The sequence below is a fragment of the Nocardia sp. NPDC060255 genome (assembly GCF_042727395.1).
Lineage (GTDB): Bacteria > Actinomycetota > Actinomycetes > Mycobacteriales > Mycobacteriaceae > Nocardia.
Window position 1 is genome coordinate 25,247 of the sequence record NZ_JBHXAU010000013.1, and the last position, 55,937, is coordinate 81,183.

At 67.8% G+C, this 55,937-nt stretch carries 54 protein-coding genes and 1 riboswitch (1 of these 55 cut by a window edge); of the genes, 31 read left to right on the top strand and 23 right to left on the bottom strand.

The annotated features are described in order from the left end of the window. The first annotated feature begins 151 nt into the window (after nucleotides 1–151). A complete protein-coding gene (locus tag ACFWF1_RS23385) occupies nucleotides 152–1,306 on the top strand; it encodes a GuaB3 family IMP dehydrogenase-related protein (RefSeq protein ID WP_379292055.1) in 1,155 nt (384 codons plus the stop codon). A gap of 3 nt (nucleotides 1,307–1,309) precedes the next feature. On the opposite strand, the gene ACFWF1_RS23390 is transcribed toward ACFWF1_RS23385, so the two are convergent. Continuing rightward, nucleotides 1,310–2,110, bottom strand: coding sequence for an alpha/beta fold hydrolase (locus ACFWF1_RS23390; RefSeq protein WP_379292056.1), 801 nt, complete (start codon nucleotides 2,108–2,110; stop codon nucleotides 1,310–1,312). Nucleotides 2,111–2,245: 135 nt separating this feature from the next. Between ACFWF1_RS23390 and guaA the strand changes: the two genes are divergently transcribed. Further along, a complete protein-coding gene (gene guaA / locus ACFWF1_RS23395; protein WP_379292057.1) occupies nucleotides 2,246–3,847 on the top strand; it encodes a glutamine-hydrolyzing GMP synthase in 1,602 nt (533 codons plus the stop codon). Nucleotides 3,848–3,911: 64 nt separating this feature from the next. On the opposite strand, the gene ACFWF1_RS23400 is transcribed toward guaA, so the two are convergent. Further along, nucleotides 3,912–4,124 (bottom strand): hypothetical protein, encoded by a 213-nt coding sequence (locus ACFWF1_RS23400; protein WP_379292058.1) that lies wholly within the window; start codon nucleotides 4,122–4,124, stop codon nucleotides 3,912–3,914. Beyond that, complete coding sequence (locus ACFWF1_RS23405) at nucleotides 4,117–5,730, bottom strand: PspC domain-containing protein (protein ID WP_379292059.1); 1,614 nt, start codon at nucleotides 5,728–5,730, stop codon at nucleotides 4,117–4,119. Before ACFWF1_RS23405 ends, ACFWF1_RS23400 begins: the two co-directional genes overlap by 8 nt. A gap of 157 nt (nucleotides 5,731–5,887) precedes the next feature. On the opposite strand from ACFWF1_RS23405, the gene ACFWF1_RS23410 reads away from it, so the two are divergent. Both ACFWF1_RS23410 and ACFWF1_RS23415 read left to right on the top strand, forming a co-directional pair. Then, nucleotides 5,888–7,267 carry a PspC domain-containing protein gene (locus ACFWF1_RS23410; RefSeq protein ID WP_379292060.1) on the top strand — a complete coding sequence of 460 codons (1,380 nt, stop codon included), beginning with the start codon at nucleotides 5,888–5,890 and terminating at the stop codon, nucleotides 7,265–7,267. 142 nt (nucleotides 7,268–7,409) lie between these two features. Next, a complete protein-coding gene (locus ACFWF1_RS23415; RefSeq protein ID WP_357386842.1) occupies nucleotides 7,410–8,045 on the top strand; it encodes a response regulator transcription factor in 636 nt (211 codons plus the stop codon). Nucleotides 8,046–8,073: 28 nt separating this feature from the next. On the opposite strand, the gene ACFWF1_RS23420 is transcribed toward ACFWF1_RS23415, so the two are convergent. Continuing rightward, nucleotides 8,074–9,195 carry a serine/threonine-protein kinase gene (locus ACFWF1_RS23420; protein WP_379292061.1) on the bottom strand — a complete coding sequence of 374 codons (1,122 nt, stop codon included), beginning with the start codon at nucleotides 9,193–9,195 and terminating at the stop codon, nucleotides 8,074–8,076. A 391-nt stretch (nucleotides 9,196–9,586) separates the two neighbouring features. Between ACFWF1_RS23420 and ACFWF1_RS23425 the strand changes: the two genes are divergently transcribed. Beyond that, entirely contained in the window at nucleotides 9,587–10,375 is a 789-nt protein-coding gene (locus tag ACFWF1_RS23425) for a hypothetical protein (RefSeq protein WP_379292062.1), read from the top strand. 121 nt (nucleotides 10,376–10,496) lie between these two features. After that, nucleotides 10,497–12,101, top strand: coding sequence for a DNA polymerase Y family protein (locus ACFWF1_RS23430; RefSeq protein ID WP_379322214.1), 1,605 nt, complete (start codon nucleotides 10,497–10,499; stop codon nucleotides 12,099–12,101). Here the strand turns inward: ACFWF1_RS23430 and ACFWF1_RS23435 are convergent. After that, a complete protein-coding gene (locus ACFWF1_RS23435) occupies nucleotides 12,092–12,796 on the bottom strand; it encodes a class I SAM-dependent DNA methyltransferase (RefSeq protein WP_379286601.1) in 705 nt (234 codons plus the stop codon). The genes ACFWF1_RS23430 and ACFWF1_RS23435 overlap by 10 nt on opposite strands. Nucleotides 12,797–12,976: 180 nt before the next feature. Between ACFWF1_RS23435 and ACFWF1_RS23440 the strand changes: the two genes are divergently transcribed. After that, a complete protein-coding gene (locus tag ACFWF1_RS23440) occupies nucleotides 12,977–13,732 on the top strand; it encodes an alpha/beta fold hydrolase (RefSeq protein ID WP_379286599.1) in 756 nt (251 codons plus the stop codon). 20 nt (nucleotides 13,733–13,752) lie between these two features. Further along, the gene (locus ACFWF1_RS23445; RefSeq protein WP_379286626.1) at nucleotides 13,753–14,649 is read left to right on the top strand and encodes a sucrase ferredoxin; all 897 of its coding nucleotides are present in this window, start codon (nucleotides 13,753–13,755) and stop codon (nucleotides 14,647–14,649) included. 33 nt (nucleotides 14,650–14,682) lie between these two features. Here the strand turns inward: ACFWF1_RS23445 and ACFWF1_RS23450 are convergent, their stop codons facing one another. Then, nucleotides 14,683–15,666, bottom strand: a complete 984-nt coding sequence (locus ACFWF1_RS23450; RefSeq protein ID WP_379286597.1) for an SDR family NAD(P)-dependent oxidoreductase — start codon at nucleotides 15,664–15,666, stop codon at nucleotides 14,683–14,685. Nucleotides 15,667–15,821: 155 nt separating this feature from the next. On the opposite strand from ACFWF1_RS23450, the gene ACFWF1_RS23455 reads away from it, so the two are divergent. The 3 genes from ACFWF1_RS23455 (at nucleotide 15,822) to ACFWF1_RS23465 (ending at nucleotide 20,868) form a co-directional block, all read left to right on the top strand. Beyond that, on the top strand, nucleotides 15,822–16,277 hold the full coding sequence (locus ACFWF1_RS23455; protein WP_357386441.1) for a hypothetical protein: 456 nt from the start codon (nucleotides 15,822–15,824) through the stop codon (nucleotides 16,275–16,277). Nucleotides 16,278–16,298: 21 nt separating this feature from the next. After that, on the top strand, nucleotides 16,299–19,751 hold the full coding sequence (locus tag ACFWF1_RS23460; RefSeq protein WP_379286595.1) for an error-prone DNA polymerase: 3,453 nt from the start codon (nucleotides 16,299–16,301) through the stop codon (nucleotides 19,749–19,751). An 88-nt stretch (nucleotides 19,752–19,839) separates the two neighbouring features. Then, a complete protein-coding gene (locus tag ACFWF1_RS23465; protein WP_379286594.1) occupies nucleotides 19,840–20,868 on the top strand; it encodes a DUF4349 domain-containing protein in 1,029 nt (342 codons plus the stop codon). Nucleotides 20,869–20,978: 110 nt separating this feature from the next. On the opposite strand, the gene ACFWF1_RS23470 is transcribed toward ACFWF1_RS23465, so the two are convergent. Beyond that, nucleotides 20,979–21,443: a tRNA (cytidine(34)-2'-O)-methyltransferase gene (locus ACFWF1_RS23470; protein WP_379286592.1), complete on the bottom strand. Its 465-nt coding sequence runs from the start codon at nucleotides 21,441–21,443 to the stop codon at nucleotides 20,979–20,981. Between the two features lie 42 nt (nucleotides 21,444–21,485). Next, nucleotides 21,486–22,031, bottom strand: coding sequence for a carboxymuconolactone decarboxylase family protein (locus ACFWF1_RS23475; RefSeq protein WP_379286591.1), 546 nt, complete (start codon nucleotides 22,029–22,031; stop codon nucleotides 21,486–21,488). A gap of 234 nt (nucleotides 22,032–22,265) precedes the next feature. Here ACFWF1_RS23475 and ACFWF1_RS23480 point away from each other — a divergent pair, with 234 nt between their 5' ends. Then, nucleotides 22,266–22,511 (top strand): DUF3017 domain-containing protein, encoded by a 246-nt coding sequence (locus ACFWF1_RS23480; RefSeq protein ID WP_223885296.1) that lies wholly within the window; start codon nucleotides 22,266–22,268, stop codon nucleotides 22,509–22,511. Here ACFWF1_RS23480 and ACFWF1_RS23485 read toward each other — a convergent pair. Continuing rightward, nucleotides 22,508–23,182 (bottom strand): nitroreductase family protein, encoded by a 675-nt coding sequence (locus ACFWF1_RS23485; protein WP_379286589.1) that lies wholly within the window; start codon nucleotides 23,180–23,182, stop codon nucleotides 22,508–22,510. The two genes, ACFWF1_RS23480 and ACFWF1_RS23485, sit on opposite strands and share 4 nt — an antisense overlap. A gap of 69 nt (nucleotides 23,183–23,251) precedes the next feature. Between ACFWF1_RS23485 and ACFWF1_RS23490 the strand changes: the two genes are divergently transcribed. Further along, on the top strand, nucleotides 23,252–23,629 hold the full coding sequence (locus ACFWF1_RS23490; protein ID WP_379286587.1) for a winged helix-turn-helix transcriptional regulator: 378 nt from the start codon (nucleotides 23,252–23,254) through the stop codon (nucleotides 23,627–23,629). A 111-nt stretch (nucleotides 23,630–23,740) separates the two neighbouring features. Here ACFWF1_RS23490 and ACFWF1_RS23495 read toward each other — a convergent pair whose 3' ends face one another. Then, nucleotides 23,741–24,691: an oxygenase MpaB family protein gene (locus tag ACFWF1_RS23495; RefSeq protein ID WP_379286586.1), complete on the bottom strand. Its 951-nt coding sequence runs from the start codon at nucleotides 24,689–24,691 to the stop codon at nucleotides 23,741–23,743. Nucleotides 24,692–24,855: 164 nt separating this feature from the next. Between ACFWF1_RS23495 and ACFWF1_RS23500 the strand changes: the two genes are divergently transcribed. Beyond that, the gene (locus ACFWF1_RS23500; protein WP_379286585.1) at nucleotides 24,856–25,509 is read left to right on the top strand and encodes a TetR/AcrR family transcriptional regulator; all 654 of its coding nucleotides are present in this window, start codon (nucleotides 24,856–24,858) and stop codon (nucleotides 25,507–25,509) included. A 32-nt stretch (nucleotides 25,510–25,541) separates the two neighbouring features. Here ACFWF1_RS23500 and ACFWF1_RS23505 read toward each other — a convergent pair whose 3' ends face one another. The 3 genes from ACFWF1_RS23505 to ACFWF1_RS23515 form a co-directional block, all read right to left on the bottom strand. Further along, nucleotides 25,542–26,660 (bottom strand): homoserine O-acetyltransferase, encoded by a 1,119-nt coding sequence (locus ACFWF1_RS23505; RefSeq protein ID WP_379286624.1) that lies wholly within the window; start codon nucleotides 26,658–26,660, stop codon nucleotides 25,542–25,544. Nucleotides 26,661–26,698: 38 nt separating this feature from the next. After that, nucleotides 26,699–28,036 carry a bifunctional o-acetylhomoserine/o-acetylserine sulfhydrylase gene (locus ACFWF1_RS23510; RefSeq protein WP_379286584.1) on the bottom strand — a complete coding sequence of 446 codons (1,338 nt, stop codon included), beginning with the start codon at nucleotides 28,034–28,036 and terminating at the stop codon, nucleotides 26,699–26,701. A gap of 92 nt (nucleotides 28,037–28,128) precedes the next feature. Continuing rightward, nucleotides 28,129–28,239, bottom strand: a riboswitch (SAM riboswitch). 51 nt (nucleotides 28,240–28,290) lie between these two features. Beyond that, the gene (locus tag ACFWF1_RS23515) at nucleotides 28,291–29,001 is read right to left on the bottom strand and encodes a TetR/AcrR family transcriptional regulator (protein WP_379286582.1); all 711 of its coding nucleotides are present in this window, start codon (nucleotides 28,999–29,001) and stop codon (nucleotides 28,291–28,293) included. 133 nt (nucleotides 29,002–29,134) lie between these two features. On the opposite strand from ACFWF1_RS23515, the gene ACFWF1_RS23520 reads away from it, so the two are divergent. From ACFWF1_RS23520 to ACFWF1_RS23535, 4 genes are all read left to right on the top strand, one after another. Continuing rightward, nucleotides 29,135–30,631: an MFS transporter gene (locus tag ACFWF1_RS23520; protein ID WP_379286581.1), complete on the top strand. Its 1,497-nt coding sequence runs from the start codon at nucleotides 29,135–29,137 to the stop codon at nucleotides 30,629–30,631. A 307-nt stretch (nucleotides 30,632–30,938) separates the two neighbouring features. Beyond that, nucleotides 30,939–32,156 (top strand): NADP-dependent isocitrate dehydrogenase, encoded by a 1,218-nt coding sequence (locus ACFWF1_RS23525; protein WP_379286579.1) that lies wholly within the window; start codon nucleotides 30,939–30,941, stop codon nucleotides 32,154–32,156. A gap of 430 nt (nucleotides 32,157–32,586) precedes the next feature. After that, a complete protein-coding gene (locus ACFWF1_RS23530; RefSeq protein WP_379286622.1) occupies nucleotides 32,587–33,753 on the top strand; it encodes an MFS transporter in 1,167 nt (388 codons plus the stop codon). Nucleotides 33,754–33,805: 52 nt separating this feature from the next. Beyond that, complete coding sequence (locus tag ACFWF1_RS23535; RefSeq protein ID WP_379286577.1) at nucleotides 33,806–34,450, top strand: TetR/AcrR family transcriptional regulator; 645 nt, start codon at nucleotides 33,806–33,808, stop codon at nucleotides 34,448–34,450. Nucleotides 34,451–34,460: 10 nt separating this feature from the next. Here the strand turns inward: ACFWF1_RS23535 and ACFWF1_RS23540 are convergent, their stop codons facing one another. Continuing rightward, nucleotides 34,461–36,113 (bottom strand): purine-cytosine permease family protein, encoded by a 1,653-nt coding sequence (locus tag ACFWF1_RS23540; RefSeq protein ID WP_379286575.1) that lies wholly within the window; start codon nucleotides 36,111–36,113, stop codon nucleotides 34,461–34,463. Nucleotides 36,114–36,487: 374 nt separating this feature from the next. Here ACFWF1_RS23540 and ACFWF1_RS23545 point away from each other — a divergent pair, with 374 nt between their 5' ends. From ACFWF1_RS23545 to ACFWF1_RS23570, 6 genes are all read left to right on the top strand, one after another. Next, the gene (locus ACFWF1_RS23545) at nucleotides 36,488–37,693 is read left to right on the top strand and encodes a lipid-transfer protein (protein WP_379286573.1); all 1,206 of its coding nucleotides are present in this window, start codon (nucleotides 36,488–36,490) and stop codon (nucleotides 37,691–37,693) included. Nucleotides 37,694–37,765: 72 nt separating this feature from the next. Further along, a complete protein-coding gene (locus ACFWF1_RS23550; protein ID WP_379286572.1) occupies nucleotides 37,766–38,203 on the top strand; it encodes an SRPBCC family protein in 438 nt (145 codons plus the stop codon). Beyond that, nucleotides 38,200–39,078, top strand: a complete 879-nt coding sequence (locus tag ACFWF1_RS23555; protein ID WP_379286570.1) for a MaoC/PaaZ C-terminal domain-containing protein — start codon at nucleotides 38,200–38,202, stop codon at nucleotides 39,076–39,078. Before ACFWF1_RS23550 ends, ACFWF1_RS23555 begins: the two co-directional genes overlap by 4 nt. Before the next feature lie 89 nt (nucleotides 39,079–39,167). Continuing rightward, complete coding sequence (locus ACFWF1_RS23560) at nucleotides 39,168–40,046, top strand: SDR family oxidoreductase (protein ID WP_357386480.1); 879 nt, start codon at nucleotides 39,168–39,170, stop codon at nucleotides 40,044–40,046. 28 nt (nucleotides 40,047–40,074) lie between these two features. Further along, on the top strand, nucleotides 40,075–41,337 hold the full coding sequence (locus ACFWF1_RS23565; protein ID WP_379286567.1) for an acyl-CoA dehydrogenase family protein: 1,263 nt from the start codon (nucleotides 40,075–40,077) through the stop codon (nucleotides 41,335–41,337). Between the two features lie 211 nt (nucleotides 41,338–41,548). Further along, entirely contained in the window at nucleotides 41,549–42,109 is a 561-nt protein-coding gene (locus tag ACFWF1_RS23570) for an alpha/beta fold hydrolase (protein ID WP_379286566.1), read from the top strand. Here the strand turns inward: ACFWF1_RS23570 and ACFWF1_RS23575 are convergent. The 3 genes from ACFWF1_RS23575 to ACFWF1_RS23585 form a co-directional block, all read right to left on the bottom strand. Next, complete coding sequence (locus ACFWF1_RS23575; RefSeq protein WP_379322211.1) at nucleotides 42,089–42,991, bottom strand: SDR family NAD(P)-dependent oxidoreductase; 903 nt, start codon at nucleotides 42,989–42,991, stop codon at nucleotides 42,089–42,091. The genes ACFWF1_RS23570 and ACFWF1_RS23575 overlap by 21 nt on opposite strands. A gap of 88 nt (nucleotides 42,992–43,079) precedes the next feature. After that, nucleotides 43,080–43,973: a hypothetical protein gene (locus tag ACFWF1_RS23580; RefSeq protein WP_379286562.1), complete on the bottom strand. Its 894-nt coding sequence runs from the start codon at nucleotides 43,971–43,973 to the stop codon at nucleotides 43,080–43,082. 87 nt (nucleotides 43,974–44,060) lie between these two features. Next, complete coding sequence (locus ACFWF1_RS23585; protein WP_379286560.1) at nucleotides 44,061–44,975, bottom strand: alpha/beta fold hydrolase; 915 nt, start codon at nucleotides 44,973–44,975, stop codon at nucleotides 44,061–44,063. A 62-nt stretch (nucleotides 44,976–45,037) separates the two neighbouring features. Here ACFWF1_RS23585 and ACFWF1_RS23590 point away from each other — a divergent pair, with 62 nt between their 5' ends. Genes ACFWF1_RS23590 through ACFWF1_RS23600 form a run of 3 tightly spaced genes read left to right on the top strand, consistent with a single transcriptional unit; the run spans nucleotide 45,038 to nucleotide 46,778 of the window. Further along, complete coding sequence (locus ACFWF1_RS23590) at nucleotides 45,038–45,817, top strand: exodeoxyribonuclease III (protein WP_379286558.1); 780 nt, start codon at nucleotides 45,038–45,040, stop codon at nucleotides 45,815–45,817. Further along, a complete protein-coding gene (locus ACFWF1_RS23595; protein ID WP_379286556.1) occupies nucleotides 45,814–46,293 on the top strand; it encodes a ribonuclease domain-containing protein in 480 nt (159 codons plus the stop codon). The genes ACFWF1_RS23590 and ACFWF1_RS23595 overlap by 4 nt, the downstream gene beginning before the upstream one ends. Further along, entirely contained in the window at nucleotides 46,293–46,778 is a 486-nt protein-coding gene (locus tag ACFWF1_RS23600) for a barstar family protein (protein WP_379286554.1), read from the top strand. Before ACFWF1_RS23595 ends, ACFWF1_RS23600 begins: the two co-directional genes overlap by 1 nt. 11 nt (nucleotides 46,779–46,789) lie before the next feature. Here ACFWF1_RS23600 and ACFWF1_RS23605 read toward each other — a convergent pair whose 3' ends face one another. Continuing rightward, nucleotides 46,790–47,476: a TetR/AcrR family transcriptional regulator gene (locus tag ACFWF1_RS23605; protein ID WP_379286553.1), complete on the bottom strand. Its 687-nt coding sequence runs from the start codon at nucleotides 47,474–47,476 to the stop codon at nucleotides 46,790–46,792. Between the two features lie 98 nt (nucleotides 47,477–47,574). On the opposite strand from ACFWF1_RS23605, the gene ACFWF1_RS23610 reads away from it, so the two are divergent. The 3 genes from ACFWF1_RS23610 to yhjD are packed head-to-tail and all read left to right on the top strand — an operon-like array spanning nucleotide 47,575 to nucleotide 50,680. Beyond that, a complete protein-coding gene (locus tag ACFWF1_RS23610; protein ID WP_379286552.1) occupies nucleotides 47,575–48,531 on the top strand; it encodes an oxygenase MpaB family protein in 957 nt (318 codons plus the stop codon). 48 nt (nucleotides 48,532–48,579) lie between these two features. Further along, entirely contained in the window at nucleotides 48,580–49,611 is a 1,032-nt protein-coding gene (trpS, locus tag ACFWF1_RS23615; RefSeq protein ID WP_379286551.1) for a tryptophan--tRNA ligase, read from the top strand. A gap of 40 nt (nucleotides 49,612–49,651) precedes the next feature. Continuing rightward, nucleotides 49,652–50,680 carry an inner membrane protein YhjD gene (gene yhjD, locus ACFWF1_RS23620; protein ID WP_379286549.1) on the top strand — a complete coding sequence of 343 codons (1,029 nt, stop codon included), beginning with the start codon at nucleotides 49,652–49,654 and terminating at the stop codon, nucleotides 50,678–50,680. Nucleotides 50,681–50,793: 113 nt separating this feature from the next. Here yhjD and ACFWF1_RS23625 read toward each other — a convergent pair whose 3' ends face one another. The 5 genes from ACFWF1_RS23625 to ACFWF1_RS23645 form a co-directional block, all read right to left on the bottom strand. Next, nucleotides 50,794–51,807, bottom strand: a complete 1,014-nt coding sequence (locus ACFWF1_RS23625; RefSeq protein ID WP_379286547.1) for an RDD family protein — start codon at nucleotides 51,805–51,807, stop codon at nucleotides 50,794–50,796. A 124-nt stretch (nucleotides 51,808–51,931) separates the two neighbouring features. Further along, a complete protein-coding gene (locus ACFWF1_RS23630) occupies nucleotides 51,932–52,576 on the bottom strand; it encodes a hypothetical protein (RefSeq protein ID WP_379286545.1) in 645 nt (214 codons plus the stop codon). Then, a complete protein-coding gene (locus ACFWF1_RS23635) occupies nucleotides 52,569–53,798 on the bottom strand; it encodes a hypothetical protein (protein ID WP_379286543.1) in 1,230 nt (409 codons plus the stop codon). Before ACFWF1_RS23635 ends, ACFWF1_RS23630 begins: the two co-directional genes overlap by 8 nt. Then, entirely contained in the window at nucleotides 53,795–54,121 is a 327-nt protein-coding gene (locus tag ACFWF1_RS23640) for a hypothetical protein (protein ID WP_379286541.1), read from the bottom strand. Before ACFWF1_RS23640 ends, ACFWF1_RS23635 begins: the two co-directional genes overlap by 4 nt. Before the next feature lie 119 nt (nucleotides 54,122–54,240). Next, nucleotides 54,241–55,527, bottom strand: coding sequence for a D-alanyl-D-alanine carboxypeptidase family protein (locus tag ACFWF1_RS23645; protein WP_379286539.1), 1,287 nt, complete (start codon nucleotides 55,525–55,527; stop codon nucleotides 54,241–54,243). A gap of 121 nt (nucleotides 55,528–55,648) precedes the next feature. Here ACFWF1_RS23645 and ACFWF1_RS23650 point away from each other — a divergent pair, with 121 nt between their 5' ends. Beyond that, on the top strand, nucleotides 55,649–55,937 hold the beginning of the coding sequence (locus ACFWF1_RS23650; protein ID WP_379286537.1) for an MFS transporter. Its footprint extends 1,262 nt past the window's final position; only the first 289 of its 1,551 coding nucleotides appear in the window; it begins with the start codon at nucleotides 55,649–55,651; its stop codon lies off the right edge, out of view.

Sequence of the window (55,937 nt, forward strand, 5' to 3'; positions counted from 1 at the left end):
TCGGCTCCGGCTCTGGCCCCCCGGGCCGGGTCGCTGTCGGCCCAACCCCCGCGCCCGGGCGGCGCGTGGCGCCCGCCGGGCCCCCCGCGACACCCAGGGGCCGCGAACACGCAGTGCCGCAGGCGCTGCAAATTAGACAAGGAGTACAGACGTGCGCGACATGGTCGAGATCGGCATGGGCCGGACCGCCCGGCGTACCTATGAGCTGGACGATATCGACATCGTTCCCTCGCGCCGGACCCGCTCGTCGAAGCAGGTGTCGCTGTCCTGGCAGCTCGACGCCTACCGCTTCGAGATCCCGTTCCTCACGCACCCGACCGACGCGCTGGTCTCGCCGGAGTTCGCCATCGAGCTCGGGCGTCTCGGCGGGCTCGGCGTCATCAACGGCGAGGGTCTGTGGGCCAGGCACGCCGATGTCGCGGCGAAGATCGACCAGCTGCTAGAGCTCGTCGGTAAGGGCGGCTACGAGCGGGCCGTCTCGCTGCTACAGGAACTGCACGCCGCGCCGATGCAGCCCGAGCTGCTCGCCGCCGCCGTCGCTCAGGTCAAGGCGGCCGGGGTGACCGTCGCGGTGCGGGTGAGCCCGCAGAACGCTCGCGCGCTGACTCCCGCGCTGGTGCAGGCCGGCGTCGACCTGCTCGTCGTGCACGGCACCATCATCTCCGCCGAGCATGTCGGCGACGGTGAGCCGTTGAACCTCAAGACTTTCATCGCCGAACTCGACGTGCCCGTGGTGGCGGGTGGCGTCAGCGACCACCGCACCGCGCTGCACCTGATGCGCACCGGTGCGGCGGGCGTCATCGTCGGCTACGGCTCGTTCCAGGGTGCGACCACCACCCGCGAGGTGCTCGGCATCGGCGTGCCGATGGCCACCGCGATCGCCGACGCCGCCGCCGCGCGCCGCGACTACCTCGACGAGACCGGCGGGCGCTACGTGCACGTCATCGCCGACGGCGACGTGGAAACCTCCGGCCAGCTCGCCAAGACGATCGCCTGTGGCGCGGACGCCGCGATGCTCGGCGTGCCGCTCGCGGTGTCCGCCGAGGCGCCCGGCCGCGGCTGGTACTGGCCGTCCGCCGCCGCGCACCCTTCGGTGCCGCGCGGCTCGCTGCTCGGCGTCGAGTGGGACCTGGACGAGGGCACCGGCGACACCGCGCGCCCCAGCCTGGAGCAGGTCCTCTACGGCCCCTCCGACGACCCGTTCGGCTCGCTGAATCTGGTTGGCGGCCTCCGCCGTTCGATGGCGAAGGCCGGCTACTCCGACCTCAAGGAGTTCCAGAAGGTCGGGCTCAGCGTCCGCGGGTGAGTTCTACCGTGCGTGTGACGGGGTGATCCGTTCGCGCAGGAACTGCCGCATGGCGATGTTGACCGGTTCGGGGTGCGTCATGGTGACCGCGAGCCGGGCGCCCGCGATCTCGACGTAGCTGGCGGCGGTGAGTCCCTGCGTCAGCTGCCTGGCCCGGTCGGGCGGGATGCCGCTGTCGGTGGCGTGAATCACCAAGGCGGGACAGGTGATTTCGGACAACCGCTCCAGCACCGAGTCCCGGCTGAGCAGGCAGCCCGCCGCCACCTCGATGCCGCGGCACTCGCGCAGCAGCCAGCGGGTGGTCCAGATCGTGCGGTACCACTTGTCGTCGCCGATCAGCCAGGACGCCAGCTGATTGACCGCCTGCTCGCGCGAGCCGTCGTCGTACCACTGCTCCAAAAACTGCTGGGTGGCGTCGGACTGCTCGGCGGTCGGGCCGTTGGCCTCGGTGCTGATCAGGATCAAAGCCGACACCCGTTCCGGCGCGATGAGCGCGGTGCGCAGCGCGGTGAAGCCGCCCTGCGCGGTGCCGCCGACTACGGCGCGTTCGGCGCCGAGGTGGTCGAGCACGGTCAGCGCGTCGCGCGCGGCGGTCCAATAGGTGAACGGCAGACCCTCGTCCCTGGTGCGGCCGTGGCCGCGTGCGTCCCACGAGACGATCCGGAATTCCGGTGCCAGCGCGGCCATCTGAGCCGCGAACATGGTCCGATCCATGAAGAATTCATGTGCTAGCAGCACCACCGGGCCGCTCCCGCCGCTGTCCTCGTAGTGGATGTCGGCGTCGATCGCGCGGGCGAATGGCACGAGCACGAGAATAGCCAGCGGCACGGGGGCGGGTGGTGCGATTTGCTGGCTCGCCTTTTTGCTTGCTGGAGCTGGGCATGGCGAAGCTGCTGTGCCGATGGTTCGCCCGTGTTGCCGCGTCACTAAACTGTGCTGGTGGCAGATACACAGAGACCGGTCCTCGTCGTCGACTTCGGCGCGCAATACGCACAGCTGATCGCCCGGCGGGTCCGCGAGTCGAGTGTGTTCTCGGAGGTGATCCCGCACACCACCACGGTCGAGGAGATCGCCGAGAAGCAGCCGCTCGCGGTAATCCTGTCCGGCGGCCCGTCCAGCGTGTATGCCGACGGCGCACCGCAATTGGACGCGCGGCTGTTCGATCTCGACATCCCGGTGTTCGGCATCTGCTACGGCTTCCAGGCGATGGCGCAGGCCCTCGGCGGCACCGTCTCGCACACCGGCACCCGCGAATACGGCCGCACCGAGCTCAATGTCGACGGTGGCGTGCTGCACGGCGGCCTGCCCACCATTCAGCCGGTCTGGATGAGCCACGGCGACGCGGTCACCGACGCGCCCGCCGGCTTCGAGGTCACCGGCACCTCCGCGGGGGCTCCGGTCGCCGCGTTCGAGAACCCGGCCCGGCGCCTGGCCGGCGTGCAGTACCACCCGGAGGTCCTGCACTCCCCGCACGGGCAGCAGGTGCTCAGCCGGTTCCTGCACGAGATCGCCGGCATCCGCGCCACCTGGACCCCGGCCAACATCGCCGACTCGCTGATCACCTCGGTGCGCGAGCAGATCGGGGACGGGCACGCGATCTGCGGGCTGTCCGGCGGTGTCGACTCCGCGGTCGCCGCCGCGCTGGTGCAGCGCGCCATCGGTGACCGGCTGACCTGTGTGTTCGTCGACCACGGCCTGTTGCGGGCTGGGGAGCGCGAGCAGGTGCAGCAGGATTTCGTCGCCGCGACCGGCGCCAAGCTGGTGACCGTCGACGCGGTGGACAAGTTCCTCGGTGAGCTGAAGGGCGTCACCGATCCGGAAGAGAAGCGCAAGATCATCGGCCGGGAGTTCATCCGGTCGTTCGAGGACGCGGTCTCCGAGGTTGTCATCGAGCAGGAAAACGAAGCGACAACTGTTTCTGATGGTCGCTCCGCAGGCTCCGCTCCGAAGGTCGAGTTCCTGGTCCAGGGCACTCTCTACCCGGACGTCGTCGAATCCGGCGGCGGCAGCGGCACCGCGAACATCAAGAGCCACCACAACGTCGGCGGTCTGCCGGACGACCTGGAATTCGAGTTGGTCGAGCCGCTGCGCCTGCTGTTCAAGGACGAGGTGCGTGCGGTCGGCCGCGAGCTCGGCCTGCCCGAGGAGATCGTCGGCCGCCAGCCGTTCCCCGGGCCCGGTCTCGCCATCCGCATTGTCGGTGAGGTCACCGAGGATCGACTCGTCACGCTGCGGCAGGCCGACGCCATCGCGCGCGAGGAGCTCACCGCGGCCGGGCTGGACAAGCAGATCTGGCAGTGCCCCGTCGTGCTGCTCGCGGATGTGCGCAGCGTCGGCGTGCAGGGCGACGGCCGCACCTACGGTCACCCGATCGTGCTGCGCCCGGTGTCCAGCGAGGACGCGATGACCGCCGACTGGACCCGGCTGCCCTACGAGGTGCTCGAGCGGATCTCCACCCGGATCACCAACGAGGTGGCCGAGGTCAACCGGGTCGTGCTCGATGTGACCAGCAAGCCGCCGGGCACCATCGAATGGGAGTGAATCCCCACTAGCGCAACACAAATGGCCCGTCCTTTCCAGGACGGGCCATTTTTTGTCCGGTCGATCAGCGGTGTCGGCGCGGGGACACCACCAGCACGATGCCGATGACGATGGCGGCGAGCACCACGATCCAGCCGATCGGGACCGCGCTGGACGCGGGCCACGACTCGGGGCCGACGAAGGCCCATGCGCTCACGCCGAGCGCGAGCAGGCCGATGATGAGCAGCGAGGCGGACGGGCCGCGGCGCGATTCGGTTTCGGTGGACTTGTCAGCCACGGTGGACCTCCGCGTTTCCGGCTCGGACGTTGATATTCAGGTCGAGCACGGGGGCGCCCGGTGTGTTCGGCCCGCTGATGCCGTTGTCGCACTTGGCATCACCCATGGTCGCGGTGCACTTGGTGCGCACCGTCATGCCCGCGGGCACAAACATCTGGAAGTCGCCCATCTGCACGTCGACATCGACGGTGCGGTTCTCGGTCAGGTTCAGCTGCCGCAGGTCCAGCGTGCCGGATCCCATCGTCACCCGGTAGTGCGAGTCGAGCAGGCTTGCCGAGGTCGGTGTCCAGACGTGCTCGCCCATCGCGCCGCGGTTGAAGTCGATCGGGCCGATCGCCGAGGCGAGCAGCACGAACCCGGCCAGCGGAGCGGTCAGCACCAGCAGGCCGTACCCGCGCCGCAGGAACGCGCCGAGCACCAGGCCGAGGCCGATCACGGCCAGCGCCACCGCCGCGATCCGGCCCGGCGTCATCCACTCGACCCCCGAGGCGGCCAGCGCGCCCGCACCGGCGGCGGCGAGGATGGCCAGGCCGATGATCACCGGGGTCAGCCGGGAGCGCGGGCGCTTCGGCGGTGCGGCGACGACGGTGCGGACCGGGGTCGGCTCGGGCAGATCCCAGGCGAGCGGAGCGACGCCGAGCGGGTCCCAGGAGGGCGGGGTCGGGCGGCCGATGGTGGCCGGGGTCGGGTGCTTCAGCGCGGAGGTGCGGCCGGGTGCCGAGTCTTTGCTGAGCGAGGGGGTGTCGCCGGATGCGGCCGACGTATCGGAAGTGGTCGAGCCGCTTCGGGTGTCGAGCACCTCGGTGGTGTTGTCGTTCTTGTCGAGCAGCGCGGTGTCGGCCGCGGATTCGCCTGGTGCGTCGCCCTTTTCGGGTCGCGCTCCAGCACTGTCGGCATCCTTGCGCAGCAGGACGGTCTCCGAGTCGACGTGTTGTGCGTGGTCGCTCGGTCCGGAATCACGGTGCGGCGGTACGGTTTCGGTGTCGCTCGGCGCCTCCGGGGTGTAGGCGTCCGGCAACTTCGTGTACGGCGTGTACATGCTGGTCGGCGGCACATACATATCGCCTGCGGTGCGCTGGGCGCCCTGCGGGAAGACCGCGCCGGGGTAGCCGGTCGCCATGATGCCGCTGTCCGCGATGAGCCCGCTGAACTCGCTGGTGGTGCCCGGCGGCGGCTCCGGATTGCGCAGGTGCAGCATCCACCAGCCGGCCAGCATCAGGGCCATGCTGATCAGCCCGGAGCCGCCGAGGCCGACGCCGACCGGACCCATCGTGCTCACCGCGATGGCCAGCGCGACGATCAACACGATCGTTTTGGTCTGCGACTGCGAACTGTGCCCCTTGCCGACCAGCGACTCCGCCGCGGACGACTCGTCACCGGCGGCGCTGAACAGCAGCCAGGCCAGCAGATAGAGCACGACACCGGAGCCACCGAATATCGCGGACACCACGAACGCCACCCGCACCAGCACCGGATCGACGTTGTAGCGCTGCGCGAACCCGGCCGCCACGCCGGCGATCGGCCCCTGCCGAGGCAACCGCGCCGGGCGTGTCCGCCAGATCTGCTGGAGCTGGTCCCCGAAGCTCGTTTTCGTCATGGTTCCCATCCTGTGCCTGACCAGCACATCCACACATCGGGGAGAACCCTGAAGATTCTCCTGATCCTTTTGGAGCTGCCCGCTCAGACCATCATCCGCTGAACAGCAGAAGATCAGGGGGATTCCTGATGGCTAGCTGTCGTCCGGACGTGCCACTATCGAGAGCATGTACCCGTCTGCCCCCTCGTTCGACGCCCGAGGGTTCGATGCCGCGCGCGGGTTCGACGCCGGGCGCGGTTTCGGACCCGCGCCGGTGTTGCACCCGGCACAGCCGCCGCAGCCCCGAATGGCGCGGCGCTCGGGTGGGCGGATCGTCGGCGGGGTGGCGGGCGGGCTCGCCGATCACCTCGGTGTCGACGTGTTCAAGGTGCGGATGGCCTTCGTGCTGTTGTCCGCGTTCGGCGCGGGCATCGTCACCTATGGGCTGCTGTGGATCTTCACACCGGGCGGCTCGGATGTGGCGAAAGCGTCCGGCTCCGAACGCCGCCAGGCGCTCGGGCTCGCGCTGCTCGGCATCAGCCTCGCCGTCGGGGTGACCTGGCTGTTCAGCGGGACCGCGGCGAATGTGATCGCGCCTATCATCGTGGTCGCCATCGGCGCGGCGCTGGTGTGGCGGGAGTACGACGCGGACGGCCCGCGCTCGTTGCTCGGCCTGCCCGCGCGTCCCTCGGTGGTGACCTGGGCGCGCATTGTCGCGGGCGGCACGCTGATCGTGGCCGGGCTCGGTGTGGTGGTGCTGGCCAGGATCGATCTGAGCTCGCTCGGATCCGCGTTGATCGCGGTGGCCGTCACGCTGGTCGGGGCCGGGCTGCTGACGGTGCCGCTGTGGTTGCGGATGATGCGGGCGTTGAACGCGGAACGCTCCGCCCGCATCCGCAACGAGGAACGCGAGGAGATCGCCTCGCACCTGCACGATTCGGTGCTGCAGACGCTGGCCCTGATCCAGCGCCAGGCCGAGGACCCGCAGGAGGTGGTGCGGCTGGCCCGCAGCCAGGAGCGGGAACTGCGCAAGTGGTTGTTCGAGGATTCCGGTCCCGCGCAGTCCAGCCTGGCCGCCGCGCTGCGCACCATCGCGGGCGAGGTGGAAGATCAGCACGGCGTGAAGGTGACCCCGGTGACCGTCGGCGATGTGTCGATGGACATCGGCGAGACCGGTGCCGGCCTGCCGAAGGAGCACTTCACCGCGCTGCTCGGCGCGAGCCGGGAGGCGCTGGTCAACGCCGCCAAGCATGCGGGGGTGCCGGAGATCGACCTGTTCGCCGAGACCGAGTCGCACCAGGTGAGCATCTTCGTGCGCGACCGCGGCGCCGGTTTCGACACCGCCGCGGTACCGCAGGACCGGCAGGGTCTGGCGAAATCCATCCGCGGCCGGATCGAACGCCGCGGCGGCCAGGTGGAGATCCTGTCCAATCCCGGCCGCGGCACCGAGGTGCGAATCACCATGCCGCGCACCGATTCCGGTGGCGAGGACGACCAGGGCTCGGAAGAGACGGCGGCGACCATCGATGCCGAGCAGGTGCCGGAGCCGGTGCATCCCGGGCCGTGACAGGTTTCGCGACCGGTGTTTTCAGTGAGTTGGGTCGACTCGTACCTACATGTGGTACCGATGTGGGTGCAGGCGGTGCCATGGGCGGCCTGCGCGCCAGGGTGGGTCGGTCCACCGACAGTTTGAGGAGAAGCAGGTGACCGTGCGGGTCTTTCTCGTTGATGATCACGCAGTGTTCCGGTCGGGTGTGCGAGCGGAGTTGAGCAGGGAAACCGACATGGAGGTGGTCGGCGAGGCCGGTGGGGTAGCCGAGGCGATCGCCGGGATCAAAGCGACGAATCCTGATGTGGTGCTGCTCGATGTGCACATGCCCGACGGTGGCGGTGTCGCGGTGCTCGCGGGCATCGAAGCGGGACCGGTGTGCCTGGCGCTGAGCGTGTCCGATGCCGCCGAGGACGTCATCGCGGTGATCCGGGCGGGCGCCAGAGGCTATGTGACCAAGACGATTTCGGGGGCCGAGCTGGCCGACGGCATTCGCCGGGTGTCCGGCGGCGACGCGGTGTTCAGCCCGCGGCTCGCCGGTTTCGTGCTCGACTCGTTCACCGGGAAATCGCAGGTGCCCGAGCCTCCGCTCGATCCGGAACTGGATTCGCTGACCCCGCGTGAGCTCGAGGTGCTGCGGCTGCTCGCCCGCGGCTACACCTACCGCGAAATCGCCGAAAACCTGTTCATCTCGGTGAAAACCGTGGAAACCCACGCCTCCAACGTGCTCCGCAAGACCCAGCAGTCCAACCGCAACGCGCTCACCCGCTGGGCACACCACCGCCGCATCGACTGAACCGGCAACCGCGTTGGCGGGCCGGGGTTTACATCACCGCGATGATGATCGCGATGATGATGATCAGGCCGATCAGCAGGCCGACCGCGATCGCCAGCGGCGCGTTGCTCGCCTGCGGCAGCTTGGTCCGCTGCGGCGCGGGCACCGCCGCGGCGCCCGCCGGGGCGCGGTGCGGTCGGGGCAGCGGGGTCGAATGCGGACTGCGCAGGCCGGACGCCGAATTCCGCGCCGCCCAGGCTGGAATCGTGCCGTCCTCGGTGCGCACCGGCGCGCCGAGAATGTAGGGCCCGGTGCCGGGACCGAAGGCGGCGGTGAGGATTTCGTCCCTGGCCTCGGCCATCGTCGGCCGTCGCTGCGGTGCCGGTTCCAGCATGTGCAGCAGCGCCTCGGTGAGCATGCCGCTGCGGGTCGGCGGAATGATCTGCGCCATGGCCGCGCGATGCACCAGCACATCGCTGTCCTCGTCGAGACCGAACGGCGGCTGCCCCTCGATCGCGGTGTACAGCGTTGCGCCGAGGGAGAATACGTCGCTGGCCTTGGTGGGCTGCGCGCCGCGCGCCACCTCCGGCGGCAGGTAGGCGGGGGTACCGGTGATCACGCCGTCGGGTTCGTCGGAGTGCTCGCCCGCGCCGCGTGAGATGCCGAAGTCGCTGAGCTTGGCCATGCCGACGATCGGACCGCGGTCGGCGACAAGGATATTGCCCGGCTTGATGTCGCGGTGCGTGATGCCCGCCGCGTGCGCGGCCGCCAGCGCGTCGGCGACCTGTGCGCCGATCTGCGCGACCTCGATCGGCGGCAGCGTGTCGACCAGCGCGAGCGCCTTGGCCACGTTGCGTGAGGGCAGGTGCTCCATCACCAGCCAGGGCTCGCCCGCCTCCAGCACCACGTCGTACACGGCGATCGCGTGCTCGTGCGAGAGCTTGGCCGCGACCCGGCCCTCGTGCATGATCTGGGCGCGGATCTCGTTGGCCTCGGCCTCATCCAGCCCGGCCGTCGAGATGACCTGCTTGATGGCGACGTCCCGGTCGAGCAGCCGGTCGTGCGCGAGCCAGACCGCGCCCATGCCACCGCCACCCAGCTTCGACTGCAGCCGGTAGCGGCCGGCGACAAGATAGTCGGGGCCGACAATGGGACGAGCGCGTTCGGTCACGGTGCGAGGGTAGCGGAAAACAGGGTGGCCTACGGGGTTTGCTGACACGAACGGCCGCCGTTTCTATGCCTCGTCCGGTAGGCGATCTGTCCGCCGGCGCCTGCCGCGGTGGTCGGCACGGTCGGCGGCGTTCGTCACTGTGACAGCGGGTTGTCCGGTTCGCCGCCGCGATAACGGCTGCGCAACCGACCGACCAGCGATGACAACGGCATCGTTGCGAAATCGCGGTGGCGGGGGTGGGGCCTTGACGGAACCCGGGGGTCGGTTTCTACTGAGCAGGTATCGAACGTATATTCGATAAGAATCGATAGCTGAATCGGTGCTGATCCCTCGTCAGAGGGTCGTTCCGTGCGCGTCGCCTCGGGTCCATCGTGGGAAGTAGGTGGTAGGGATGGGTTCGGATGCGAAACCGCAGGAGGGGGCACAACCGCGGGCAAGGCCGCGCGAGGTAGAGCGGGAGAGCCCACCGACGCTGGCTGAGCTGCGCCGGAGAATGGCCGCGATACCCGGTCGCGGTGAGGCGACGGCCGAGCGCATCCCGCTCGACGCCGAACTGCGCCGGGAGTCGCTGGCCGTGCCGCCCGCGCTCGCTGGGCTGTTGCCCGGCGGTGGCCTGGCGAAGGGTTCCGTCGTGTCCTACACGGGCGCGCGTTCGCTGCTCGCCGGCCTGCTCGCCGCGGTGACCGAGGACGGCGGGCATGCGGCGGTGGTCGGGGTGCCCCGGCTCGGCCTGCTCGCCGCGGTGGAGATGGGCGCTCAGCTGGATCGGCTGGCCGTGATTCCCGACCCCGGCCCGGACCCGGTGGAGGTGGCCGCCGTGTTGCTCGACGGCCTCGACCTGGTTGTGCTCGGTCTCGGCGGCACCGCCGTCGCCCCCGCCCGCACCCGGGTGATCGCCGCCCGCGCCCGCAACAAGGGCGCCACCCTCGTGGTCACCGACGGCCGCTGGCCCGGCGCCGCCCTGCACCTCGACGCCCGCATCGCCGGTTACGCGGGCCTCGGTCACGGCCGCGGCCGCCTGCGCTCGCTCGGCCTCGAGGTCGAAGTACGCGGCAAGGCCGGCCCGCCCCGCCGCGGTCGGCTGGACTTGCGCTCGAACTCCGGCCGAGTCGAATGGGCGCTGCATGAAACACCCACGCGCACCGCGATACCGGTCGATGCCAATGAGGCGGTCTCGTGACGGCGGAGCTACGACCGCTCGCCCCCACGCCGGGCGGACTGTGTTCAGCTCCTCCGCAGCTGGTGCCGGCACTCGATTCGGCCGCTCGCGGCGGAGCCGGGATGTGTGGTGTGGCACCGTGATGCTGCCCAGCCGAGAGAAAGGGGCGGCGCGGGTATTGGCGCTGTGGTGTCCGGATTGGCCCGCGGTGGCCGCCGCCGCGGTGGCACGGTTGCCCGCGACACAGCCGGTGGCGGTGCTGTTCGCCAATCGGGTGATCGCGTGTTCGGCGATCGCACGGGCCGACGGGGTGCGGCGCGGGCAGAAGCGGCGGGAGGCGCAGGCGCGGTGCCCGGATCTGTTTCTCGCGCAGGCGGATCCGGATCGGGACGCGCGGTTGTTCGAGCCGGTGGTCGCCGCCGTCGACGCGACGGTGCCCGGGGTCGAGGTGCTGCGGCCGGGGCTGCTGGTGCTCGGGGCCCGCGGCGCCGCAAGGTTTTTCGGTTCCGAAGAGGCGGCGGCCGAGCGGCTCGTCGACGCGGCCGCCGCCGCGGGAGTCGAGGCGCAGATCGGCATCGCCGACGAGTTGTCCACGGCGGTGATCGCCGCCCGGCGCGGCGCGATCGTGCCCGCCGGGGCGGGGGCGCGGTTTCTCGCGCCGATGCCGGTGCGCGAGCTCGCGGCCGAGCCGAGCCTGGCCGCGCCGGAGCGCACCGACCTGGTGGATCTGTTGCACCGCTTGGGTTTACGCCGGATCGGCGATTTCGCCGCACTGACCTCCGGCGAGGTCGCCTCGCGGTTCGGCGCCGATGCGGTGCTCGCGCACCGCTGCGCGCAGGCGCAACCCGAGCGGCCGCCCTCCGCGCAGCCGCCACCCAAGGACCTGACGGTGGAGTACCGCTGCGACCCGCCGATCGAGCGGGTCGATGCGGCCGCCTTCGCGGGTCGCCTGCTCGCCACCGAGCTGCACGCCGAGCTGTCGAACGCCGGGCTGGCCTGCACCCGGCTCTCGATCTTCGCGGAAACCGATGCGGGGGAGGAACTTTCCCGCATCTGGCGGTGTGCCGAACCGCTGACCCCGGACGGCACCGCGGACCGGGTGCGCTGGCAGCTGGACGGCTGGCTCACCCGGCGTGACCGGCCCACCGCGCCGGTCACCCGGCTGCGCCTGGAGCCGGTCGAGGTGGTGGCGGCGGGCGCGCTGCAGCTCGGCCTGTGGGGCGGTGTCGGCGAGCAGGACGAACGGGCCCGGCGCGCGCTGATCCGGGTGCAGGGCCTGCTCGGCGGCGAGGCGGTGCGGATCGGCGTGCTCAGCGGCGGTCGAGGGCCCGCCGAGCGGATCACCCTGGTCGCGCTGGGCGACGAACCCGTCCCCGCCGCCGATCCGGCCTTGCCGTGGCCGGGCAGGCTGCCCGAACCGGCCCCCGCCTTGCTGCTGCTCAACCGGCCGCTGGTGCGGCTGGAAGCCGCCGACGGCGTCCCGATTCTGGTCACCGAGCGCGCCCTGTTCAGCGCCGACCCGTCCCGCCTGCACTGGGGCAGCAGGCAGTGGCGGCTGACCGGATGGGCCGGACCGTGGCCGGTGGACGAACGGTGGTGGGCGCCGGAATCGTCCGAGAACAACGGCACTCCAACAACTTTCACTGCTCGCGCGCAGGTCCAGCTCGACGGCGAACCGTCCGACGTCCGGGTGCTACTGCTCGTCTATCACGACGAAATCTGGCGTGCGGAAGGACTTTACGACTGAGGCCGCGACCACACCGTCGCCATCGTGAACGGTTGTCCGCGCAGCTCTTTCCATTTCGGCTTGGCGGTGAGCCAGGTGTCGTCGATCAGCGTCTCGACGAGTTCGGTGAGCACCCAGCCCGCGTCCAGCGCCGCCGTCACGTGCTCGCTGAGCAGGTGCAGGTTCGTGCTGATCGCCACCGGCTCGCCGCCCCGTGGCGTGTAGTGCGTCGGCATCCCGGTCGTCATCATGAACTGCGGATGGAAGCTGACCAGGACACACCGCGCGCCGGGCGCGGCCAGCCGCCACGCCTCGGCATAGAACGGTGCCAGTTCGGGCAGGTGCTCGTCGATCAACGAGGCGATCACCAGGTCGTAGGCCCCGACCGGCAGCCCGGTGTCGCGCACATCCGCCTGGGTGAGCGTGGTGTGGGCCCCGCGTTCCCGCGCCCGCGCCAGCATCCCCGCACTCACATCGATCCCGTCGATATGCGGAACGCCCTGCGCACGCAGCCACGCCCCGGTCCGCCCGGTCCCGCACCCCAGATCGGCGGCTTTCCGCAGCCGCGGCCACTCCGGGCGCCGCAGCCGGGCCAGCAGCGCCAGATCCATCTCGTCCATGACGGTCTGCTCGTACGTCGGCGCCCATCCGTCGTATCCGGTGGCGACATCGACGGTGGGATAGTTTCGGCGGTCGTAGTCCGCGAATGACGGCATGCGCGGAGTATTTCGCGGCACAACGGGATTCGCGAGATATTTTTCCCGGGCACCCGCGATACCGTGTGCGGCTTCCGCAGTCCGCGCAGGCAGCGGGCCCCGCGATGTGGCACCCGGCTCACGTGATCCGTACAACAAGTCCCGGGCCGGTAACTGACAAGCCAAGTACTCTCGAAGATCGTGGATCTCACGGTGACCAGACTCGACCTCGGTGACGTGCGGATCGCCTACCGGGATTCGGGGGCGACCGCGGGTTCCGACGTGCCCGTGCTCCTGGTGCACGGCATGGGCGGGGACGGGCACACCTGGGACCGATTCGCGCGCGAACTGGTGCAGGCGGGACGCCGGGTCATCATCCCCGATCTGCGCGGCCACGGCCGCAGCTCACACACCGATTCTTACCGCTTCGACGAATTCGGCGCCGATGTGCGGAAACTGTGCGACCGGCTGGAACTGTCCACGGTCGATATGGTCGGCCATTCGCTGGGCGGCTACGCGGTCTCCCGCGTCGCGCAGGAGCGGCCGCGGCTGGTGCGCCGCCTCGTCATCGAGGAGTGCCCGCTGCCGTTGCAGTCCGGCGCCGAGGAGCTGCGGCTGACCCGCCGCTTCCCGACCGTGCCGGAACTCTGGCACGCGACGAGCAGCCTGGCCAGGCATCCGCGCGCGGTGCTCGCCTTCGACCGGTCCATGACCAGGACCGCGCTGGAACAGTTCCGCAAGCCGAACCCGGAGTGGTGGGACCGGCTGTCCGACATCACCGCGCGGACACTCGTGCTGCGCGGTGGTCCAGGCGGCATGGTCGATCCGGCGAAACTGGCGCTCATGCGCGCCGCGATTCCCGACTGCACGGTCACCGCCTTTTCCAGCGGCCACAGCATCCACCGCGACCGCTATCGCGAGTTCGCGGCCGCCGTACATCCGTTCCTCGCGGCGTGAAGAACACCGGATTCGAGGGGATGCTCTGTTCCGCCGCCGCGACGGGGACGCCGTTGCCGGGCACCGCTACCGAGGTGACCGGCTGGTTGTGTGTCGAGCACCCCGGCGCGTGGGGCCGCGATGTGATCGGCGACGAGGTACTCGGCGCCGAGCTCACCCCCGAGCTGGCGGCCCGCACTGCCGCCGCGCACGTGCGCCCGACCCTGATCCGTCGCCCTGGCCGCAACGAATTCACCGGCACCCGAACGGTTTTGCTCGCCAGCTCGCGACCCGAGGGCTCCTGGTGTGAACGCCTCGAGATCACCGATCTGAAGCAGCTGCTCGATATCGACCTGCATCTGGTGCACGGCCCGGCGCCGGGAATCGGTGTGCCCGTGCATGATCCGCTGGTGCTGGTGTGCGCGCACGGAAAACGCGACCAGTGCTGCGCGCTGCTCGGCCGCCCGATCGCCGCCGAGCTCGCGACGAAATATCCTGGGCAGGTGTGGGAGTGCTCGCACACCGGCGGTCACCGCTTCGCGCCCGCCCTGGTGCTGCTGCCCGCCGGGCTCACCTACGGCCGGCTCGATGTCGCGGCCGCCGAGGAGATGGTCGAGGCCGCCCGCCGCGGCCAGGTCTCGCTGCGCGGCCTGCGTGGCCGCAGCTGCTATCCGCCGCTGGAGCAGCTCGCGGAAGTCGCTGTGCGCGAACAGATTTCCGCCGCCATCGACGATCTCACGGTCGCTCCCGACCCCGGCTCGGCCTCGGCCGACCCCACCTCGGCCGGCGCCGCCCTGGTCACCCACCGCGACGGCCGCCGCTGGCGAGTCACCGCCCGCGCCATCGGCTTTCCGCCGCGGCAAGCCAGCTGCAACGCCGCTGCCAAACCCGTAACCGCCCTCGCGGTCGACACGATCGAGCAGCTACCCGCCGACTGATCGTGCCGAGGCCGCCATGTCTCGCGTTCGTGCCTACCAGTGCGTCCCCGGTACCCAGCGGGCAGCGCGGCGCAGCGCGGTGCCGGTGACGCGCCGGGCCGCCGAGCGGGGGCGCGGCGCGCGCTGGGGGACAACGGTTTCCGGCGCATCGTCGGCTTCTTCCACCAGCTCGCCCTTGGCGGCGGGGGAGTCCGGCAGCGCCCGGTAGTAGCGGTGCAGGATCCGATCGCGGAACTTGGGGGTGAGCAGGGCGCCGTACTCGGCGAAGGTGCCGATCGGCACGTCGATGCGTTTCGGGCGTTCGGTCAGCGCGCGCACGATCGTCGCGGCCGCCCACTCGGGGGATTCGGCGGGCTGACCCTGATCGCCGCTCGGGGTGATCATCGGGGTGCGCACCAGCGGCATGTGGATGGTGGTGAAGGTGACGCCGTCGGCCATGGTCTCGACCGAGGCCACCTCGGCGAACTTGTCCAGCGCCGCCTTGCTGGCCAGGTAGGCGGCGAAGCGTGGCGTCGCCACCTGCACGCCCGCGCTGCTGATGTTGACGATGTGACCGAACTTGCGCTCGCGCATCTGCGGCAACAGGGCCAGCGTCATGCGCAGCGCGCCGAAGTAGTTGACCGCCATGGTGCGTTCGAAGTCGTGCAGCCGGTCGGTGGAGCGGTGGATGGCGCGGCGGATGGACCGGCCCGCGTTGTTCACCAGCATGTCGACGTGGCCGTGCTCGTCGAGAATGGTCTTCACGGCGTGGTCCACCGAGTCGGAATCGGTGACGTCACACTGGTATCCGTAGGCGATGCCGCCGGCCGCCCTGATCTCCTCGACCACGGACGCGAGCTCGTCGGCGCGGCGTGCGAGCAGGAAAACGGTGGCGCCCTTGCCCGCAACGGCGATCGCCGCCGCCTTGCCGATGCCGGAGGAGGCGCCGGTGATCAGGACATGCCGACCGGAGATGTCGCGGCTGCGACGGCCGCGCCGGGTCTCGGGCAGGCCTGCGTCAGCGGATGCTTCGCTCATCGCTGCTCCTTTGCAGATTGGTTGGCATGAACTTACTCTCAAGTAAGTTTACCCGCCAAGTGGAACTGGTCACTTTTCGGGGCTGGGGTCGAGGTGGTGAACACGGGCGGAACAACCTCTCGAAATCGATCGAACATATGTGCGATACTCACCGCATGGCGGACGATCGGATGGCGGAAATCTTTGCCGCGGTGCGGCTCGGTGGTGGGGACCAGGCGGCGGCGCGACAGGCGCTGGAGAAGTTGTGGGACGAGATCGGTGAGGGCGGTGATCCCTTGCACCGCTGCGTGATCGCGCATCACCTCGCCGATCTACAGGACACCGCTGCCGCCGCGCTGCTCTGGGATCGGCGGGCGCTGGCCGCGGTGTTCGGCCCCGGCATCCCGCTGGACGAAGGACTCCGCAGCTTCCTCCCATCGCTGTACCTCAATCTGGCCGACAGCCACCGGCGCGTCGGCGACTTCGAGGCCGCCCGGATGCAGCTGGCCATCGCCCGCGGCCACCTCGACGTCCTCGCCAACGACGCCTACGGCGCCCTGATCCGGGCCGGCCTCGATCACGTCGACGCGGCACTCGCCGAGGGCTCGACCGCACCGCTGCCGACCAACTGATCCGTCCGAGGAGGTGACCCGGTGGGCTGGAGCAACGGGCCGCCTACCTGGGCGGAACTGGAGCGGGTGCTGTCGGGGCGGCCCGGCCGGACCAACCCGGACGCGATGTACCCCGGCGACGGCGGCGACAGCCCGGCCTGGTCGCGCAAGCGCGGTGACTACCTGGCCGAGCCGGTCCGGCCCGCCGGCGGGCCGACGGTGCCGTACGCCGAACTGCACGCGCACTCGGCCTACAGCTTCCTGGACGGCGCGAGCCAGCCGGAGGAACTGGTGGAGGAGGCCGTGCGACTCGGCCTCGAAGCGATCGCGCTCACCGATCACGACGGGTTCTACGGGACCGTGCGTTTCGCGGAGGCGGCCAGGGAATGGGGGATGCCGACGGTCTTCGGGGCCGAGTTGTCGCTGGGCACCCAGCCTGCCGAAGGAACTCCGGTCAACGGGCGGGCACGCAGGGGAGCCGAGCGGCGCCCCCGTGGTTCGCGGGTCAGTAATTCGGAATCCATTGAGCAGCTTGGTGATTCGACTGTGGCACGCGGGCACGTCGACGCACCGGATTCCATGCCGCGTACCGGCGCACCTGATCCCGCCGGACCGCACCTGCTGGTGCTGGCCCGCGGTCAGGAGGGCTACCGCCGACTATCCAGGGAGATCGCGGCCGCCCACATGGCAGCGGGGGAGAAGGGCATCCTCCGCTACGACCTCGACGCGCTCACCGCGGCCGCCGCGGGACAGTGGCAGATCCTCACCGGCTGCCGGAAAGGCCACCTGCGGCAGGCCCTCGCGGATGATTTACGTTCGGGCAGTAGCCGTCTCGTGCGGTCCGAGGCCGCGCTGCGCGATCTGACGGAGCGGTTCGGCACCGACCGGGTGAGCGTGGAACTCACCCACCACGGTATCCCGGAGGACGACGAGCGCAACGCTCACCTCATCGCCCTGGCCGACCGCCTCGGCCTCCCCGTACTCGCCACTACCGGAGCACATTTCGCCGCGCCGGGCCAGCGCCGCCGCGCCATGGCGCTCGCGGCGATCAGGGCCAGGCAGAGTTTGGACGAGATCGCCGGCTGGCTGGCCCCGGCCGGCGGCGCGCACCTGCGTTCCGGCGCGGAGATGGCGTGGCTGTTCGCCGACTGCCCGCAGGCGGTGGCCAACGCGGCTGAGCTGGCCCGCGAATGCGCCTTCGACCTGAAGCTGATCGCGCCGAAGCTGCCGCCGTTCGACGTGCCCGCCGAACACGACGAGAAGTCTTGGCTGCGTGCACTCACCCTCAAGGGTGCCGCGGCCCGCTACGGACCGCCGGAGCGAAACCCGCAGGCGTACCGGCAGATCGAGCACGAGCTCGCGGTGATCGACAAGCTGGAATTCCCCGGCTACTTCCTGGTGGTGCACGACATCGTCACCTTCTGCCGGGACAACGACATCCTCTGCCAGGGCCGGGGTTCGGCGGCGAACTCGGCCGTCTGCTACGCGATCGGCATCACCAATGTCGACCCGGTCACCAACAACCTGCTGTTCGAACGCTTCCTCTCGCCGGAGCGCGACGGACCACCCGATATCGATGTCGACATCGAATCCGACCGCCGTGAGGAGGCCATCCAGCACGTCTACCGCAAGTACGGCCGCGCGTACGCCGCCCAGGTGGCCAATGTGATCACCTATCGCGGCAAGTCCGCGGTCCGCGATGCCGCACGCGCACTGGGCTTTTCGCCGGGACAGCAGGACGCTTGGAGCAAACAGGTGAGCCGATGGACCGGAGTCGGCTCCGAGGACGATACCGACATTCCCACTGAGGTGCTGCAGCTGGCATCCGAAATAGAAGGCCTGCCAAGGCATCTCGGCATCCACTCCGGCGGCATGGTGATCTGCGACCGCCCCATCGCCGACGTCTGCCCGGTGGAATGGGCGCGCATGCCCGGCCGCAGCGTGCTGCAGTGGGACAAGGACGATTGTGCCGCCATCGATTTGGTGAAGTTCGACCTGCTCGGGCTCGGCATGCTCTCCGCGTTGCACTACATGATCGACCTGGTGCGCGAGCACACCGGCGTGATCGTCGAGCTGCACAAGCTCGACCTGAAGGAAGCCGCCGTCTACGAAATGCTGTGCCGCGCCGACTCGGTGGGCGTCTTCCAGGTGGAGTCGCGCGCGCAGATGGCCACGCTGCCCCGGCTGAAGCCGCGCGAATTCTACGACCTGGTGGTGGAGGTGGCATTGATCCGGCCGGGCCCGATCCAGGGCGGTTCGGTGCATCCCTACATCCGGCGGCGCAACGGCGACGAGGAGGTGGCCTATGACCATCCGGCACTGGAGAATTCGCTGTCCCGCACGCTCGGCGTCCCGCTGTTCCAGGAGCAGCTCATGCAGATGGCCGTCGACGTCGCGGGCTTCACCGCCGCCGAGGCCGACCAGCTGCGCCGCGCGATGGGTTCCAAGCGCTCGCCGGAACGCATGGAGGGGCTCAAGGAACGCCTCTACCAAGGCATGCGCGACCTGCACGGCATCACCGGCGAGACCGCCGACCGCATCTACGAGAAGCTCTACGCCTTCGCGAATTTCGGCTTCCCGGAAAGCCATTCGCAGAGCTTCGCCTCGATCGTGTTCTATTCGTCGTGGTTCAAGCTGCACCATCCCGCCGCCTTCTGCGCCGGTCTGCTGCGCGCGCAACCGATGGGCTTCTACTCCCCGCAATCCCTGGTCGCCGACGCGCGCAGGCACGGAGTCCTGGTGCACGGCCCCGACATCAACGCCAGCCGTGCCGAACCCACCCTCGAACACGACGGCACCCAGGTGCGCCTCGGCCTGGCCTCGATCCGGCACATCGGTGCCGACCTCGCCGAAAAGATCGTCGCCGTACGGGATCAGGGGCCATACACCTCCTTCCTCGACTTGACCGGACGCGTGGAACTCACTGTCGTGCAAGCGGAATCGCTCGCCACCGCGGGCGCGCTCGGCGGTCTCGGCAGCACCCGCCGGGCCGCACTGTGGGCCGCGGGCGCCGCCGCGGGCGAACGCCCGGATCGGCTGCCCGGCACCGGCGCCGCCACCACCGCCCCCGTGCTGCCCGGCATGAGCGACCTCGAACTGGCCGCCGCCGACGTCTGGGCCACCGGCGTCTCACCGGGCAGCTACCCCACCGAATTCCTGCGCCCACAGCTCGACGCCCTCGGCGTTATTCCCGCCGCGGGCTTGCTTGCCGTCCGCGACGGATCGCGAGTTCTCGTCGGCGGCGCGGTAACCCACCGCCAACGCCCCGCCACCGCCGCGGGCGTCACCTTTCTCAATCTGGAAGACGAGACCGGCATGGTGAACGTCGTCTGCTCGGTCGGTCTGTGGGCCCGCTTCCGCCGCCTGGCGCAGAGCGCTCCCGCCTTGCTCATCCGCGGTCGCGTGCAGAACGCCGAGGGCGCGGTCAGCGTCGTCGCCGAACACCTGCAGCGGATGGACCTGCGCGTCGACTCGAAGTCGCGCGACTTCCGCTGATCCGCCACTTTTAGAAAAGGGTTAGAAGGGCTCTAGAGAACGGTTACGTCCGGCTATTTGCGCAGCCAGAGCGGCTACTGTGCGAATTATGCGGAAGCTTGCTGTGCTGTGCATCGGTCTGCTCGGTCTGACGTTGCTCGTCGGCTGCGGCAGTGACACCGACAACGCGAAGAGAGTCCCGCCGCCATCCGGCCGGCCGGAGAGTTACGCCACCGTGGAACCCGCCCCCGCGTCGGCGCCACCGGCGCTGCGCGACCAGGGGCCCGCGCGTAAAGACAACAACGCCGGTGGCGAAACGGTCACCACGCGTAAGGAAGTCGTCACCGGCAGCGTCGAGATGACCGCGGGCAAACCGATCGACACGGCGAGCAAGATCGCCGACCGGGTGCGCGAGGTCGGCGGCCGGATCGACAGCCGGACCGAACAGCCCGGCACCGACGACGCCGATCCCAGCGCCACACTCACCATCCGGATCCCCGCGGACAAGACCGACACGTTCATCGACGGACTCGGCGGCCTCGGCAAGGTCACCCGGGTGCACACCAACCGCGACGACGTGACCATGCAGTGGGAAGATCTGGACGCCAAGATCAAGGCGCTGCAGGCCTCCGTCGACCGGCTGCGCGGGCTCATCGCCGGCGCGACCAACACCGCCGACCTGATCAACGCCGAGCAGGCGCTGTCCAGCCGTCAGGGCGAACTCGACAGCCTGACCGCGCAGAAGCGGCACCTCGACGACGAGGTCGCGCTGTCCACGCTCAACATCGACATCACCACCGCGACCACCAAGGCCCAGGAGGATCGCGCGGACAACTTCTGGGAGGGCATCGTCACGGGCTGGCACTCGCTGGTGGATTGGCTGAAGGACGCGGTCGTGTTCACCGGTAAGGCGCTGCCGTGGCTCGGCTTCCTGGTGGTGCTGGCCGCCGTGATCTGGGGCGTGGTGCGGACGGTGTTGCGGCGCAAGAAGAGTGGCGCAGCCGGTCCGACACCGAGTCCGGTGGCCGCGAGTGGCTCGACGGCCGCGGCGGGCGCCGAGAGCTCGGCCGGCGCTGGAAACTCGGCGAGCACCGGAAGCCCCTCGGGCGCAGGGAGTTCGGCAGAATCGGAGTCCTGAGCACAGAAGCTCGGCGTGCCCGGCGATCGAGGGCGGGCACGCCGAGATTTTCGTGCGGTTGATGGACAGCGCTGAAGCCGTACAACTTACGGCTTGCGCGGCAAGCCTGCTCACACCCCGCCGGGAAAGCCGATCTGGCGCCAGGCTTCGTAGGTCGCGACTGCCGCCGCGTTGGACAGGTTCATCGACCGGCGGCCGGGCAGCATCGGGATGCGCAGCTGGCCGGTGACATGTGGATCGTCGAGCACCGCTGCGGGTAGCCCGGTCGGCTCGGTACCGAACAGCAGCACATCACCTTCGCGGTAGTCCACCTCGGTGTAGTGCGTCGTCGCGTGTGTGGTGAACGCGAAAACCCGCTCCGGCCGCACCGACTCCCACGCCGTCGCCAGATCCTTGTGCACCGTCACCGACGCCAGATCGTGGTAATCCAACCCGGCCCGCCGCAGCTTCGCCTCCGAAAGATCGAACCCCAGCGGTTCGACCAAATGCAGCTCACACCCGGTTCCCGCGACCAGGCGTATCGCATTGCCGGTATTTCCGGGGATCGCGGGCTCATGAAACATCAGTCGGAACACGGCAGACAGTCAATCAGGCGCCGAACCGGCCGCCGCGCCGACCTAGTTCGCCGGGCGTTCCGGCAGTGCGCACATCCCGCCCTCGGCCATGCCGGTCGGGCGCACGCCGAGGCCCTGGTTGAGGCGGGCGCGCTGGTTTTCCCAGGCGATGGCGGCGGCGAGTTCGGCGAGCTGGGCTTTCGACAGGTGCGTCAGCAGGGTGGCGCGCAGGTCGCCGAGGTCGACGGCGGGGGTGGCGGTCATCGCCTCGGCGAAGGCGATGACGAGCTTTTCCAGGTCGGTGTAGGCGTCGCTGGTCCGGTAGCGCGGCAGGTCGGTGAGTTGTTGCTCGGTGAGGCCGGCGGACTGGGCCAGCGCGGAGCCGATGTCCAGGCAGAACTCGCAGTTCACCAGCCCCGCGGTCTTCAGCTCGGCCAGCTCTTTGAGCTTCGGGTCCAGTCGGTTGGCGAACAGCAGCGCCGACTCGAACACCATGGTGCTGAACAAGATTTGTGGTCGGCGCAGCAGCCAACCGGCCAGATCGGGCCGGTTCCGCTTCGCTTTCCGCATTGCCTTCAAGTAGTGCCGGATCCGTGTCAAGGCTCTCATCTACCCCACCCTCCTGAATCGGATCATTCGACTCTACCTTCAAACTACGTTCTGTAGTAGAGCTTTGGATGTCGAAACCCTTGCGCGACAGGCGGCCGCCGCCGAGTGAGCCTGTCGACGGCGCGGCGCGGGGGAGTCTGTAAGAATCGGGGGGTGACCGATGCCGACACGACCACCGCGGACCAGCGGGCAGGCAGCAACCTGGGCGCCCAGTTCCTGCGCTGCCACCTGCCGATGGTCGTCGTGACGCTGGTCATCGCGGTGGCGATCGTGTTCGTGGCCCAGGATCGGTGGCGCCGCGGCGCGCTGTTCTTCGGCGGCGCGACCTTGCTCGCCGCGGCGTTCCGCCTGTGCCTGCCGACCGCGCGGGTGGGCTTGCTCGCCGTGCGCAGCAAGCCCTTCGACGTCGGCGCGCTGACCCTGCTCGGCTCCGCCATCGTCTTCATCGCCGCCACCATCAACACCCTCGGCGTCGGTTAGCCCGCCCGGTAACCGTTGGCGCGCAAGGGGTCTGCCGCGTACTGCTCCGTGAATGCCGCCCGCTCGCGGGGACGGCGACCCGGGTGCGGTGGGGTGGTATCGCTGTAACCGACTGCGACCAGCACCGCGATGGCCAACTCGTCGCGGTCGCCGATGCCGATGGCCTGCTTGACCAGGTCGGGGTCCCAGCCGTTCATCGGGGCCGAGGCCAGGCCGAGGCTGGTGGCGGCGAGCATGACGTAGGTGGCCGCGATCATCGCGTTCTTCACGGCGTTCTCGCGCAGCAGCCCGCGTTCCCGCAGCGCGTGGAACTCGCTGCGCGAGTTGAACATCGCGGTGAACTCGGCGTTCCACGCGCCGTTGCGGCCCGCCAGTTCGGCGATGTCGGCATTGCCGTCCTGCCAGGCCGTCGGATCGGCGACGAAGACCAGGACGACCGGTGCCTCCAGCGGCTGCGGCTGGCCGAACGCGGCCTCCGACAACGCCTGCCGCCCGGCTTCGCTGGTCACCACGACGATCGAGCGGTCCTGCATGTTCCATGCGCTCGGCGCCTGCACCGCAAGATCCAGCAGTTCATCGATCAGCTCCGGCGCGATGGATGCGGGCTGAAAGTGGCGTGTGGTGCGGCGGGCGCGGATCGCGGCGGGAACCGAAAGTGTCTGTATTTCCATAATTCTTACTATCGGAGAGTGACACTCCAATAGGAAGAAGGCACTTAATTGTGCGTTACACTCGCGAAGGTGCGCACGCTCATCGATGGCTCCGATCTACCCGCCGACATCTACTCGGCCAAATGTCCCACCCGTCATGTGCTCGACCGCCTCGCGGGCAAGTGGACGGTGCTGATCGTCGATGCCCTGGCCGACGGCACCATGCGCTACACCGATCTGTACAAGCGCATCGAAGGCGTCTCGCAGAAGATGTTGACGCAGACCCTGCGCGAGCTGGAGAACGACGGATTCCTCACGCGCACCGTGCATCCCACCGTGCCGCCGCGGGTCGAGTACACCCTCACCGAACTCGGCCATAGTTTGCGTACACCCATTGCGGCACTGCGCGATTGGATCGAAACCAACATCAACCTGATCGAACAGGCGCGCCGCTCGGCCGCTCGCTGACGCGGGCAGACCTACGTCATCCGGCGCCGGGATCGCGGATTCCGTTGCGGTGGAAACCAATTCGGCGCACCACCCGCCGCACCCCTCGATGCGGCGGGCGAGGCCCGAAACTCAAGCGGGCTCGGCGACCAGCGCCGCGCGCCCGGATCGACTGCCGTACAACGCGCGCGCCTCGGCCGGAGTGACTGTCGCCAACCGGGCCGGCGGCTGCGCGTTGATGTGCTCCTTCAGGATCTGCCCCGCCAGCGGCGCGATGAACGGCGCCGCGACCAGCAGTCCGAACGAGTTGAACCGGCTGAATCCCCAGACCAGCACCTTGGCGGGCAGCCGGACCGCGAGATCGACGATGCCCCACCGATCGAAACGCCCGAGCTTGCGCATCCACTTCGGCAGCGTCGCGACCGACGCCAGCGAAAGCAGCCTGCTGCCAATGAAATACGAGATACCCGCACCATTGCGCGGTGAGGTCCACAGCAGGTGGTGCATGCCTTCCTCGGCCCGTTCCGAGGTGCACAGGCGCGGGCGGACTCGCTCGTAATACGCGCGAACCTCCTCGCGCGAGCGCGGCACATCCTCCGGCTTGCAGGTCTGCAGCTCGGCCGCGATCGCGCACTCCTGCCAGAAGCGCGTCTCCTCTTCCGGTGTCAGGCCGGGCCCGAACATTTCGTACGCCTTGAGCACCGAGTGCCATCCGGTGATGTGGATCCACAGCTGGGTGTCCGGGCTGTTCGCGCTGTAGCGGTTCCCGCTGATCGGTTCGATGCCGGTCATCGGCGCGTGGATCTGCATGAGGTGCTCGGCCGCCTGGATAGCGGTGCGTCCGTCGGCGATCGCGGCGATCAGGAAGTAGGAGAAGGTGTGATCGAGGCGCTTGCGCGGGTCACTGTAGATGCCGCGCGAGTCGGCGACGGCCGCGGTGAGGAACGGGTCGAAGTGCTCGAGTACGACGGCGCGCTGGAAGCCGATGACCGCGGTCGGCGCGGTCCAGACCTTCCAGCTGGGCGAATCGGGGCCGAAGAACCCGTAATCGTCCCGGCGCAGGGTGGTCGGATCGAAGTGCATCACGTGCTCCTTTGCGGTGATCGCCCCGGCACCGGGGGTGAATACAACGCAACCGTAGCAATTGCTGGCAATGAATACAACGGTTGCGTAGCATTTGTGTCGGACGGGATGCGGGATCGAGACCGGGATGCTGTCAGGATGGACCGCATGGAGGTGCAGCGGCAGTGACGACATCGCGTACCGCGGCGGATAAGCCGCGCAGGCGCTACGCGCCACGCCTGCCGCCGGAGCAGCGCCGGGCCCAGCTGCTCGACGCCGCCTTCGCGGTGCTGAGCCGGATGGAACTGCACGAGCTGAGTATGGAGGCGGTCGCCCAGGAGGCGGGCGTCGGCAAGCCGGTGCTCTACACCGTCTTCAAGACCCGCGCGGAACTCGTTGCGGCGCTGCTGGAACGGGAACGCGAACGCGGCCTCGAACAGGTCGCCGAGACGCTGCCGACCGACCTGATGGGCGCCGACCCGGTCGTCGCCGCCTCGGCCACCGTCGAGGCGTTCGTCGGTGTGGCACTGGAGAATCCGACCCGCTGGCGGCTCATCCTCGCCGGTCCGGGCAACGCCCCCGACGAATACCGTGAGGCACTGCGCAATTCGCGCGCCGGCATCTTCGACCAGGCCGAGGCCCTGGTCCGCGTCGGCACCGCACTCGAACCCCGGTGGGCCGGAGTCGATTCCGGCTTGCTGACCAACTCGCTGCTGCAGGTCGCCGAAATGCTCGGCCGTCTAGCCGTCAGCGAGCCCGACGAATACCCTCGTGAACGCCTCCAAGGATTCGTCCACGCCATCGTCCAACTACTGGTCGGCGCACCCACCACCGACTAGCCGCGGCGAGAACCGCCGCGCGCGAGGTGGATTCAGCGGGTGGGCTGACGGCTCTGCTGAGCCAGCCGCATGGTTTCGGTCAGCAGCTTGGACACAGCCGCTGCCTCGGTGAGGAAGCCGTCGTGTCCGTCGCGCGAGTGCACGACCTCCAGACCGTCGCAGCCCGGCAACCCCTCGGCCAGTTCCTGCTGCGTGCGCAGCGGGTACAGCCGATCGGAGTCGACGCCGCCGACCACGCACGGCACCGGCGTCGCGGCCAGTGCCGCGCGCACGCCGCCGCGGCCGCGGCCGATGTCGTGCCGGTTCATCGCCTCGGTCAGCAGCACGTAGGTGCCGGGATCGAAACGCCCGCAAAGCTTGTCGGCCTGGTGGTCCAGGTAGCTCTGCACCGCGTACCGGCCGCCGCGCCACGGATCCTCGGCGCCCTGCGCGCCGTTCTCGAACCGGTGGTCCAGCTCGTCCTCGGTGCGGTAGGTGAGGTGCGCGATGCGCCGGGCGATGCCCATGCCGGTCATCGGCGCGCGGTCGGTGTCGTGATAATCGCCGCCCTGCCAGTCCGGATCGGCCTTGATCGCCGCGATCTGGGTGGTCTGGGTGCCGATCTGGTCCGCGGTGGCGCGCGCGCCGACGGCCAGCACCAGCGCGGAGCCGACTCGATCCGGCGCGCCGACCATCCACTCGAGTACCCGCATACCGCCCATCGACCCGCCGACCACGGCGGCCAGCCGCTCGATGCCGAGCAGGTCGATCAGCGCCGCCTCGGCGGCCACCTGGTCACGGATGGAGATTTCCGGAAACCGTGCGCCCCAAGGCTTTCCGTCCGGCGCCAGGGTCGAGGGCCCGGTGCTGCCCTGGCAGCCGCCGAGCACGTTCGTCGCGATCACACACCACTCGTCGGTGTCGAGCGGACAGCCCGGTCCGACCATGCCGTCCCACCAGCCGGGCAGCTGATGAATGTCGTCCGGATGCCCGACCACGTGCGAGTCGCCGGTGAGCGCGTGCTCGACCAGCACCACGTTGTCCAGCGTGGGCGAGAGCTCGCCCCACCGCTGCACCGCGAGATGCACCTGCGGAATGACCGCGCCGCTTTCCAGCCGCACGTCCCCGATGGCGATGATGCCGAGCCGCCCGTCCGGGGGTGGCAGGGCCACCCCGGACGAACGGGCGAAACTCGGTTCGGTACTCAACGTCACGTCGCCGCCGCCGCGAAACCGGCCCGCAGATCGCTCAGGATGTCCTCGATGCCCTCGATCCCCACCGCCAAGCGGACCAGACCCGGAGTGACGCCTGCGAGCAGTTGCTCGTCGGGCGTCAGCTGCGAATGTGTGGTCGACGCGGGGTGAATCACGAGAGAGCGCACATCTCCGATGTTAGCCACATGGCTGTGCAGGGCTAATCCGTCCACGAACTTCTTGCCCGCATCGACACCACCGCGCAGCTCGAAGGCGACGATCGCGCCGGGCCCCTTCGGTGCCAGCTGCTGCGCGCGCTCGTACCAGGGCGAGGTCGGCAGGCCCGCGTAGATGACCTTGGTGACGTCCGGGTGGGTGCTCAGGAATTCGGCCACCGCCTTGGCGTTGGCGACGTGCCGCTCGACCCGCAGGCTCAGCGTCTCGATGCCCTGGCTGATCAGGAACGCGTTGAACGGCGAGATCGCCGAGCCGAGGTCGCGCAGCAGCTGCACGCGGGCCTTGAGTGCGAAGGCGGGCGCACCGAGGTCGGCGAACACCGCACCGTGGTAGCTGGGGTCCGGGGTGGTGAAGCCGGGGAAGCGCGGCTGTCCCTGCGCGTCGGTCACCGTCCAGTCGAAATTGCCGCCGTCGACGAGCACGCCGGCCACCGCCGAGCCGTGCCCGCCGAGGTACTTGGTCGCCGAGTGCACGACGATGTCGGCGCCGTGCGCCAGCGGCTGGATCAGGTACGGGGTCGCCACCGTGTTGTCCACGATCAGCGGCAGCCCGGCCTCGTGCGCGATGGCGGCGATACCGGGGATGTCGAAGATGGCGCTGCTCGGGTTGGCGATGGTCTCGCCGTAGAACGCCTTGGTGTTCGGCCGGATCGCGGCCCGCCACTGGTCCAGGTCGTCGGGATCGTCGACGAAGGACACCTCGATGCCGAGCTTGGGCAGCGAGTAGTGGAAGAGGTTGTAGGTGCCGCCGTAGAGGTGCGGGCTGGACACGATGTGGTCGCCCGAGGACGCCAGGTTCAGGATCGCGAACGTCTCCGCGGCCTGGCCAGAGGCCAGCAGCAGCGCGGCGACACCGCCTTCGAGCGCGGCGACGCGCTGCTCGACGACATCCTGGGTGGGGTTCATGATCCGGGTGTAGATGTTGCCCGGCTCGGCGAGCCCGAACAGCGCGGCGGCGTGATCGGTGTCGCGGAAGGCGTACGAGGTGGTCTGGTAGATCGGCAGGGCCCGGGCACCGGTGGTGCTGTCCGGTGCCTGTCCCGCGTGCACCTGCTTGGTCTCGAAGGACCACTGCGCGGTGGGATCGATATCGGCCGCGGGCACGGTGGAATCACTCATGAGCTTTGCTCCAAAGGAAAAGGTTGTTCGCCAGAACTACGGGGTTATCGGGATTTGGGCGAAGGACAACAACACATTTCGGGAACCTCCTGAAAGCGCGCTTGCTCTCGACCTTCGAGAGCCCGGTCATCACCCGGAGCACCCCACCGCTGCTGGAGGGTTGCCGTCCAGCAAGCCGGGGCTTCGCGCTGGCACTCATGACCTGAAGGCATCATAACCGGACGTCGCGCGACGGTTGAAACCTATGCGCGAACTCAGTCGGAAGCGCTGGTCCGCGCGCCGCCGCAGACCCGGAGGAACTCATCGAAGGCCGCGCAGAACGAGTTCCGGCCCGCCGTCGCGGCCTCGTACAGATCGTCGTAGTCGAACATGCTCTCGCCGCACTCCATGGCGAGGTGGTTGATGAGCTGCCAGGAGCCGAGGATCAGCCGCACCGGGAGCGCGCACGGCGTGGTGGCGAGCCGGTCGGCGACCACCGCGGCGATGGCGATGTTCTTCTTGTCGGCGTGCTCGAGGCTGCGCGCGCTGACCGCAGGACTGCTGCGCACGATCCGCTGCATCTGCTGGAATTGCCGGAACGAGATCGGCCCGCCGCCCGGTTCGCTGACGGCTCGGTCGATCACCTGCAGGAACGCCGAGCGCAGCGATTCCAGTTCGTTGTCGGTGACCGGAAGCCTGCGCAGCGTCTCCGCCACGGCCTGGCCGAAGTCCTGCACCGGCCCGAGGACGATGTCCTCTTTGCTGTCGAAGTACCGGTTGATCGTGCGCGGCGAGACATCCGCGGCGTTGGCGATCTGCTCGACCGTCGTCGCGTCGAAACCCTGTGTGTCGCACAGGTTCAGCCCGACCTCGATGATTCGCAACCGGGTCTGCTGCTTCTTGCGTTCGCGCAGGCCGGGATGCGCGGCGCCCGCAGGAGTTTCGGCTGCGGCACTCGCGCCCGTCGGCGTCGGTGACTCGAGCATGTGCCCACCTTATCGCAACCCAGTGTTTTCGTGTCCGTAACCGTCAAATGTCGTAGCGCGACATTTTTCTCTTGACGCCAAATGTCGTCTGATGACAGGATAGCCAAGCACTTCCTACGAAGAGGAGACGACGGTGACCGAGACTGCGACAGCAGTAGAAGTTCCGGTAAAACAAGGCAGCTCGGCCCGCTGGTTCGCCCTCGGCGTGATCGCATTGGCCCAGCTCATGGTGGTTCTGGACGCCACCATCGTGACCATCTCGCTGCCCTTCGCCCAGGCTGATCTCGGCATCAGCGACGGCAACAAGCAGTGGATGCTCACCGCTTACACGCTGATCTTCGGCGGCTTGCTACTGCTCGGCGGCCGGCTGGCCGACTACCTGGGCCGGCGCCGGATGTTCATCATCGGCCTGGTCGGCTTCGCCGCCGCGTCGGCACTTGCCGGTCTCGCGCAGAACGGCGCGGAGATGTTCGCCGGGCGCGCGTTGCAAGGCGCGTTCGCGGCCTTGCTCGCGCCCGCGGCGTTGTCGCTGCTGTCGGTGACCTTCACCGAGGCGCGTGAGCGGGCCACCGCATTCGGCGTGTTCGCCGGCATCTCGGCCGGTGGCGCCGCGCTGGGCCTGATCGCGGGTGGCGCGCTCACCGAGTACGCCTCGTGGCGCTGGTGCCTGCTGGTGAATACCCCGATCGCATTGCTCGCCCTGGTCGGCGCGCTGGCATGGGTGGTCAAGGACGTGCCCGCGCCACGGACCGGCGGCTACGACGTGCCCGGCGCGGTCACCGTGACGCTCGGCCTGATCGCGATCGTGTACGGCTTCAGCCGCGCCGCCGAGGACGGCTGGCTGGCAGGCAGCACCCTCGGCCTGCTCATCGCGGGTGCCGCGCTGCTGATCGCCTTCGTCGTGATCGAACGGCGCTCGGCCAATCCGCTACTGCCGCTGCATATTCCGGGCGAGATCAACCGAGGCGGCGCGTTCCTGGCCGCGCTGCTGGTGCCGATCGCCATGTTCGCGATGTTCCTGTTCCTCAGCTACTACTTCCAGATCACCCTGGGCTACTCGTCGCTGAAGGCCGGTTTCGCCTTCCTGCCGTTCCCGGCCGGCATCGCCATCTCCGCGGGTGTCACCAGCGCGCTGCTGCCGAAGCTCGGCCCGCGTCCGCTGATGGTGGCCGGTGCGGTGCTCGGGGTGCTCGGCCTGCTGTGGCTGGCCCAGCTCGGCTTCGGCGACAGTTACGCGTCGAGCGTGCTGCCCGCGCAGGTGCTGATCGCGCTCGGCATGGGTCCGCTGTTCGTCGGCATGCAGACCGTCGCGCTGCATCAGGTCGAGGAGGCCGATTCCGGCGTGGCCAGTGCGCTGCTCAACGCGGCGCAGCAGGTCGGCGGCGCGGTCGGCACGGCGCTGCTGACGACCATCTCGGTGCAGACGGCCAAGTCCTACGCGGAGAGTCACGCCACGATCGACAACCTGATCGCCCGCGCCTCGATCCACAGCTACGACGTGGCGTTCTACGTCGGCGCCGGATTCTTCCTGGCCGCCGTTCCGGTGATCGCGTTCATGATCCGGGACCGGCCCGAGAACCTCATCGAGGGTTCCGAGGACGGGGCGCGCCCGGTCCACGTCGGCGTCTGAATTTCGCAGTAATCCCCCTCGGTCCGCGTATCGCCAGTTCGGCGCTGCGCGGACCGTGGTCGTTGGGCGGGGCCGACCTGGGAATTGCGGAATGACCTACCAGTCAGTAAGTTCGTGGGGTTTCTCACTCGGGGGGCTGCCCGCACACCACGATCATCGGCAGCAGTACGCTTGTCTTGTTTGCACCACACGTCTCGCGGACAACGCGGGGCATATACGTTGTCTGTTGGAACAGCTGGGGTCCGCTCACAAGCGTGTTCACCTGGCCGTGCAATGAGGGCACCATCCTAGGAGGACACGAAGATCCATGTCCAAAATCAAGGTTGAAGGTACCGTCGTCGAACTCGACGGCGACGAGATGACCCGGATCATCTGGCAGTTCATCAAGGACAAGCTGATCCACCCGTATCTCGATGTGAATCTCGAGTACTACGACCTGGGCATCGAGTACCGGGATAAGACGGACGACCAGGTCACCGTCGACGCGGCAGAGGCGATCAAGCGCCACGGCGTCGGCGTCAAGTGCGCCACCATCACGCCGGACGAGGCGCGCGTCGAGGAATTCGGCCTGAAGAAGATGTGGCGGTCGCCCAACGGCACCATCCGCAACATTCTCGGCGGCACCATTTTCCGTGCGCCGATCATCATCTCCAACGTTCCGCGCCTGGTGCCCGGCTGGACCAAGCCGATCATCATCGGCCGCCACGCGTTCGGCGACCAGTACCGCGCCACCGATTTCAAGGTGTATCAGGCCGGTTCGGTCACCATCACCTTCACGCCCGAGGACGGCAGCGAGCCGATCCAGCACGAGGTCGTGAAGATGCCCGAGGACGGCGGCGTCGTCATGGGCATGTACAACTTCAAGGCTTCGATCATCGATTTCGCGCGGGCCTCGTTCAATTACGGCCTGCAGCAGAACTACCCGGTGTATCTCTCCACCAAGAACACCATCCTCAAGGCGTACGACGGCATGTTCAAGGACACGTTCCAGGACGTGTTCGATGCCGAGTTCAAGACCCAGTTCGACGCGGCGGGCCTCACCTACGAGCACCGCCTGATCGACGACATGGTCGCCTCCTCCATGAAGTGGGAGGGCGGTTACGTCTGGGCCTGCAAGAACTACGACGGTGACGTGCAGTCCGACACCGTGGCGCAGGGCTTCGGCTCGCTCGGCCTGATGACGTCGGTGCTGCTGACCCCGGACGGCAAGACCTGTGAGGCGGAGGCCGCGCACGGCACCGTCACCCGGCACTACCGCCAGCACCAGCAGGGCAAGCCGACCTCCACCAACCCGATCGCGTCGATCTTCGCCTGGACGCGCGGGCTCGAGCACCGCGGCAAGCTCGACAACACCCCCGAGGTGATCGGCTTCGCGCAGACCCTCGAGGATGTCGTCATCAAGACCGTCGAAGGCGGTCAGATGACCAAGGACCTCGCGTCGCTGGTCGGTGGCGACCAGGGTTACCTGAGCACCGAGGAGTTCCTCGGCGCGCTCGACGCCAACCTGGCCCGCGCACTGCGCTGACCAGGAAATACCCGGCGCTGGAAGCGAATCCGGCGCCGGGTGATGAACCTTACGGGCACCCGCACCACACGGTGGTACGGGTGCCCGGACTGTTTCCGGGGACGGACAAGGTCCGTAGAGCAGTCGAATGGCTCGACGCCGGAAGCGAATCCGAGGCGGGGATGACGCTGACCACATCGGGTCGGCCGACTGCCCGGGCTGCGGTTGTTTCCGAATGGAATTTGCCAGGTGATGGGGCGCGGCGTGTCCCTATTGCACGTTTTTACATGCTGACCTGCACGTTTTCTTGATTGTTAGCGTGTCTCAACTCACGTTTACTTGGGAAGCGAAACCGCCTGCTGAGGCGTTTCATGGATACGTGACCACACCCCTCGCCACCCAGGCCCCCGCACGCCCCGAGCCTGCGCGGACGACTTGGCATGTGCCTGCCATGCTCGCGCTGGCGCTCGGCGGGTTCGGTATCGGCACAACAGAATTCGTCACCATGGGTTTGCTGCCGGACATCGCGCGCGCCATGGGTGTCTCCGAGCCGACCGCGGGACACGCGGTGTCGGCCTATGCGCTGGGCGTGGTGATCGGCGCGCCGCTGATCGCCGCCCTGTGCGCGCGGGTTTCCCGCAAGAAGTTGCTCATCGCGTTGATGGCGGCGTTCACGCTGGGCAATGTGGCGACCGTGGTCGCGCCGACCTTCCACACCCTGGTGCTCGCCCGATTCGTCTCCGGCCTGCCACACGGCGCGTACTTCGGTGTCGCGTCGCTCGCCGCCGCCACGCTGGCCCCGGTGGGTCAGCGCGCAAAGGCGGTTGCCGCGGTTATGCTCGGGTTGAGCGCCGCCAATGTTGTCGGCGTTCCCGCAGCCACCTGGCTCGGCCAGCATCTCGGCTGGCGCGACGCCTACGTGGTGGTCGCGGTGATCGGGCTGGCGACGGTAGCCGCCCTGATCAGGTACGTGCCGGAGCTCACCGGCATCACCATGACCAACCCCGTGACCGAACTCGGCGCGCTGCGCCGTCCCCAGGTGCTGCTGACCCTGCTGGTCGGCGCGATCGGCTTCGGCGGCATGTTCGCCGTCTACACCTACATCACCACCACCCTCACCAGCGTCGCTGGGATGTCGGCCGGGCTGGTGCCGATCGTGCTGATGCTGTTCGGTGTCGGCATGGTGGTCGGCAACATCGTCGGCGGCGTGCTCGCTGACAAGGGTGTCGATCGGGCGATCTACGCCTCGATGATCGGCATGGCCGTCATTCTCGCCGTATTCGTTGTGGCGGCACACAATCCGTACACCGCCGCGATCGGCGCGTTCCTGGTCGGCGCGACCGGTGCCTCGCTGGCGCCCGGACTGCAGACTCGGCTGATGGACGTGGCGCACGAGGCGCAGACCCTGGCCGCCGCGTTGAACCACGCCGCACTGAACATCGCCAACGCCGCGGGTGCGTGGCTCGGCGGCGCCGTGATCGCGGCCGGGCTCGGCTACACCGCGCCCGCCATGGTCGGGGCCGGTCTCGCCGTGGTCGGCGTGCTGCTGTTCGCGATCACCATCTACGCGGCCCGTCGCGATGCCCGCCTGGTCGCGGCGGCGGCGCTGGTGGCCTGACGCCGCGCTTCATCTGAACATACAGAGCTGTATGTAAGTGTAGAATCGCCGGATGGCCAGGATCGAAGTCGCGAAACCGCAGCGCCGCACCCAGGAGCAACGCAGCACCGAGATGCGCACCCGGCTGCTCGACGCGACCATCGACTGTCTGGTCGAATACGGCTACGCGGGCACCACCACGCCGCGGGTCGCCGAACGCGCCGGGGTCACTCGCGGCGCGCAGGTGCACCACTTCGGTTCCAAGACCGACCTGGTGGTCGCCGCGATCAGCCACCTGGCGCAACTGCGCGCCGAGACCGCGATGCGGGAGATGGCCAAGGTCGAACGCGGCAACGACCCCGTCGCCGCCGCGCTCGACTTCCTGTGGGAACTGCACCAGGGCCCGCTGTTCATCGCGACCGTCGAACTGTGGGTGGCAGGCCGCACCGATCCGGTGCTGGCCGCCGCGATGGAGAAGGTCGAGCCGTTCGTCAACAACGCCGTCTTGATGGCGGTCGCCCGCTTCGTCCCCGACGAGATCCGCCGCAAAGAGGCCCGCGACTTCATCTACACCGCGATGGACGCCCTGCGCGGCATCCTGGTCTCCAACTTCGTCGACCCGGACAACGAACGCGCCCAACGTCGTTGGCGCCGCGCCACCGCCCACCTGCGCAACATCGCCGACGCCGCACTGGCCGACGTGCGCGCGGCCGATTGACCGCTCGGGGTCACTGCTGCTGAGGAAGCAGGTGCTGGCCTGCTTTGTCGGTGGAGAGGGCGAGCGAGCTGATGTACTGGATCTCGCCTTCGGGGCCGGGGACGGCCGAGGCGATCATGTCGGGGCGCTCGAATTCCAGTCCGGTCACGTGGCAGGTCAGCGTCTCGCCGGACGGGTTGCCGTGCTCGTCGAACATCGGCAGGTCGATGCCGTCGTCGCCGCGCCGCAGGTAGTACTTGCCCTTGGTGGCGATCGCGGTGAGCGGGGTGGCGACGAACGCGACCACCAGCGCGACGATGGGGGAGTACGGCTTCAGCAGGTCACCGAAGACGCCGAAGAACGTCATGATCGACAGCACCGCCGAGAGCCCGAACCCGACCAGCCCGACCGGGTTGAAGTCGTAGAGCATGCCGCGGCGGAACTCCGGCCGCTTCGGCGAGATCTTCAGCAGGTACTTGTTGACCGCGATATCCGTTGCGACGGTGACGATCCAGGCGATGCCGCAGTTGGCGTAGAAGCCGAGGATGTTGTTGAGGAAGTCGAACATGTTGGCTTCCATCAGGATCAGCGCGATCACCAGGTTCACCGCAAGGAAGATCAGCCGACCCGGGTAGGACTTGGTAACTCGGGTGTAGGAGTTGGTCCAGGCCAGCGATCCCGAATACGCGTTGGTGACATTGATTTTGATCTGACTGATCACCACGAGCACCACGGCCAGCGTCATGGCCAGCCAGCCGGGCACCATGTCGCGGTAGATCTCCAGGAACTGGTGCACCGGCTGGTTCGCGATGCCCTGTGCGGCAGGCAGATTCGCGATCAGATATACCGCGAGGAACAGCCCGACCACCTGCTTGAGCGCGCCGAAAACCACCCAGCCCGGTCCGGCCAGCAGCATCCAGCCCCACCACTTACGCGCGTTCTCCGGCGTGCGCGGCGGCATGAAGCGCAGGTAGTCGATCTGCTCGGCGATCTGCGCGATCAACGAAAGACATACACCCGCGGCCAGTAGCGTGCCGGAAAGGCTTACCCCGGAACCGTTCTCGCCGCCGTAGGCGAAGAAGGACGACACCGAATCCGGGTGCCGCACCAGCAGGAAGCCGAACGGCAGCACCATCAGCAACAGCCACAGCGGAGTCGTCCAGACCTGCAGTTTGGCCAGCGTGTTCATCCCGTAGATGACCAGCGGGAAGATGAGCAGCGTCGAGGCCAGGTAGCCGAGCCAAAGCGGAACGCCCAGACCGAGTTCCAGCCCCTGGGCCATGATCGACCCTTCGAGCGCGAAGAAAATAAAGGTGAACGACGCGAATACGACGTTGGTGAGCACCGAGCCGTAATAGCCGAATCCGCTACCGCGCGTGATCAAGTCGAGATCGAGGTTGTAGCGCGCCGCGTAATAGGCGAGCGGAAATCCGGTCACCATGATGACGATCGCGAAGAAGCCGATGCCGAGCAGCGCGTTCCCGGTGCCGTGCGCGATGCCGATATTCGCGCCGATGGCGAAGTCGGCCAGGTAGGCGATGCCGCCGAGGGCGGAGATCCCGACGACGGCCGGGCTCCATTTCCGGTAGCTCCGTGGTGCGAATCGCAGTGTGTAGTCCTCGAGGGTTTCCTTTGCTGCGGCGATACCGTCGGAATTCGACGACCGGGTATCGAGCTCGACCACGTTTTACTCCTCATCCCCGCACCGATAACTGCAACCATTCGACGGTCGTACACGGTTGTGGACGGGGAATTTCCGAACGATTACGCGGCTGTTACGGCATCGAGAGTGGTGAGTCACGTCACAGCAACGGGTTCAGCGCCGTGCCCTGGCTCAGTAACTCGCTGCGTACCAGCAGGTGCTGGCGATACATACACTTCCCGCTGTATGTCTCGACCGAGTGCTACCACCTGGCTATTCGATAGATGAGACCTCTGGTAACGGTGACAGTCTTGCGTACTTACATACATCTCTGTATGTTTGTTTTGACTGGGTCCGGACGGATCGGTTCACCGCTGCCCGCTTGCGGACGGCACGGGCACAACCTGAGGAGTTCGATGGCGAACAAGGTCTACGTCGTCGGCGTCGGCATGACGAAGTTCGAAAAGCCGGGCCGCCGCAAGAACGAAGACGGCACCGATTGGGATTACCCCGATATGGCGCGGGAGTCCGGGACCAAGGCGCTCGCCGACGCCGGCATCGCCTACGACCTGGTCGAGCAGGCCTACGTCGGTTACGTCTACGGCGAGTCCACCTCCGGCCAGCGCGCGGTCTACGAGCTGGGCATGACCGGCATCCCGGTGGTCAACGTCAACAACAACTGTTCCACCGGCTCGACCGCGCTTTACCTTGCGGCACAGTCGATTCGGGGCGGCCTCGCCGAATGCACGCTGGCGCTCGGCTTCGAGAAGATGCAGCCCGGCTCGCTCGGTTCGACCTGGGACGACCGCGAGCAGCCGATGGCCAGGCACATCATGGCGCTCGCCGAGATCTCCGAGGTGCTGTTCCCGGTGGCGCCGTGGATGTTCGGCGCGGCCGGTCGCGAGCACATGAAGCAGTACGGCACCACCGCCGAACACTTCGCCAAGATCGGCTACAAGAACCACAAGCACTCGGTGAACAACCCGTATTCGCAGTTCCAGGACGAGTATTCGATGGACGACATCCTCGGCTCGCGGATGATCTACGACCCGCTCACCAAGCTGCAGTGCTCGCCGACCTCCGACGGCTCCGGCGCGGTCATCCTGGCCAGCGAGGCGTTCGTGGACAAGCACAACCTGGCCGCGCAGGCGGTGGAGATCGTCGGTCAGGCCATGACCACCGACTACAAGTCGACCTTCGACGAGACCGCCAAGAACCTCGTCGGCTACGACATGACCGTGCAGGCGGCGCGCAAGGTCTACGAGCAGGCCGGGCTCGGCGCCGAGGACTTCCAGGTCATCGAGCTGCACGACTGCTTCTCGGCGAACGAGCTGCTGACCTACGAGGCGCTCGGTCTGTGCGGCGAGGGCGAGGCCGGAAAACTGATCGACGACAACCTGACCACCTACGGCGGCAAGTGGGTGGTGAACCCCTCCGGCGGCCTGATCTCCAAGGGACATCCGCTCGGCGCAACGGGTTTGGCGCAGTGCTCCGAGCTCACCTGGCAGCTGCGCGGCACCGCCGACAAACGTCAGGTCGACAACGTCACCGCCTGCCTGCAGCACAACATCGGCCTCGGCGGTGCCGCGGTCGTGACCGCCTACCGGCGCGCGGAGCGCTGAACTCCAGCAGCGACATTCACCTAAGCGCTGACTGCTGAACTCGCACAAAGAAACTCGACGAGGAGCCAACTCATGGGACACATCGAAGCCACCAAAGACGTCAACGCCACCCCCGAGGCACTCTGGACGGTCGTCTCCGACCCGAACACCTGGGACAAATGGTTCACCATCCACGAGCGTTTCATGGAGGAGCCGCCCGCCGTGCTGACCGAGGGCGCGAAGCTGGTCGCCAAGATCGTCATGCTCGGCATGGCGAACAAGCTGGAATGGACCGTGGTTTCGGTGCAGCAGCCGAGCAAGCTCACCCTCGGCGGCACCGGCATGGCCGGCGTGAAGACCGAATTCACCTTCGACATCCAGCCCAAGGGCGACGGCGGCAGCACCATCCTGGTCTCCGGTGATTTCGAGGGCGCGCTGATCAAGGGTGCGCTCGGCAAGGCGGTCGAGAAGGACGGTCTCAAGCAGCTGGACAAGTCCCTCGAGCAGCTCGACGCGCTGGCTTCGGCATGACCTCGGAAACGACCACCGCACGGCTGGTCGAGTTCGACGACGCCGGTCTCGAAACCTGGTGTGACGACGAACGTTTCGAGGTGACCGGGGAGCGGATCGGCGAATATGCCGCCGCCACCAATGATCCGATCGAGGCGCATCTCGCCGGCAAGGTCGCCTCGCCGGTCTTCGCGATCGTCCCCGTCTTCGAGGCGATGATGATGCCGGTGATCGAGGTCGCGCCGATGGACATCTTCGGCCGGGTCGTGCACGGCGAGCAGGACTTCCACTTCCACCGCGCCATCCAGCCGGGCGACCAGCTGGTCTCGCGCGCCAAGGCGACCGGTTACACCAGCAGGCCCAACGGCACGGCCATCACCATCCTCATCGAATGCCGCACCGAGGCAGGGGAACTGGTCAACGAGCAGTACCTGACCGCCTTCTTCCGCAATATCGACGCGGGCAAGACGGTCGGTGCCGCGGCGCCTGCACACAAGTTCGACGAGGACCTGCGGGCGCAGCAGTCGGTGGCGGTGGTGCCGCAGCACGTCGACGACGACCAAACCTTCCGCTACTCACCGGCTTCCGGCGATCCGGTGCCGCTGCACCTGGACGATCAGGTGGCCAAGGACGCCGGGCTGCCCGGCATCATCGCGCACGGGCTGTGCACGATGGCGTTCGCGTCCTGGGCGGTGCTGACCGAGGTCGGCGGGTCGGATGTCTACCGGCTCAAGCGATTCGCGGTGCGCTTCGCCAAGATGGTGTTCCCCGGAGACGATCTGGAGACCCGCATCTGGAAGGTCGGCTCCGCCGACGGCGTCACCACCTACGCCTTCGAGACCGTGCGCGGCGAGGACGTGGTCCTCAGCGACGGACTCGCCGAGATCGCGGATTGACGCCCTCGCCGGGCCGGTTCCGCCGTCCCGGCGAAAGTCATTGCCCGGTCGCACTATTCAGCACAGACCTGGAGAAAGAGGAGACATCGATGGGTGCACTCGAAGGCCGAGTAGCCGTCATCACCGGCGCCGGTCGCGGCATCGGCCGCGAGCACGCCTTGCTGTTCGCGCGCGAGGGCGCGGCCGTGGTCGTCAACGACCTCGGCGGCAGCAACGAGGGGGAGGGAACCGACAACACGCCGGCGCAAGAGGTCGCCGACGAGATCATCGCCGCGGGCGGCAAGGCGATCGCCAACACCGCCAACATCGCCACCTGGGACGGCGCGAAGAACGTCATCGACCAGGCGGTCGCCGAACTCGGCGGCCTCGACATTGTGGTGAACAACGCGGGCATCCTGCGCGACGCGTTCATCGCGGGCCTGGACGAGGCGCAGTGGGACGCGGTGATCGCCGTGCACCTCAAGGGCCATGCCGCCGTGCTGCACCACGCGGCCGCCTACTGGAAAGACCAGAGCAAGGCGGGCAATCAGCCGAACGCTGCGGTGATCAACACCGCGTCCGCCTCCGGCACCACGGTGCCGAACGCGGGCCAGGCCAACTATGGCGCGGCCAAGGCGGGGATTGCCGCGCTCACCCTGGTCGCGGCCGACGAACTGGCCCGCTACGGCGTGCGCGTCAACGCCATCGCGCCGATCGCGCGCACCCGGCTCACCCTGGCCACGCCCGGTATGGGCGCCATGATGGCGGCCGAAGCCGACGAGGTGGAAGACGGCGAATTCGACGCCTTCAGCCCGGCCAACATCTCGCCGCTGGTGGCCTACCTCGCCTCGGACAAGTGCCCGATCACCGGCAAGGTGTTCGCGGTGCAGGGCGGTGCCATCTCCGAGCTGGCCGGTTGGCACGATGTGAAGACGATCGAGACCGAGGGACCGTGGCTGATCGACGACATCTCCGCTCGGCTGCCCTGAGCTCGCCGGAACGATAAGGAGAACAACGATGTTCGAATGGTCCGAGACCGATGTCTTGATCCGCGATGCCGTGCGGACGTTCATCGACAAGGAGATCCGGTCCAACCTGGACGCGCTGGACAGCGGTGAACTGTCGCCGTATCCGATCATCCGGAAGCTGTTCAGCGAGTTCGGGATCGACGCCATGGGCGGCGAAGCGGTGGAGAAGCTGCTCGGCAAGCAGCGCGCCAAGGAGGCGGCTATCGCCGCGGGCGAGCCGCTGCCGGAGAAGAAGAAGGAAAAGTCCTCCGGCGGCAGCCCGTTTGCCGGTCAGGAATCGCTGATGGCGGTGGTGATCGGCGAACTGTCCGGTGTCTGTATGGGTTTGGTCACCGCGATGGGCGTCAGCATCGGTCTCGGTGCGACCACCATCATGTCGCGCGGCACGCTGGCCCAGAAGGAGCGTTGGCTCGCCGACATCGTGACCATGAAAAAGGTTGCGGCGTGGGCGATCACCGAGCCCGACTCGGGATCCGACGCGTTCGGCGGCATGAAAACCTACGTCCGGCGCGACGGGGACGACTACCTGCTCAACGGCCAGAAGACCTTCATCACCAACGGCCCGTTCGCCGACGTGATGATCGTCTACGCCAAGCTCGACGAGGGCGACGGCGGCGACAAGCGTGAGCGCAAGGTGCTCACCTTCGTCCTGGACAAGGGCATGGAGGGGCTCACCCAGGGCAAGCCGTTCAAGAAGATGGGCCTGCACGCCTCGCCCACCGGGGAACTGTTCTTCGACAACGTCCGCCTCGGCAAGGACCGTCTGCTCGGCGAGACCGAGGAGCACAAGGGCGGCGACGGCCGGGAGAGCGCGCGGTCCAGCTTCACCGCCGAGCGCGTCGGTGTGGCCTTCATGGCGTTGGGCATCATCAACGAATGTCACCGGCTCTGCCTGGATTACGCGAAGAACCGCAAGCTCTGGGGCCAGGAGATCGGTCGTTTCCAGCTCGTCCAGCTCAAGCTGGCCAAGATGGAGATCGCCCGGATCAACGTGCAGAACATGGTGTTCAACACGTTGGAGCGGGGTCGCGCGGGCAAGCCGCCGACGCTCGCCGAGGCCTCGGCGATGAAGCTCTACGCGTCCGAGGCGGCCACCGAGGTCGCCATGGAGGCGGTGCAGCTGTTCGGCGGCAACGGTTACATGACCGAGTACCGCGTGGAACAGCTTGCGCGCGATGCCAAGTCGCTGATGATCTACGCGGGCAGCAACGAGATCCAGGTGACGCACATCGCCAAGGGTCTGCTGGCATAACAGTTCTCGGGATCCCGGGTGCGCTACAACGGCGTGCGCACTCGGGATTCCGTGTCCCGCCATCGAAACGCCGCTGGTCCCGCGCACCGTGCTGGTGCGAGCTCGTAAAGGAGCAACCGGCCGATGATCACCGAAACCACCGCGCGCTACAACGACGTCAACACCCGAGTCCTCGCCGTCGCGGGCACCGGCACCCCGATCCTGCTGCTGCATGGTTACGCCGACAGTGCGGACACTTGGTGCGGCGTTCTCACCGCACTGCAAGCCGGCCGGCCGTGCGGCCTTCGCGGTCGACCTCCCCGGCTTCGGTCTGGCGGATCCGCGCGAGCCGGGTCCGCTGACCCCGCAGTTCGACAGTTTCGTCGACGCGATCATCGCCGAGCACGGTCCGCTGACCCTCGTCGGCAACTCGCTCGGCGCCGCCACCGCGCTGCACGCTGCCGCCCGGCACCCGGACGAGGTCACCGCCGTGGTCTCCCTCGACGAGCCACTCTTGGCCCGGCACTGGCTCGCCCGCGTCGGCAGGCTCCGTGAATACCGATTGTTCTTCCGCCTGGTAAGCCTCCTGCCCATCCCGGCCGCACTGGTGCGCTGGGGGTCCGGCGTGCGGTCGCACTGTTCGTCTACGGTCCCGGCGTTGTCGCCGACCCCGAATTCCTCACCACCGCGGTACGTTCGGTGCCCGACATGGCCGCCGTCGCCGCGCGCGGCCAGGACGCCACGCAGGCAGGCGTCGCGTCCTGAGCGGTGTTCAAAGCCCAGGTGGTGGTAACCGAGTGGGGTTGTCGCCGTTGATGATCTGCCGCATCCGGTGTTCGATGTGTCCTTTCCATTCCGGGTGCGTCAGCACATAGAAACGCTCCTCGTGAATTGCCTGCACCACCTGCTCGCCGATAACGCGCGGACTTGTGCCGAGCGCGAATGCCTTCCGGGCGGTGTCGGCATTCCAGCTGACCGGACGCGGGCCGACCTCGGCAAACCGCTTCGGCCGATTGCGTTCGGAATCAAAGATATTCGTGTCGACCACCCCCGGGATCAGCACGGATACCCGAGGCTTGAAACCGTCGTCGACGAGCTCGAGATAAACGGTCTCCGACAACGCGAGCACCGCCGACTTCGTCGCACCGTACAGCGACGACCCGCCGACCACCGCGGCAAGCGACGCGGTATTGACGATATGCGCGTCCGCACCCTGTTCGATCATGATCGGCAGAAAGATGCTGTGCCCGTGCACCACACCCATCAGATTGACACCGAGAATCCACTCCCAGTCATCGAGCGTGCTGTCCCAGGACGGCCTGCTACCGGAATAGACCCCCGCGTTATTGCACAGAACATGCACGGCCCCATACTTTTCCAGGGTTGCCTCGGCCAACGTCGTCACATCGTCCGGCGCGGAAACATCCGCCACCACGGCATGTACATCTGCTCCCGCGGTGCGCAACTCGGCCGTGGTCGAATGCAGCGCGGCCACTTCCACATCACTCAACACCACCCGCATCCCCGCATTAAGAAATGCCTCGGCCATACCTCGCCCGATTCCACTGGCTGCCCCCGTGACAACAGCGACTTTGCCCACCAGATCATCCATTCGCCCTCCACCCTGTGCCTGTGACCAAGAACCGTCCACAGAGTAGGAGCCCGATGCCCGCAATACATCGCCCCGCAGGCCGATGTATTGCGGGTGTCGCGCAGGCTAAAATGAAGCGGGAACAGAAAGTTTCCCGCGCCCCGAATGTCGGCTAGCCCTCATCCTCGAGCGACGCAGCCTGCTGCTTCCGCAGCAGATCGACCACAACATCCAACGTCTGCGAGTTCTGCCGAACCGCCGCCGCTACCTGATCCACCTGCTCCGTCAGGTAATCCACTCGGCCCGTGAGGTTATCGACGCGTCCGGTCAGGTTCTCGACTTGTCCGGTCAGATGATCGACGCGTCCGGTCAGGCTCTCGACCTGTCCGGTCAGATGATCGACGCGTCCGGTCAGGTCATCGACGCGTCCGGTCAGGTTCTCGACGCGCCCGGTCAGTTGGTTCAAATCTCCGGTCAGGTCGTCCACCTGTCCGGTCAGATCGTTCACGCGTCGTACGAGCCCGTCTACGTGTCCGGGCAGCGGTGCGAGCCGATCTACTTGCTCGGTCAGGTAGTTCACCTGGCCCGCGAGCTCGTCTACTCGTGCTGGCAGAGGCGCCAGATACCTCATCTGTTCTGTGAGCTCGTCCACTTGTGGTGTCAGCCGGCTCATTTGCTGTGCGAGCTCGTCTACTCGGGCTGGCAGTGGTGCCAGGTGGCTCATTTGCTCGGCGAGTTCGCCCACTCGTGGTGTCAGGCAGCTCATTTGCTGTGCGAGCTCGTCCACTCGGGCCGGCAGCTCTGCCAGGTGGTTCACCTGAATAGCCACCTCGCCGAGCGTTGATTCCACTCGGTCCAGGCGTTGCCCGTGTTGTCGTTGGAAGGCGAGGTGCACGCCGAACTGCCGACCCGACGTCCGTGACAGCCGCCGGAGTCTTAGGTCGATATCGCGAACCACGCTGTCGGTTTCCTTGGCCTCACGGTTCATCCTGCTGGTCAGGTCGTACAGGCCGTCGACGTCGCCGCGGAGTTGATGCACTGCGCGGTCGGTTTGTGTGCTCCCCATGCCTCGAACAGTAGGCGGGGGCGCGAACGAGATCGAGACCTTTCCTCGATCTGTGGATAACTTCCTGACCTGTGGAAATCCCGTGTCTCACACCGCACGAAGACGGTTGCGACTCGCGTACACGTGCTCGGCGATGAGGGTTGCGATCCGGTCCGGCGCCTCGAGCATCGGAACGTGCCCGACCCCGTGAACCACGATGCGGTCGGCCGACTCCGGGAGTTCCTTCAGGTATCGGCGCGCGTACACGCGGTTGGGGATGACGCGGTCGTATTCGGCGAGCAGCAACCGCACCGGCGTCGCCAACGTGGACAGGTCTTCCTGCCCGGGACCGCGGATGCTGCTGACGAGGAACGGCAGCATGGACGGGCAGTGCAGCGCGGCCATGATCGCGGCGGCTGTGTCGCGGCGAGCGACCGCGGACGCGTTCTTGCTGAGTGCCAGCAGGGCAAAGCGCTGTGCGATCGGGTTGTTGACCGCGAAACCGCCCAGCCGCTTACCGATTTCGACGATCGGCACCAGCGACAGGAACTTCAGGTTGATCCGCAGCTGCGTGAGTGACGGCGCGTGCCAGCCGCCCGCGGGGGCGACGAGGGTGAGCGTGCGGGCCCGGCCGCGCCGGGCGAGTTCGACACCGACCCAGCCGCCGAGCGAGTTGCCCGCGATGTGGCAGGTGCGCCAACCGAGTTCGTCGAGCTGATCCTCGATGCGATCGGCCAGCATGTGCACGTCGACCGACCAGCCGTCCACCAGCTCGCCACCCCAGTGCCCCGCGAAAGCGGGCGCGTACACCTCGCACTGGCTCGACAGCCGCGCGGCGGTCTGCTCCCAGCAGTGCGGCGACATCATGAAGCCGTGCAACAGGAGCAGCGGATCACCGGAGCCCATGTGCAATGCCTTGACAGCTTTGGGGAGTTCCGGCTTGTTCTTGACCGGCACCCGCGTGGCGCTGGTGGCGCGTTTCGCGGCGGCGGTGGACTTGGTGGTGTCAGACGGCATCGTCATCACCCTTTCCTGGACGGCGGTGTCCGAAGGAATTCATCTGACCAGCATTGTACGGTCGTGCGGTGGCCTACATCATTTCGACTGTGAACGTAAACGGCGTCCGCGCGGCCGCGGGCAAAGGCATGCTCGCCTGGCTCGCCGCGACGGAGGCCGACATCGTCTGCGTCCAAGAGACGCGGGCCACCGACGAGCAGACCAGAGCGGCGCTGGCGCCCGCGCTGGCCGAGGGCTGGTGGCTGGCGCAGGCCGAGCCGGAGTCCAAGGGCAGGGCGGGCGTCGCGATCCTGTCCAGGCGCGAACCGGACGCGGTCCGAATCGGCTTCGGCAGCAGCGAGTTCGGCGCGTCCGGCCGCTACATCGAGGCCGACTTCGGCGAGGTCACGGTCGCCAGCGTGTACGTGCACTCCGGTGAGGCAGGCACCGTGCGCCAAGACGAGAAGTACCGGTACATGGCGGAACTCGGTGCCTACCTCACCGCCCGCACCGGCGATTTCGTGGTCAGTGGCGACTGGAATATCGCGCACACCGAACTCGACCTGAAGAACTGGAAGGGCAACCGGAAGTCAGCAGGCTTCCTGCCCGAGGAGCGCGCCTGGATCGATGAGCTGCTCGCCGCGGGCTACGTCGACGTGGTGCGGCAGCTGCATCCGGCGGTCGACGGCCCGTACAGCTGGTGGTCCTACCGCGGCCGCGCCTTCGACAACGACACCGGCTGGCGAATCGACTATCAGCTCGCTCGCGGCGAGCTCGCGGCGCGCGCCAAGCAGGCCGTGGTGGAACGCGCCGCCGCTTACGACCAGCGTTGGTCCGATCATGCACCGGTCACGGTGCAGTACCGATGAGCCTGTCGCCGAAGGCGATTCGCACGTTCGCCGGGCTCGGCGTGGTGGCGGTCGCGGTGGTCGTCGTCGCGGTTCTCGGCCTGCGCGGTGGTGGCAACGACACGGTCGCGGCCACCACCACCCGCGCCCCCAGCAGCGCGTCCGTGACCGGCGCACCGAAGCCGCCTGCGGCTGCGCCGGCCAGCCGCGCACCGGGCGTACCCGCGCACGCCTACGACACCCTGGCCGAAATCGACGCGGGCCGCTGGCCCGGTTCGGCGAACGCCCCCGGCACCAAGGGCGGCGACCGCTGGATGAATCGCGGGGGCACACTGGCCGCCAAAGACGCGGCGGGCAAACCGATCGCCTACCAGGAGTGGGACGTGAACCCCAAGCAGCGCGGCCGATCCAGGGACGCCGAACGCATCGTCACCGGCAGCGACGGATCGGCCTGGTACACCGGTGACCACTACGAGACCTTCACGAGGATGCGCTGATGACCAAGGCAATTCCGTTGTCGCAGTTCCTGGCTCGCCCTGTCGCGGCCGATTCGCGGGCCCAGCAGGCCGGTACGCCCGCGCTCGGCGCCGCCGCTGTTGATGCCGCCGAGCTGAGCAGCGTGCGCTACCGCGCGCCGTCCGGTTACCTGGTGCGTGAACTGCGCGGCACGAAGATGCGGACGGTCGCGCGGGTGTTCGACGAAGTCGCTGCGGCCCTGCAGTTTCCGTACTACTTCGGGCAGAACAAAGACGCGTTCGACGAATGCCTGCGCGATCTGGACGATTTCGTCGGCGAAGGCGCGGGATACGTTGTCGTGATCCGTGATTCGGCGGAACTGCTGGCCGAGGAGCCGGCCCAGCGGGAGTGGTTCGCCGAGGCGATGCGCGACTGCGCCGAGTATTGGTCGCGCAAGGGCGTCCCGTTCCGCGTTGTCCTGCAAGGCGAATCGACCGGGTTGCACGACGTTTCGGTCGAGCTCTGACGTCGGTGCCGTCACGCCAGTCGGCGCGCCAAATCCTCACCGAGCAGGACGAACACATCGGTGGTGTGCTCGATCAGTTCGTCGCGGGTGAGCGGCAGCTCGCCCTGTAACCAGGCGGTGAGCGTCTGCACCAGGCCGCCGACCAGATAGTTGGCCCGGAAGTCGATCGCCGGATCGGAATCCGGGTCATCGATCCCGTAGAAGTCGATCCCCTCGGCCGCGACCATCCGCGCGAACACCCGCACCGTTTCCGTGGTGCGGGCCCGCAGTTCCGGCGTCGCCATGCCGGCGACCAGGGTGACCTTGGCCTTGCGCGGGTCGTCGGTGAGCAGATGGATGCCCGCCGCGATCGCGGCCCGCGCCGTTGCCCGCGAGTCCTTCGGCGCGGTGCCGACCGCCGCGACGATCGCGAGCGCGAGTTCCTCCGCGATCGTGTCGACGAGCGCGGTCAGCACGGCATCGCGGCTGTCGAAGCTCTCGTAGTAGTACCGCTCGTTGAGCCCGGCCTGCGCGCACAGCCCGGAGACGGTCAGCTTCGCCAGCCCCTGTTCGCCGATGATCTCCAACGCGGCCGCCAGCAACGCCGCGCGCCGCTGCGCCCGCCGCTCGTCCGCGGAGATCCCGCCATAGGTCCGCTGCGCCGGCCCACCCGTCGCCCGGCCACCGCCCCCCACGGAATCGCTTCGCGATGCTGTCACGACTCGATTCTGTCACGGCGCATTTCTGGTAGAGAGTATTGCCAGATAGCGAATTCTGGCGGATGCTGTTGCCAGATGCTCTCGACGAGGAGGCAGCAATGTCCGAGCCCGGCTACTTCAGCGACCACTCCATGGCCAGACGGGTCATGAGCAAACGCGCGGTCGGCCTGACCTACGGGCAGCGCGCCCTGGTCATCGGCGCGGTCCACCCGCTGCTCTACGTCGGCACCGCCGAGAACACCGAGCATCGGCTGACGCCGTACACCCGGCTCGCGCTCACCGGCCACCTGTTCGAGGCCGTGTTCCTCGGCAGCAAGGCCGACGCCGATCGCGCACTCGAATTCACCACGAAGAAGCACGCCAAGGTGCGCGGCGGATTGCCGGAAGACGCCGGGCCGCATCATCCGGCGGGCACCGGCTATTCCGCGCTCGACCCGCACCTGATGTACATGACGATGGCGTTCACCTTCGACTCCGCCGAGGTCATGTACGACCTGCTGGTCCGCACCATGACCGACGGCGAGCGCGAGGGCCTGTATCAGGACTACGTGCGCTGGGCCGAACTGTTCGGCATGCCCGCCGATGCGGCGCCGGGTAGCTACCCGGAGTTCCGCGCGTCCTTCGACGCCTACCTCGCCTCCGACGAGCTGTTCCTCACCGACGAGGCGCGGCTGGTCGGCTCGTACCTGGCCGGGCAGCGCGTGCCGTATCCGCAGCGGATGCCACTGCAGCAGGTCACCTCCGCGTTCTTCCTGCTGGTGCAGGGCAGCCTGCCGCCGCGGATCCGGCAGATGTACGGCATGCGCTGGAGCATCGCCGACCAGGTCGCCTACCGGGCGCTCGCCCAGGCCGTGCGCACCGCGCACCTCGCACCGCCGCTGCTACCCCCGGTGCTGCGCGGCTCCCTGCTCGGCCCGAGCGCGCCGATCTACCAGCTCGTTTCGCGGCGCGAGCATCGGTCGGTCACCAAGGGGCGCCCGAGTATGCCCGGGGTGGACCCGCGGAACTGGGCGGAGCGCAATTCCGTCGAGGAGCCGCGCGCGGCGACCAGTTGAGGGTGGTGGCCGGGCGACAGGTGGGCGGCCCATGGAAAGATCAGGGGCATGTCCGTTCCTGCAGAAACCCCGGCCGCTGAACGCAAGCAGCGGGTCCTTTCCGGGATCCAGCCCACCGGTACCTCGTTTCACCTCGGCAACTACCTTGGGGCGCTGCAGTACTGGGTGACCATGCAGGACGACTACGACGCGCTGTACTTCATCCCGAACCTGCATGCGATCACCGTGCCGCAGGATCCGAAGGCACTGCGGGCCCAGACCAAGGCCGCCGCCGCGCAGCTGCTCGCCCTCGGCATCGACCCGAAGAAGTCGACGCTGTTCGTGCAGAGCCAGGTGCCCGAGCACGCCGAGCTGGCCTGGGTGCTCAGCTGCATCACCGGCTTCGGCGAGGCCAGCCGGATGACCCAGTTCAAGGACAAGTCGGTCAAGCAGGGCTCGGACAACGCCTCGGTCGGGCTGTTCACCTATCCGGTGCTGATGGCGTCGGACATCCTGCTCTACCGCCCGCATCAGGTGCCGGTCGGCGAGGACCAGCGCCAGCACCTCGAGCTGACCCGAAACCTGGCGCAGCGCTTCAACACCCGCTTCAAGAAGACCTTCGTCGTGCCCGAGGCGCACATCGAGAAGGGCACCGCCAAGATCTACGACCTGCAGGACCCGACCTCGAAGATGAGCAAGTCGGCGTCCAGCGACGCGGGCCTGATCAACCTGCTCGACGATCCGAAGATCACCGCCAAGCGGGTCCGCTCCGCGGTGACCGACACCGAGCGGGAGATCCGCTACGACGTCGAGCACAAGCCCGGCGTCAGCAATCTGCTGGTGATCCTGAGCTCGCTGTCCGGCACGCCGATCGTCACGCTCGAAAAGGACTACGCGGGCAAGGGCTACGGCGACCTGAAATCCGACGTCGCCGACGCGCTGGTCGAATTTGTCACGCCAGTGCAGGCGAAGGTGCAAGAGTATTTGTCGGATCAGGGCGAACTCGACCGTATCCTCGCCGCCGGTGCCGAGCGCGCGCGAGAGATCGCCGGCAACACCCTCGCACAGGTATACGACCGAGTGGGCCTGCTGGCCCGCTAACGGCCGGCACCTGCGAGATCTCTCCTGAAGGGGCGAACTGGTGCAGGTGATCGACAACGTCAAGGCCGGGATCGAACGACGGATCCAGGCGCTGCCATGGCTGGACCATCTGGTGCGCGCGGGTGGGCGGTATCAGCGGCAGCGCGGCGACTATTACGCGGCGGGCATCACGTATTTCACGGTGCTGTCACTGTTTCCGCTGCTGATGGTCGCCTTCGCGATCGCGGGATTCGTGCTGTCGAGTCATCCGGAGATGCTCAGCGAACTACAGACCAAGATCGTCGACAACATTCCTGGTTCGCTCGGCGAGCAGCTGAACGAGTTGATCGACAAGGCGGTCGAGTCCCGCGGCACCGTCGGCATCATCGGCCTACTGGCGGGGATCTGGTCCGGGCTCGGCTGGATGGCGAACCTGCGGGCGGCGTTGACCGAGCAGTGGGAGCAGAAGAGCGAGGACCAGAACTGGTTCATGGCCAAGCTGTCCGACCTCGGCGCACTGCTCGGCTTGGGTCTGGCCTTCGTTGTCTCCCTAGGGCTTTCCGCGCTCGCGTCCAGCACCCTCGGTGCCAGGCTGCTGATCGGTCTCGGCCTCTCGCACCTGCCCGGCGCCCGTCTGCTGCTGGCGCTGGGGTCTATCCTGCTCGGCTTCCTCGCCTCCTGGGCGGTGTTCGCCTGGATCATCGCCCGCCTGCCCCGCGAACCGGTCACCCTGGCCAGCGCCGCCAAGGCCGCCGCGCTGGCCGCGCTGGTCTTCGAGGTCTTCAAGTTCGTCGCCTCGATCTACCTGCAAAAAGTGCTGAGCAGCCCGGCGGGCGCCGCCTTCGGTTCCATCATCGGCCTGATGGTCTTCAGCTACGTCACCTACCGCATCATCCTGTTCGCCACCGCCTGGGCCGCCACCGCCTCCGACAACGAACACGAAGCCGATATCTCCGCACCCCCCGCCGCCATCATCGCCCCCCGCATCTCAGCCCGCGAACTCTCCCTCGGCGCGGGCGCCACCTTCTTCGGCGCAGGAGCCCTTGCCGCCCTCGCCCTTTCGAGTCTGCGCCGGCCACGCGGTCGCTGATTCCCGGCCTTCCTCAGCCACCGGCGGATGCCGAAGCCGTTCTCGGCCGAGCGCTCGATCTTGCTGCCCCCGATGCGACAGCGTCGGCTCCGCTGCAGCAACCTGCGCGCAGTTCACGTTGCACTGCTGCGCAGCACATCTCGCCGCCGCACCGCAGGCAGGAAATAATCCTCGGCGCGGTCCGGACCAGCTCCGTTACCGAAGATGGCGAGCGGAAGGTATACATGGAACAACCACACCGCCAACAGGCGGCCGAATGATGGGTACTTACCGTCTTGCGGGCGGACGACGACCAAGCCGAACAGTGCCTTGCCAATTGTCGTGTGGAATATCGACTGGATGATGATCCGGTCGATTGCGGAGGCGGCGAGGAAGAAGCCGATCACGACAACCGGATTCACTCCTATGTGCTGCCAGTCGTGTCGCGCGATTGCGTCCGGAGCGAACCCAGGGGTGGCCGCAATGGCGGCGCCGACACCGCATCCCACATGGATAAACCAGTCGAGGACGAAGGCAAGGACCCGCCGCACCATGCGCGGTGATGGGTATCTGACATCGCCTTTCCTGCCATACGGCTTCGATTCTTCCGGCGTTCCGCCGACCGGCTTCATCGCCAGGCTTCCACGTTCCCGTACCAGCTCGTACGGTGGCCTGGACGACGTATCCAGATCGCCTCGGCTGCTCGGATCGTCTGTCCTGAAGGTCAATTCGGGAGGGGTCTTCGGAGTGGAGCGATAGGCGTACCGAAGATCGCCACCGCCGGGCCCGGAGATTACGCCGTACTTCAGCGGATCACCAGCGAACCAGATTTGGGGAGTTTGGTGGTTGACCAGCTTTCTTCGCTCGCTCGGCCAGGTGCTGAGCTGGAGCGCGGAAACGGGTACGCCGTCCTGTCCGATCAGTTCGACCCATTCGTCGGCGCCCACGGAGATGTACCGGATGGGCCAAGCCACCCAGGGATATCGGCGCAGCGCCTTCCTTTTCCGGTGCCCGATCCATCCGAATACACCACCGACAATGGTCCCGATGACGAACACGATGCCGGCGATCCCGGCAACCTGTGCGCTTATTCTGCTGATGATGTGCACATTCGAGTGCCCGAGCGTGCTGCTCAGAACGAAAGCCAATGGTCCACAAGCGATTACGACCAGGAACAGCGGCCACCGAACGGTGGCGGTCCGGCGCAGCGCCGCCCGTGTCTCCGGGTGGGTATTGGCTGGGGCAGATGACGAGGTTTGGATGACGACATCCTCACAGGTCGAGCGACGATGGTCGGGCAGTCGGATGGTCGCTGGGCCGGAATCTGACCGACCGCGCCATGTCCACGATCATTCTCCGGAATTCGGGTCCGTAGTCGACGTAGGCAGTGGACATCTCGACGGCGGCGATCGCGGACCCGTCCGAGGAGGGCACGACCGCTTCGAGTTGGTATGTTGCCGTCGTATCGCTGGTGTACGGCTGCGCTGGAATCTCCGGTGCGGGTAGTTCGGTTATCCGCTCCGAGAACAACATCGGCCGGCCATCGACGTCGGTCAGCTCGATCTCACCCAGCTCATCTCCGGACTCGAGCCTGGACTCGACCAGATTGGTCAGCGCCAATCGTGGGTTTGTCTGCTCGCCATCGGTTTCGTAGACGCACACCGTCAGACACGAGGTGACCAGTCCGCCGGTCGATGACGTATGCCGCCCGATGCCGCAGTAACGCGCATCCCGCTTGGCCAGTTCGGTCAGCAGGGTCGCTGCGGCAGGCAACACCGCGTGCGCCAATGATGTTGCGGGCGAGGGGACCATTCCGTCGACCAGGCCTTGCACAACCCCGATGCGCTCCTCGATGCTGGAGAGCGGCATTGTCATGTACCCGTCGGGAATCCAGATATCCAGGGCTGTCTCACTCATGGTTCCCGAACACGCTTCCTATCTTCTCCAAGCCCAACCCGGCCTTGGCCGACCGTGAGAACAGCTCGATACCGGCCAGCGCGGTGCCTGGCGCCGCTTTGCTCGCTGCGCTGAAGTCCTGTAGCCACACGGTGGCTTCCCCGGGTCTGGGAATCTTGTCGAGTTTCGTGGACAGATACCCGGGCGCCTGCGCTCCCTCCGTGAAAGCTCGGACGGCTGGACCGAACTCGCCGACTTCACTCAACGCTTTCGCGCCCTTCCATGCCCCTCCGACACCAGGGATAACGCCTAACGAATCGAGCACCACCGTGCTGCCGATCTTCTTCAGCGCGTCGCTGTTGAAGTCGCCGTGCAACACATCGCTGAATGCGCTGCGCACCTCGGGATTCAAGGCGTCCATCGCCAATACGCCCGCGCCGGACACCAGTGCGATGCCCGCGAAGATTGCATCAGCGGGCGGTGGCGTTACCAAGGCAAGTAGTCCCGTGACAGCGGATATTCCTGACAAGACGTCGTGGATCTGCTGCCGGTGTTCGCTGATCCACTTGCCGACACCTTTCACCGCGTCCGTGATGCGGTCCCAGATGCTCTTGTCCGGCGGGCTCGGGGCGAAATCCTTTGCGGCGGCGTCCAGTTCGGTGGCGGCCCGGCGGGCTGTGCTGTCGTGCTGGGTTTCCAGGTCGCGGGCGCGCTGGAGGATGGAGTCGATCTTTCCCTGCCAGTTGTCGACCGCGGTGCTTGCGGATCGGACCTGGGCGGTGGCCGCGTCGAGGCGAGATTGGGCGGCTTGTAGTTCACTCTGATCGGTGAACATCGTGTTCGCGAGGGCGAGATCCGGGTTGGCCTTGGCGGATTGCAGGGATGCGACAGCCTGGGTGTGCTGGCCTTTGGCGTCGGCGGCCTCGGCTTCGAGTCCCTTGGCGGTGTCCTGGAAGCCGACGAGGTCGGTGTGCCATTGGCCGAGCACGCTGACCGCGCGTTCGAGGGACTGCTGCGCGTAGCCGAGGTCTTGGGCGAGGGTGGCGTCGAAGTTGGCGCGGAAGGCATCGCCCGCGTCGCCTTTCCACACGTTGTCGTTGCTGTTGCGCAGGCGAGTCAGCAGGTCGTTGGTTTCCCGGACCGCGTCCGCCGACGTGTTGATCTGCCCACGCAGCCCGGCGACGTCGGCGGGGGCGCCGGGTACCGGGTTGAAACCCAGGTTCGGATAAGGGTTTTCGCTCATGCCCTGGCCTGCGTCTTTCCGTCGATGACACCCGCGACCTGGTCGAGCGCTGTGGCGATGGCGGTGTCGACGTCCCGGTAAGCGTCATGGCACTTGCTCACGCCTTCCGCCGTGACCTTGGCCGATTCGCCGATCCGCTCGATCCCGAAGTGCCACCGTCGTTGGAAACTCTCGGCCGCGTCATTGAGCACCTTCGTGCCGATATCGCCGTGACCGTCCTTGGTCATCGCCTTCATCGCATCATTGAGCACCTGCTCGGCACCCCGTAGCGACTGGACCGTCTTGCCCAACACCTCGATGTCCACGCCAAGAATTCCAGCCACGTCAAAGCACCCCTTCGCACACAGCGACCGCACTCGGTCGACGGAAATCGTCTACACAAGCCATAGACGCAGCGTCGCGCGAAACGGTTCCATCGCCGCGAAGATTGCCCGGCGAGGATCTATCTCCGCCGGTTCAAGCGGCGGGCGCCGAGGAGTAGGGCGAGGATGAGGATTATGCCGCCGACTATCCAGACGGTGTGGTTGTCGCCGTGTTCTTCATCGGTCAGGGGGCGGGAGTCTTGGTCTTTGGGGGGTGGGGAGGCAAGGGCGGCACCGGGTTTGGACTGTTTGCGGTCGGGGTCGGGGAGTCTGCCGACGGAGGTGCCGCGGGGGAGGGCGAAGCCGTAGTCGAGCAGGCGGGCGGCCTGGTCGGCGGGGCGTAGCGGCCGGACGTCGGCTTTGAGGAGGGTGATGGCGAGTCGGCGGCCGTCGCGTTCGGCGGCGGCGACGAAGGTCTGCCTGGCATCGTCGGTGAAGCCGGTCTTGCCGCCGATGGCGCCGTCGTAGTCGTACAGCAGATGGTTGTCGTTGCCGATGGGGAAGCCCGGGTGGTCTTTGTCGCCGTCGATTTTCGGGTTCGCGGGATAACCGGGGAAGTCCACCTGCTGGGTGTGGATGAGCTCGGCGAACAGCGGGATGGTCATGGCCTCGCGGAACAGCACCGACAGGTCGTAGGCCGAGGTGTTCATGCCGGGACCGTCCAGGCCGGACGGGCTGGCGGTGCGAGTGTCCAAGGCGCCCAGCGACTTCGCGAGCTCGTTCATCTTGGCGACGGTGGCCGCTTCACCGCCGAGCTGGGTGGCGATGGCGTGCGCGGCGTCGTTGCCGGAGCACATGATCAGGCCCTGCATGAGCTGGCGGTTGGTGTAGTGACCGCCGGGGCCGATGCCGACCCGGGTGCCGTCGGCGTTCGCGTCGTCGTCGGTGCCGACGACCACCTTGTTCAAATCCAGTGTGCGCAGCGCGATGGTGGCGAGCAGCACCTTGATGGTGCTGGCCGGTCGATAGCGGCCGTGCGGGTCTTTGGCGGCGAGCACCTCGCCGGTGTCCAGGTCCGACAGCTGCCAGGCGGTGGCCGAAATGTCCGCCGGCACCGGCGGTCCCACCTTGGGCAGCACCGCGCCGCACTGACCGAGCTGGCTGCCGCCGACGGGCGGCGTCGGGATGGGCAGTGCCGTCGGCGTCGGGTCCCCCGGCGCCGGAACCTCGGACTCGTCGATCGGCGCGGGCGGGCGCGTCTTCTGCGGGCAGCCGTCGGTATTCGGGGTGGTGAACGGTGTTGTCGGCGTGCTCGGCGGCGGCGCGGCGAACGCCGGAACGGCGGCCGAACCCGCGATCACCGCCAGGGCGGCCAGCGCGGAACCGAGGCGGAGTGTGGCGCGGCGGCGCGAGTCCCGGATCTTCATCGTTCGCGAGCCTAGCGATTCCGCGGCGGGTCGGCCGAATGCACGCCGGAGCGGGTATTGACAGAAGCCACTAAATGGCAGTTACTATCAAAAAGTAGCTTCTATCATTTTCGGAGGGGTCATGAAAACAGATGCGACTCGACGCTGGCTGGCGCTCGGCGCGCTGGCGTTCGCGATGCTGACCATCGGGCTCGACGTCACGGTGCTCACCGTGGCGCTGCCGACGCTCGCCGTCGATCTGCACGCGAATACCGCTGCGCTGCAATGGTTCAGCGGCGCGTACACGCTCGCACTCGCCGCGCTGATGCTGCCTGCGGGCGCACTCGGCGATCGGTACGGCCGCAAGAAGTTCCTGCTCGGCGCGTTGCTCGTGTTCGGCGCCGCGTCACTCGCCTGCGCGTTCGCGGGCA

Bases quoted from the DNA above. Each gene is read 5' to 3' on its own strand.
- ACFWF1_RS23645 (WP_379286539.1), bottom strand. From the start codon at position 55,527: ATGAAGATCCGGGACTCGCGCCGCCGCGCCACACTCCGCCTCGGTTCC.
- ACFWF1_RS23530 (WP_379286622.1), top strand. From the start codon at position 32,587: ATGCTCGCGCTGGCGCTCGGCGGGTTCGGTATCGGCACAACAGAATTC.
- ACFWF1_RS23465 (WP_379286594.1), top strand. From the start codon at position 19,840: ATGCGGAAGCTTGCTGTGCTGTGCATCGGTCTGCTCGGTCTGACGTTG.
- trpS (WP_379286551.1), top strand. From the start codon at position 48,580: ATGTCCGTTCCTGCAGAAACCCCGGCCGCTGAACGCAAGCAGCGGGTC.
- ACFWF1_RS23445 (WP_379286626.1), top strand. From the start codon at position 13,753: ATGCTCTGTTCCGCCGCCGCGACGGGGACGCCGTTGCCGGGCACCGCT.
- ACFWF1_RS23610 (WP_379286552.1), top strand. From the start codon at position 47,575: ATGTCCGAGCCCGGCTACTTCAGCGACCACTCCATGGCCAGACGGGTC.
- ACFWF1_RS23585 (WP_379286560.1), bottom strand. From the start codon at position 44,975: ATGACGATGCCGTCTGACACCACCAAGTCCACCGCCGCCGCGAAACGC.
- ACFWF1_RS23570 (WP_379286566.1), top strand. From the start codon at position 41,549: ATGGTTACGCCGACAGTGCGGACACTTGGTGCGGCGTTCTCACCGCAC.
- ACFWF1_RS23485 (WP_379286589.1), bottom strand. From the start codon at position 23,182: ATGGAAATACAGACACTTTCGGTTCCCGCCGCGATCCGCGCCCGCCGC.
- ACFWF1_RS23480 (WP_223885296.1), top strand. From the start codon at position 22,266: ATGGTCGTCGTGACGCTGGTCATCGCGGTGGCGATCGTGTTCGTGGCC.
- ACFWF1_RS23450 (WP_379286597.1), bottom strand. From the start codon at position 15,666: ATGAGCGAAGCATCCGCTGACGCAGGCCTGCCCGAGACCCGGCGCGGC.
- ACFWF1_RS23560 (WP_357386480.1), top strand. From the start codon at position 39,168: ATGGGTGCACTCGAAGGCCGAGTAGCCGTCATCACCGGCGCCGGTCGC.
- ACFWF1_RS23495 (WP_379286586.1), bottom strand. From the start codon at position 24,691: ATGCACTTCGATCCGACCACCCTGCGCCGGGACGATTACGGGTTCTTC.
- ACFWF1_RS23635 (WP_379286543.1), bottom strand. From the start codon at position 53,798: ATGAGCGAAAACCCTTATCCGAACCTGGGTTTCAACCCGGTACCCGGC.
- ACFWF1_RS23600 (WP_379286554.1), top strand. From the start codon at position 46,293: ATGACCAAGGCAATTCCGTTGTCGCAGTTCCTGGCTCGCCCTGTCGCG.
- ACFWF1_RS23535 (WP_379286577.1), top strand. From the start codon at position 33,806: ATGGCCAGGATCGAAGTCGCGAAACCGCAGCGCCGCACCCAGGAGCAA.
- ACFWF1_RS23565 (WP_379286567.1), top strand. From the start codon at position 40,075: ATGTTCGAATGGTCCGAGACCGATGTCTTGATCCGCGATGCCGTGCGG.
- ACFWF1_RS23430 (WP_379322214.1), top strand. From the start codon at position 10,497: ATGCTGCCCAGCCGAGAGAAAGGGGCGGCGCGGGTATTGGCGCTGTGG.
- ACFWF1_RS23595 (WP_379286556.1), top strand. From the start codon at position 45,814: ATGAGCCTGTCGCCGAAGGCGATTCGCACGTTCGCCGGGCTCGGCGTG.
- ACFWF1_RS23425 (WP_379292062.1), top strand. From the start codon at position 9,587: ATGGGTTCGGATGCGAAACCGCAGGAGGGGGCACAACCGCGGGCAAGG.
- ACFWF1_RS23410 (WP_379292060.1), top strand. From the start codon at position 5,888: ATGTACCCGTCTGCCCCCTCGTTCGACGCCCGAGGGTTCGATGCCGCG.
- ACFWF1_RS23435 (WP_379286601.1), bottom strand. From the start codon at position 12,796: ATGCCGTCATTCGCGGACTACGACCGCCGAAACTATCCCACCGTCGAT.
- ACFWF1_RS23455 (WP_357386441.1), top strand. From the start codon at position 15,822: ATGGCGGACGATCGGATGGCGGAAATCTTTGCCGCGGTGCGGCTCGGT.
- ACFWF1_RS23510 (WP_379286584.1), bottom strand. From the start codon at position 28,036: ATGAGTGATTCCACCGTGCCCGCGGCCGATATCGATCCCACCGCGCAG.
- ACFWF1_RS23550 (WP_379286572.1), top strand. From the start codon at position 37,766: ATGGGACACATCGAAGCCACCAAAGACGTCAACGCCACCCCCGAGGCA.
- ACFWF1_RS23475 (WP_379286591.1), bottom strand. From the start codon at position 22,031: ATGAGAGCCTTGACACGGATCCGGCACTACTTGAAGGCAATGCGGAAA.
- ACFWF1_RS23580 (WP_379286562.1), bottom strand. From the start codon at position 43,973: ATGGGGAGCACACAAACCGACCGCGCAGTGCATCAACTCCGCGGCGAC.
- ACFWF1_RS23545 (WP_379286573.1), top strand. From the start codon at position 36,488: ATGGCGAACAAGGTCTACGTCGTCGGCGTCGGCATGACGAAGTTCGAA.
- ACFWF1_RS23515 (WP_379286582.1), bottom strand. From the start codon at position 29,001: ATGCTCGAGTCACCGACGCCGACGGGCGCGAGTGCCGCAGCCGAAACT.
- ACFWF1_RS23555 (WP_379286570.1), top strand. From the start codon at position 38,200: ATGACCTCGGAAACGACCACCGCACGGCTGGTCGAGTTCGACGACGCC.
- ACFWF1_RS23405 (WP_379292059.1), bottom strand. From the start codon at position 5,730: ATGGGAACCATGACGAAAACGAGCTTCGGGGACCAGCTCCAGCAGATC.
- ACFWF1_RS23630 (WP_379286545.1), bottom strand. From the start codon at position 52,576: ATGAGTGAGACAGCCCTGGATATCTGGATTCCCGACGGGTACATGACA.
- ACFWF1_RS23525 (WP_379286579.1), top strand. From the start codon at position 30,939: ATGTCCAAAATCAAGGTTGAAGGTACCGTCGTCGAACTCGACGGCGAC.